This is a genomic window from Kitasatospora sp. SC0581 (genome assembly GCF_048159585.1).
Lineage (GTDB): Bacteria > Actinomycetota > Actinomycetes > Streptomycetales > Streptomycetaceae > Kitasatospora.
On sequence record NZ_JBLRWA010000041.1, the window covers coordinates 1 to 57,193 of the forward strand.

Sequence of the window (57,193 nt, forward strand, 5' to 3'; positions counted from 1 at the left end):
CGCTTCCTTCGGACCGCCTTCCAGCGGACCCTCCGGGCTTCGTTCTTTCGTGTTTCCAGCTTACCAGATGCTTTCCGCTCCGTTTACCGGCGCTTTCTGCTTCCGACTCGCTGTTGTCTTCCAGCGCTTGGCGCCCTGTCCGACGTTTCAAACACTAGCCGACCTCCACTTCGAAAAGCGAATCCGGCCGCAATCCGATAAAACGAACACGCCATATACAGACTGGGCCGCACCTGCGCATGACAGATTCGCCCCAGCCCGAGCCGGGAAGTGTTGGTTCAGAGGATTGGCCGCCCCGGGACCGTCCGCGTTGACACGTGTCCGGTGCTCCCAGTCGAGCGACTGGGAGACCCTACCCCTCCCCGGTGCCCGAGACAAAATGCCCTGTCCGGACGGCACCGGCCCCCTCCTTCTCCCCTCCCTCCCGCGGGCTCCGGGTCGGCGCCCGCGGGAGAGAGGCCGGGCCCCCTACCCGCGACGAACGGTCGCCTACCTGAACAGGCGGTCGCCGCTGGTGGCCATGCGGTGGGTCCCGCTGTGGCGGTTCACCCAGTCCCGGACGAGGTTGACGGCGTTGGCGCACTGCCAGCCGTTGTCGTACTCGCGCACCCCGGTGAAGGCGCCGTAGCCGGCGATGATGCCGTCCACCTGGGCGTCGCCGAGGAGCTTGTCGACGTACCACGGGTCGTTGTAGGTGGTCGTCCAGGACAGGGTGGCCGCGAGTCGTCCGGCGGACCGGTCGGCGGCTCCCTTCTTCAGTTCCGCGCAGGTGTTGTAGGTGGCCTCCGTGCAGTTGCCGAAGCCCTTGGTGATGTCGCTGTCGCCGTAGTCCATCGCCCGGCGGCCGGCCGGGAAGCCGGAGCCGGACCGGTTGAAGGCGCTGTTCACCTGGTCGCGGGTGCCGGTCGTGGTGATGCCCTCCAGCGGGCCGAGCCTGCCCTCCAGGCTCTTCCAGCCCCGGCCGCCGACGTCCGGGGTGCTGCCGCCGTGGTACTCGTAGAAGCCGTAGAGCACCTGGATGCCGGCGGCCGTCAGCCGCTGGGCCTTGTCGCGCAGTCCGGCGACGCTGCAGGTGCGGTTCGGCTCCTCGCCGCAGTAGTTGGGGTCCTTGACATCCAGCCAGACCAGCGACAGCCGGCGGCCCGCGTCGGCGTTGGAGAGGATGCGGTCGAGCATGCTGTCGAAGCTGGGGCCGAGCCGGTTCTCGCCGGCCGAGGAACAGTCGTGGTAGGCGCGCCACTCGTTCGGGTTCCACCAGGCGCAGACGTCGATCTCGATGGCGTTGGCGCCGTGGTTGATCGCGGCGTCCACGCCGTCCAGGGTGTCGACCCGGTGCGCGATGGCGTAGATGGGGTGACGCTGGTCGGCGGCGGCCGCCGGGGTGGTGCCGAGCGCGGTGACGCCGACGGCCCCGGACAGCGCCGCCGTCAGGGCCGACAGCGTCCGCAGGTGGGCACCGCGCCTGTGGTGAGTGGTCAAGAGGTGCTCCTTCTCGCTGGTGCTCGAAGTCGTCCGTACTCACGCGTGCTCGGATCTACTCGGACGTACTCGGACAACCGATATCACCGACTCCGCGTCGCCGTACGGTGAATGAGCGATACCTGCGGTCTCGCGGGCGCCACCGCTCAGCCGAGCGGCGCCAGTACCCCGTAAGCGTCGGAGGAGTACGCGGCGAGGTCAGGGTGGCGCTTGAGCAGGCCCGCCAGGTCGTCGAGCGCCCCGGGCTGCTCCGTCATCCGCCGCGGCAGCACCAGCCGGCCGCCCTGCTCCGGCGGGACCAGCCCGCCCACCAGGGCGCGGCGCACGGTCCGCTCGTGCCGGGTACCACGGCCGGTGCCGCCGTACGGGTCGCGGGCCAGGGCGCTGACGCCACCGCGGGCGGAGAGCTGGTCGAGCTCCGGGACGAGCCGCCAGACCTGCTGGGCGTGGTGGCTCTGCACCGAACCGGCCAGGTTCGCCTCCAGGCCGTGGGCGTGGCACAGCTCCACGAGGAACCGGATCTCCTCCAGCGAGAGGATGCCGGCCCTGGCCAGACCGTGCCGGTCGGTGTCGTGGCGGTCGAGGTCGGCGAGCTCCGGGCTGCCGGCGGTGGAGACCAGTCCGATCCGGGCGACCTTCAGCAGGATGCTGGTGTCCACCATGATCGCGTCGGCGCCGGCCGCCGCGCTGGCCTCGACCATCGCGCGGATCGCCTCCCGATCGGTGCGACGGCCCGTCGTGAGACCGTAACCCGCGTGGGAGAACGGCTCGTTGACGGCCACGAAACCGCCGGTCGTGCCCGTCGGCAGGGCGCCGGAGGCCCTCAGCTCGGCCGGCTCCGGCCGCCGGCCGCCGAACAGCGGCTCGCCGTGCGGGTCGAGCAGTGCGTCCGCGTACTCGGCGAGGTCGAACGCCCCGGGCGTGGACGGCTCGCACGGGTAGTACTCCCGCAGGCCCACCAGGGCGCGCCGCACCTGCGGCAGTGTCTTGCGGGCGTCCCACAGGTCGAGGTCCTGCGCGAACAGGACGGACATCACCCGGGTGTGCGACAGCCGGTCGGTCCGGCGCAGCGTCGCCGTGATCTCGCCGAGCACGTCGGCCAGTTCACCGGTCCGCATGCCGTCCAGGCCGACCTTGACGATCCCGCAGGGATGCACCCGGGTGCCCATCGCCAGGGCGACGCCGAGGGCGGCCTGGGCCGCCTTGCCGACCTGCTCGTACGCCGACTTGGGCAGGGCCAGACCGTTCTCCGCACGCCGGTACAGCAGCTGGTCCTCGCCGATGTTGGTGCTCAGCTGGACCGGGAGGTCCCGCCGGGCGGCCAGCACCGCGTCCGCGATGTCCATGATCCGGCGCGGTTTGATCGTGCCGAGCGCGCTGCGCGGGTCCTCGCTGTCGATGATCCGCGCGCCGCCGAGGACCGCCTCCCGCGCCTCCTGCGGGTCGAAGACGCTGACCAGCAGCCGTCGATCCGCCCCGACCTCGCCGGGTATGCCGGACATTCCGATGGTCGACACCGTTCCCCCTCCGAGAACTGACTGTGTTCGTTCGGGGGTCAGTCTTGACCGCAAGAGGTGCTCCACCGACCGATCGGCGACCGATCCTCACTCGAAGGAGTGAGATCACTTGACAGCAGGGTGACCAGGCGGCGATGCCGCCCCGGCACGCGGCCGGTCCGCGGGCGCCTCCGGGTGCTCCGTCGGCGCCCGCGGGCCCGTCACCGTCGCGGGCCGGCCACGGCGTACAGCGCGCCGCCGGTCACCAGCAGGGCCACCGCGGTCCAGGTGGACACCCCCGTCCCGGCCGGACAGGTCATCCAGCCGATCGCCTTCCCCACGGTGGTGGGCGGCAGCGGGGGGACGAGGATGGTGAAGCCGAGCCAGCCGATCGGCAGGATCCAGGCGAGGTGCGCTCCGCAGAGCACCGCCCCGAGCGCGGCCAGGCCCGCCAGGCCCGCGATGTCCCGGAGGACGACCTCGGTGGGGGCGAACCTCGGCCCCGCGGCCTGCACCGCCAGCACCGCGGCGCCCACGACCACGCCGATCAGCAGCGCGTGCGCCGCCCGGCGGGGCGCCCACCGGATCGCGGCCGTCCGGTCCAGTGCGGAGTCCTGCCCGCCGAGCCCGACGGAGCCGGCCGCCACGCCCGCGGCGAGCACGAAGTACACGATCGGGTTGATCGCGTCCGCGTCCACCGCGCCCGTGCCGCCGCCCCGGTTGAAGGCCCACACCACCAGGGCGGTGAGCGCGACCGCGGCCGCCGACGTGGGCACCTGCCGTGAACGCGCGTACAGCGTCAGCCACCTCACCGCGACACCTCCCCGGCCAGCACCGGAATCTGGTCCTGCCGCGCGCAGGACAGGGAGGCGGCGTGCAGCGCGACGATCCGCGAGCGCTGCTCCGCCGGCGGCAGTGCCGTCAGCTTCTGCCACGCGGTGTCGGCCGCCGCCCAGGTCTCGACCTCGTACGCGGTGGTGCCCTTCGGCGCCAGCGGTTGGAGCTGGGGGTCGTGGAGCGCCCAACTCACGGCGATGCTCTGGGCGGGGATGGCGACGTGCCCGCCGCCCTCCTTGTCGTTGTCCGGGTAGCAGCTCGGTGCCAGGCCCTTGGCGATCAGCGCGCGGGTCAGCTGCTCGCCCGTCGCGTCGGCGAGCAGCCGCTCGCTGAAGTCGACCAGCAGCACGTCCGCGGAGAGTTCGCGCGCCTCGGCGAGCTCGTGCAGCGCGGTGTCCTCCCGCACCGAGGTCGGCGCCCGGTCACCCAGGACCTCGTGCAGCACGCGCAGCGCGTCCTTGCTGCGCTGGGTGAGCTCGGCCAGGTGGGAACGGCTCGCCTGGGTCACGCACACCGGCCCGTCGCACACCAGCGCCGCGGCGGCCTTGTCGACGACGTAGACGTCGCGTGCGGCGGACGGGAGGACCAGCAGGGCCAGGGCCAGGCCGGCCAGGGCGGGAGTCACCGCGAGCAGCCGGGCCCGCCGGGTCGCGGCCGCCAGCAGCGCGACGCCGGTGGCGAGCAGGCCGAGCAGCCAGAGCGTCTGGCCGAGGTGGACGGAGCCGGACAGGGTCAGCAGCATCTGCCGCGGCTCCGGGGTCGCCGGCGACAGCAGGGCGAACCGGTTCGCCACCCGGCCCGTCGGTACCGCCCCTTCGTTGTTCATCCGCAGGAACAGGCCCGTCCCCACGAAGACGATCACCACCAGGGCCGGCGGGGTGAGGACGGAGGGCAGCGCCCGCGCGACGCCCATGCCGAACACGGCGCCCGCGACCAGGGCCAGTGCCGCCACCAGCGAGATCGGCAGCCAGCCGAGGGGGGTGTAGGTGGTCGGACCGGACGCCACCTGGACTCCGCCCACCAGGACCAGCAGGCCGAAGCCCGCCGCCAGCGCGAGCCCGATCGCACCGGTCGGCAGCGCCGCACGGCGCCAGGCCGGCAGTGGCGTGGTCGTCAGCAGCTCGGTCATCCGCGAGCGGGGTTCGCGCAGCCCGTACACCGCCCCGACGCCGATCACGAAGGGCCACCAGAAGGTCAGCAGGGACCGGGTCCAGAACGCCATGGTGGTCCACTGGGCCGTCCACCCCGCGGTGCCGTGCCACCAGAACGCGTCGAACGGGAGGAAGACCGCCAGGCTGCCGCCCAGGACGACGGCTCCGGCCCAGGGGGCGGCCGAGCGCTTCAGCTCGGTTCGCAGCACGCGTGCGTTCACCAGGCGCTCCCCTGCTGGCCGGAGGTGCGGAGCAGCGCCGAGTAGCCGCGCTCCAGGGGGCTGTCGCCGGGGTGCTCGGCGCTGCCCGCCGCGCCCAGCTCGTCCGGCGTGCCCTGGAAGACGAGGCGGCCGTCGGCGAAGAGCACCACGTCGGAGCAGGCGGCCGCGACGTCCTCGACCAGGTGGGTGGAGACGACCACGCAGGTGTCGCGGCCCAGGTCGGTCAGCAGTTCGCGGAAGCGCAGCCGCTGGGCCGGGTCGAGGCCGGCCGTCGGCTCGTCCAGCAGCAGCACCGCCGGGGAGTTGACGATGGCCTGGGCGATGCCGGCCCGCCGCACCATGCCGCCGGACAGGGTCTTCATCCGGTGGTCGGCGCGGTCCGCCAGGCCCACCCGTTCGACGGCGCGCTGGACGGCGTCGGGGACGTCCCGCTTCGGGACCTCCTTCAGCCAGGCCATGTACTCGACGAACTCGCGTACGGTGAACCGCTTGTAGTAGCCGAAGTCCTGCGGCAGGTAGCCGATGCGGCGGCGCAGGGCCCGGTGGTCGCCCACCCTGCCGAGGGAGGTGCCGAGCATCTCCAGCTCGCCCTCGGTGGGGCGCAGCACGGTGGCCAGTGTCCGGATCAGGGTGGTCTTGCCCGCTCCGTTGGGCCCGAGGAGGCCGTGGGCACCGATGCCCAGCGAGAGGTCGAGGCCGTCGACGGCCATCTTGCTCCGTCCGACGCGGACCCTCAGGCCGCTGGCCCGGATCTCCCAGGGGTAGGTCTTCGGCGCGGTGTCGGCCGCGCTCGCCGTATGCGTCATGCGATGGTCCCTTTCGAGGGTGGACAGGGTGGACATGGGTTTCACAGCGTCGAGTACGTGTCCCGGCGGGCGATCACGGCGCAGACGCCGAGCGCGAGGAGCAGTCCCCAGACGGGCAACTGGTCGCGTTGCAGAGCCAGTTGAAGGAAGGCAGGGACCCGGCCGGTGATCGAGGTGGGGGCCACGACGACGAGGCCCCACCCGGCCGCCAGCCCGAGGGCGGCGCGGGTCACCCCGACCACGCTGCCCAGTGCCAGGGCGGTGGAGGTGAAGGCCAGGGAGGGCAGCAGCCACTGCGCGGCCGTCGTGCTCCCGGTCAGCCATCCCCCCAGCAGGAGGACGGGCAGGACCACCACGAGGACCGAGGTGGTGCGCCTGAGCAGCAGGGGCAGGCCGGCCCGGGCGGTGGAGGCGGTCAGTTCGTGGGCCGGGTCCAGGCCGCTGGACCAGGACGCGGCGACGCCGCACAGCGGCAGCACCGGCGCGATCAGCGAGACCGGTGAGGAGCTGCCGAAGACCTCCGCCGGGGCGGCCGCGTCGAGCAGCAGCGCCACCAGGGTGACGACGGCGGTCATGGCCAGCCACGGGGTCATGGCCGGCGTCAGCCAGGACGACACCCACCTCGGCCGGCGCCACCGCGGGGGCACCGCGCCCACCGCGTCCAACCGCGGTTCCAGGCCGGCCCGGACGGTGTCGACGAGCGCGGCGATGTCGGGTGCCCCGGTGGCGACGGAGGCCGCCAGCAGGCTCCGGCAGGGCGCGCACGTCTCCAGGTGGGCCTCCAGCGCCCAGACCGTGTCCGCCGCCATCGTCGTGACGCCACGTGCGTAGTCGTCGATCAACTGCCTGGTCGCGTGTTCCCCACTCATGCCAGCGCCTCCCGCATCGCGATCCGGGCCCGACGGGCACGGGTCTTGACCGTGCCTTCGGGCAGTCTGAGCAGGACGGCGGTCTCCCGGACGGAGAGCCCGTCGAGCACCGTGGCCTGCAGTACCTCTCGGAGTTCCGGCGCCAGCCGGCGCAGGGCGTCCCCGACGTCGCCGCCGACGGTGCCGGCGAGCGCCTCCTCCTCCGCCGCGGGCACCACCGCGCGCTCGGCGGCGGCGACCGGCGGTTCGGCGTGGTGGGCACGGCGCCGGAACGCGTCGACGAGGCGGCGCGCCGCGATCGTCCACAGCCAGCCGACGGCCGTCCCGCCGACCGCGCTGCCGGCGAACGCGCCGGCGGCGCGCCAGACCGCGAGGTAGGTCTCCTGCATGACTTCGGCGACGATCTGCTCGTCCGCGCAGCGGCGGCGCAGCCGCACGGCGAGCCAGGGCGACGTCCGCCGGTACAGCTCGTCGAAGGCCCCGCGGTCGCCCTTGGCCACCAGCCGGAGGAGGCGTTCCTCGTCCAGGTCGTCCAGTGTTCTCCTGCGTGATCTCACACCAGCCAGACGCCCGATGCGGCGTCCAGGTTCTTCCCCGGAGGTGACCTGCGTCACATCTGGGGGGAATCGATCGGCCTCCGCTGACCGGCCTTTCAGCAACCGCACGGGGCCGGCGCCCGCGCCCCGGTAAGGTGGTGGATCGTGGCCAGTCGTAAAACGTCGATCTTGGAAGCAGCGGCGCGGGTGATCGCGCGACGCGGGGTGCGCGGGCTGCGGGTGGAGGAGCTCGCCGCCGAGGCGGGTGTGTCCACCGCGCTGATCTACTACCACTTCAAGGACCGGACGGGGATCCTCCGGCAGACGATGGAGTTCATCAACGACCGGGCGGAGCGGTACACGACCGAGCGCGCCGAGGGCGCCCCGCCGCTGACGCCCCGCGAGGAGCTGGAGCAGACCCTGCTGCTGGAGCTCCAGGACACCGCCGAGGTGCGGGAGAACAGCACCGCCTGGGGCGAGCTGCGGGCGAGCGCGGTGTTCGACGAGACGCTGCGCGAGGACCTGGCGCGGGCCACCCGGATCTGGGTGCAGGAGGTCGCCGAACTGCTCGGCACCGTACGGCCGATGTCCTCGGCGGTCGCGCTGGCCGGGGCGGCGGAGCGGCTGACCGCGCTGCTGGAGGGGCTGAGCACGCGCTGGCTGAGCGGCAGTCTGCCGCTGGCGCACGCCCGCACGCTCATGGCCGACGCGGTCGACGCCGAGGTGGCCCGGCTCGGGTCCTGATCCGTACGGACCGCACGGGGGGCCTCACGCTGCGCACGGAGCCCGTCAAGGATGCGTTAGGGCATGACCGCGAGTTTGACTGACTTTTCAGTCAGTGCGAGCCTGAACCCGCGGCAGGGTGCTGCCGCCCGTCCGTCCCCACGTGCGCCGCCCCGGCGCGGCGCGAAGAGTGGAGTCGGCGGCCCCCGGCACCCCTCCCGGCACCGTCGCACGATCTGGAGGCCCTCATGACCCACTACCGCGATGACCGCTCCACCGAGCCCTACCCCTGGGTGCCGGCGGACGACGTCCCGCACGCGCGGACCTGGATGTCCTGGCCCTCCCGCCGGGGCGTGTGGGGACTGCGGCTGGGCGGCGTCCAGGAGGACATCGCCCTGATCGCCCGCACGATCGCCGAGTTCGAGCCGGTGGTGATGTGCGCCCCCGACGACTGGACGGCGGGCAAGGCCCAGTCCTGGTGCGGCTCCGGAGTCGAGGTGATCACCGCGATCCCCACCGACGACCTGTGGATGCGCGACACCGCGCCGGTGTTCCGCCGGGACGGGTACGGCGGTCTGGACGCCGTGGTCCTCAACTTCAACGGCTGGGGCAACAAGCAGGTGCACCACGACGACGCCCGGGTCGCCGAGCTCGTCGCCACCCGCCGCGGCCTGCGCCACACCTTCGCGGACTTCGTCGGCGAGGGCGGCGCGATCGAGACCGACGGCGACGGCACCGTGATGGCCACCGAGAGCAGCCTGGTGAACAAGAACCGCAACCGCGGCATGAGCCGGGACGAGATCGAGGAGGCCGTCCTGGAGGCCTACGGCGCCGACACGATGATCTGGCTGCCCGGGATCAAGGGCCAGGACATCACCGACGACCACGTGGACGTCACCTCCCGGTTCGTCCGCCCCGGCACCGTGATGGTGCAGCTGCCGCCGGCCGACCGCAACGACGCCTGGGCCCGGGACGCCCGCGAGCAGTTCGCGATCCTCTCCGCCGCCACCGACGCCCGGGGGCGCCGCCTGCAGGTCGTCCCGGTGCACGGCCCGGACACCGTCCGCTCCCGCAGCTCCAAGTTCGTCGACTCCTACCTCAACTTCCACGTCGTCAACGGGGGCGTGATCACCGCCCAGTTCGGCGACGCGTACAAGGACGCCGCCGCCCGGGACGCGCTCGCCGCGGCCTTCCCCGGCCGTGAGGTGGTGCAGATCGACGTCGACCGCCTGATGGCCGGGGGCGGCGGCATCCACTGCTCGACCATGCACGAACCGCTGCCGTAACCCGGCCGCCCCGCGCACTCTCCTCCACCACCGCCCAGACCCTCAGCTGGAGTTCCCGCATGACCAACGCCCTGTCCCGCCGCACCCTGATCCGCAGGCTCGCCGGCGTCGGCGCCGGAGTCGGCGCCCTCACCCTCGGCCTCACCGCCTGCGACCCCAACGACCTGAAGGACCTCGACGGCGCCGTACCGCCCACGCGGCCCGGCGGCACCCCCGGTGTGCGCCGCTTCGGCGCCGAGTGGGACAAGCACCTGCGCACGGTGATGTCCTGGCCCGCCTCCGAGAACGTCTGGGGCGACCAGCTCGCGGACGTCCGCCGGGACGTCGCCGGCCTGGCCCAGGCCATCGCCGCCCGCGAACCCGTCGTCCTGATGGCCCGGCCCGAACAGGCGGACGCCGCCCGGAAGGCCTGCGGCTCGGCGGTCGAGGTCGTCCCGATCGCGGTCGACGACCTGTGGGCCCGGGACACCCTGCCGGTGTTCGTCGAGGAGGGCGGCACGGTCAAGGGCGTCGACTTCAACTTCAACGGCTGGGGCGGCAAGCAGCAGCGCGGCAACGACTCCAAGGTCGCCCGGACGGTGCTGGCCAAGTACGGCGTCGAGCGGATCGAGACCCGGCTGGTCGCCGAGGGCGGCTCCTTCGAGACCGACGGCCAGGGCACCCTGATGGTCACCGAGAGCTCCGTCGTCAACGACAACCGCAACCCGGGCATGAGCCGGGACGCGGTCGAGGCCGAGCTGAAGAAGGTCCTCGGCGTGACGAAGGTGATCTGGCTGGCGGGCGTCAAGGGCAAGGACATCACCGACGCCCACGTCGACTGCCTGACCCGCTTCGTCGCCCCCGGCGTGGTCCTGCTCGACCAGGCCTTCCCCGGCACCCCGGCGGACGTCTGGTCCCGCTCGGCCGACCAGGCCCGCTCCGTCCTGAAGGACGCCACCGACGCGACGGGCCGGAAGCTCCAGGTGGTGGAGCTCCAGCAGCCCGACCCCGACAAGATCACCGGGCGCGGCGACGCCTTCGTCTCCTCGTACATGAACTTCTACATCGGCACCAAGGGCGTCTACCTGCCGAAGTTCGGCGACGCCAGGGCCGACGACCGGGCCCAGCAGCTCATGAAGCAGTACTTCCCGGGCCGCGAGATCGTGCCGGTCAAGATCGACGCGATCGCGGCCGGCGGTGGCGGCATCCACTGCGCCACCCACGACATCCCCGCCCTGGGCTGACCGGACCGGCCGGGCCGGGGACAACCCCGGACCGGCCTCCGTTCGGGGCCGGGTCCGGTCGGCGGGCCGGACCCGGCCCCGGCGGGTTCACGCCGCGGGCTGCTGCTGGGTGACGCAGTGGATCCCGCCGCCGCCCGCCCCGAGGGAGTCGATGTTGAGCTGCTCGACGGTGCGGCCGGGGAACAGCCGGGCGAGGGCCGCCCTGGCGGCGCTGTCGGCCTTGGTGTCGCCGAACTGCGCCGCGATCACCGCGTTGTTGCACAGGTAGTAGTTGGCGTAGGAGCCGACGAAGTTGGGGTCGGTCGAGCGGATCAGGTTGTAGTCGGGCCCCTGGATCCGGCTGACCGCGAACGGGGTGCCCTGGGCCCCGGTGGTGGTGGTCAGGATCCGGTACTGCTGCCGTGCGTCGTTCGACCAGGCGTCGGTGTCGCTCGCCAGCGGCATCTGGACCACGGCCGTCCCCGCGTCGAGGAAGCGGGAGGTGGCGTCCACGTGGTCGTCGGTGATGTCCTGGCCGGCCACACCGTTGAACCAGATCACGGTGCTGGCGCCGTAGGCCGCGCACATCGCGCTCTCGACCGCGGCCTGCGACATGCCGGGGTTGCGGTTGGCGTTGAGGATGCTGCTCCGGGTGGCCATCAGCGTGCCGGCCGCGTCGGTCTCGATGGCACCGCCCTCGGCGACCAGCCCGGCGGCGGTGAACGGCAGGCCGAGGTAGGCGGCGACGCGCCCGGCGACCAGGGCGTCGTTGCCGTGCGGGTTCTGGTGGTTGCCCCAGCCGTTGAAGTTGAGGCCGATCGTGTCGAGGCCGCCGGCGCCGTCGGTGCGGAAGACCGGACCGGTGTCGCGCATCCAGCAGTCGTCGACCGGGATGTCCCCGATGACGGTGACGGCCGAACCGCACATCGAGCGCGCCTTGGCGACGCTCGCCGGGTTGGCGCACATGGTCACCGGCTCGTACTTCGCGATGGTCTTCGCGATCAGGGCGATGTTCGACTGGACACCGCCGAGCTTGTTCCGCCAGATGGTGCTGCTGTCCGGCCAGGCCATCCAGGTGCGGGTGTGCCGGACGGTGTCCAGCGGCACCCGGAGGCCGGCGGCGACGGCCGGGCCCGCGGCGGCGGTGCGGGGTTGCGCGGCCCGGGCCTGCCCACCGCTCGCCGCGGTCAGCGCGGTGCCCGCGACGGCGAGCCCGGCCGCCGTCAGGAACCGGCGCCGGCCGAGCCCTCCGTCGATCGCCGGATGGGATCTGAAGCTGCCCTCCATCACTACCTCCCTGTCAAAGTGCGCTGCCTGTCCGGCAGTTGACCGAAAAGGTAAAACTGACCAAGCGCTCGGTCAATACTTTGCGCAGAGATCGGCGCCGATGCGCCCCTGCCCTCCCCCGCAGTCGTTACAGTGGCGGCCATGGCGACACAGGCGACGGGCGCAGCCCCGCGTACGGCCCCCGGCCCCGGCGGCACCGGCCGGGCGCGCGTTTCCGCCAAGGGCGAGCAGACCCGGGCCCGGCTGATCGCCGCGGCCCGCACCCTGCTCGCCGGCGACGGCGCGGGGCGGTTCACCACCCGCAACGTGGCCGCGCTGTGCGGGGTCTCGCACGGGATGTGCCACTACCACTTCGCGGACCGCACCGACCTGATCGTCGCGGTGGTCGAGGACATCCGGCCCGAGTGGATCACGCCGCTGGAGGAGGCGGTCGCCGGCCCCGGCGGCTACGCCGAGCGCTCCGAGCGGGTCCTGGCACTGCTCACCCGGCCCGAGAGCCCCGACCTCGCCCGGCTGCACGCGGCCCTGCACTGGCTCGCCCTCAACGACGAACGCGTCCGCGCGAGCCTGGAGGCCGAGTACGCGCGCTGGCGGTCCTCCTTCGTCGGCCTGTTCCGCTGCCTGCTGGACGAGCGCGGCGACGGCGCCGACCCGGTACCGCTCGGCGAGGCCTTCGCCGCCGCCGTGGACGGGCTCGCCGCCATCGGGTCGCTGGACGGGACGGTGGACGCCGAGCGGGTGCTGCGGACGCTGCTGGACTCGCTCTCCTCCGCCGCCGCCCGGCCGTCCGGCGCCTGACGGTCCCACTATCTGCCCCTGCGTCACCCGGTGGAGCCGGGTGCGACGGGCTGCTGCTGGGTGGCGCAGTGGATGCCCCCGCCGCCGGCGGCGATGTGGTTGATGCCGACCTGGGTGACCTTGCGCCCCGGGTGGAGGTCGCCGATGATGCCGGCCGCCCGGTCGTCGGTGGCCTGGTCGCCGAAGCGCGGGACGAGGACGCCGCCGTTGCAGACGTAGTAGTTGATGTAGGTGGCGAGGAAGTCCTTGCCCGCGCCCTGGATCAGGGTGACGTCGGGCTCGGGCAGGTCGACCACGGTGAACGCGCGGCCCTTGGCGTCGGTCTCGGACTGGAGCACCTGGACGGCCTGTGCGGAGGCGGTGGTCCAGACGTCCGGCGGGGTGTCGGCGGCGGGCCGGTGCAGCACCACGGTGCCCGGCTCGGCGAAGCGGGCGAGGGCGTCGACGTGGCAGTCGGTGATGTCCTGCCCGGCGACGCCCTTGAACCAGATCACCTTCTCGACGCCGAGCAGGCCCTTGAGGCTCGCCTCGATCTCGTCGCGGGACTTGCCGGGGTTGCGGTTGTCGTTGACCCAGGAGCTCTCGGTGGCCATCAGGGTGCCCTCGCCGTCCACCTCGATGCCGCCGCCCTCCCCGGTGACCGGCGCCTGGACGCGGGTGATGCCGTAGTGGTCCAGGAGGTAGCGGGCGACCAGGGCGTCGTTGGCGTGGGTCTGCTTGCCGCCCCAGCCGTTGAAGTTGAAGTCGACCCCGGCGAGCCCCTTCGGGCCCGTGACGAAGGTCGGGCCGGCGTCCCGGGCCCACAGGTCGTCGACCTTCAGTTCCAGCACCTCGACCGAGGAGCCGCAGGCCTGCCGGGCCTGGTCGGCCTGGTCGGGGCGGGCCAGCAGGACGACAGGCTCGAAGCCGGCGATGGCCTGGGCCAGCCCGGCGATGTCCTGCCGGACGGCCGGCAGTTGGTCGCCCCACACCTCCTCCAGCGCCGGCCAGGCCATGAAGGTGCGGGTGTGCGGGCCGGACTCGGCCGGCATGGCCCACCCGCCGGTCGCCGAGCCTGCGGACGGGGCCACCCCCGAGGCCGTACCGCTCTGACCGGGCTGCTCCCCCGATCCGCTGTCGGAGGAGCAGCCACCGGTCAGGGCCAGCGCGGCGAGCGCGGCCCCGGACTGCAGGAGTGAACGGCGGGACGGCCGGGGGTGAGCCATGGGGCCTCGTTCCGTTTGGGGTCGGGTTCGGCTCCGCAGGCTACTGATCGGAAGGTCAGATTCCGGCGCGGCACGCACCCGCCGTTCGGGGGAATCCGCTCACTGCCCCTCGGCTCACGCCGCCTCGGTCACCGCCTCCCGCTCGCGGCGCAGCCGGTGCTCGGTGCGGATGCCGGACCAGGCGGTGCAGGCCAGGCTGGCGGCGATGAGGCCCTCGGCCCAGAAGAACGCCACGTAGTCGATCAGGGATCCGATCGGCGGCGCCCCGGGGGCCGCGTTGCGCATGCCGATCAGGGCGAACAGGCTCGCCGCCATCCAGCCCAGGGAGGGCCAGACCAGCCCCTCGCGCTTGCGGTACAGCACCTCGGCGGCGCCGAGGACGGCCAGGGCGATGGCCCACATGGCCGCGATCATGAACCAGGAGAGGATGAAGGTGCTGCGGGACCGGGTGATCCGCGCGTCCAGGGTCACGGCACCGGAGCTCGCGGTGGTGGCCTGCGGGCGCAGTACGAAGAACGGGTCGGTGTCGGTGAGGACCAGGCCGACCGGCACGGCCGCGCCCCCGCTGGTGGCGGTGAAGCCGGCCTCGGCGCGGTAGCGGTCGAACGGGTAGTCCGTCTTGGTGCCGTCGTACGTCCCGACCTGGACGAGCTGGGACGCCGCGGCCTCCCCCTCGGCCGCCTTGATGGTCACCTTGGGGGTGCCGGCGACGGTGATCTCGACGGGGCGGGCGAAGGTCTGGGAGTCCGGCCCGGCGGCGAACCTGCCATGCGGGACGGGGGTGACGTAGAGGGTCAGCTGCTGGGCGGTCGGGTCCACGTCCTGGGCGGTGACGTCCAGTTCGATCCAGTCGGGCGTCGCGGGGACCGCCAGCTCCCTGGTCTGTTCGCGGGTGTCGCGCTCGTTGAGGTACAGCCCGATGCCCGACCCGCAGAGGGTGACGACCACCGCCAGGACGGCGGCGAACCGCCAACGGCGGCGGGGGGATCGGTGCGCGGCCCGGTCGGTCGCGCTGGTGTCGTCGGTGGTGACCTGCACGGTCGTCCTTCCTGCGGCGGTGGCGCCGGGCCGGCAGGGTCGCTGCCGCCCGGCGTCGCCCGCCGGTGTTGCTCGGTCGCTCCGGCCCGGCAGGTCCCACCACCTGCCGGGCCGGAGCCGTCTTACAAGGCGCGGCGCGCGGCGGCGATCCGGTCGGGATCCCAGCCGGGCCGGGGGACGGACTCCAGCAGCAGCCGGGTGTAGGCGTGCTGCGGGGAGTCCAGGACGTGGGCGGTGGGGCCGGATTCGACGATCCGTCCGTGGCGCATCACGACGACCTCGTCGGTGACGCAGCGGACGACGCCGAGGTCGTGGGTGATGAACAGGTAGCCGATGCCGGTCCGTTCGCGGATGTCGGCGAGCAGGTTGAGGACCTGCGCCTGCACGGAGACGTCCAGCGCGGCGACCGCCTCGTCCAGCACCAGGACGGCCGGCTGGACGGCCAACGCCCGTGCGATGGCGACGCGTTGGCGCTGGCCGCCGGAGAGCTGCCGGGGCAGCGCGTCGGCCGCCCGGCTGCCGAGGCCGACCTGGTCGAGGAGTTCGCGGATCCGGGCCGCGTGGTCGGTGCCGGGGAAGTGCAGCCGCAGGGTCTCGCGGAGCACGGCCTCGACGCTGGTGCGCGGGTCCAGGGAGAGGTACGGGTCCTGGAAGACCATCTGGACCTCACGGGCGCGGGCCAGCCGCCCGGCCCTCCCCCGCACCCGGCCGGCGCGGGCCCGGCCCCGGACGGCGACCCGCCCCTCGTCGGCCTGTTCGAGGCCGACGACGATCCGGGCGGTGGTCGTCTTGCCGGAGCCGGACTCGCCCACGATGCCGAGCGATCCGCCGGCCGGGAGGGTGAAGGAGACGTCGTCCACCGCCCGTACGGTGCCGAAGGTCCGGCACAGTCCGGTGACCTCCAGTACGGCCTCAGGCATCGGCGCGGCTCCCTTCGAGCGGGTGGTGGCAGGCGACCGGGCCCGGCGCCGGGGTCTCCTCGCGGCACAGGACGGTCGCCCGGGGGCACCGGGGGGCGAACGCGCAGCCCGTCAACTCCTCGCGCAGGTCCGGTGGTTGGCCGTCGATGGCGGCGAGTCGGCCGCTCCCGGAGTCCAGCCCCGGGGTGGCGGCCAGCAGCGCGGCGGTGTAGGGGTGGCGGGGCCGGGCGAAGAGCGCCTCGGCGGGGCCGCTCTCGACGATCCGCCCGGCGTACATGACGTGGACCCGGTCGCTGATGGCGGCGGCGAGACCGAGGTCGTGGGTGACGAACAGCAGGCCGGTGCCGAAGCGTTGGCGCAGCCGGTCGAGGAGCGCGACCACCTCGGCCTGGCTGGTGACGTCGAGCGCGGTGGTGGGCTCGTCGGCGAGCAGCAGGACCGGGTCGCCCATCAGCGCGGCGGCGATCATGACGCGTTGGAGCATGCCGCCGGACAGCTGGCCGGGGTAGCGGCGCAGCAGTTCCGGGCCGAGGCCCACGGCGTCGAGCAGTTCGACCGCGCGCCGCTCGGCGTCCTCCCGGCTCGTCCGGCCGCCGAGGCGAACGCCCTCGGTGAGGAAGTCGCCGACGCGGCGCAGCGGGTTGATCGCGGCCCTGGGGTCCTGGAAGACCATGGCGGCCCGGCCGGTGCGCAGGGCGCGCAGCCGGTCGGGGCCCATCGTCAGGACGTCCTCGCCGTCGACCAGGACGCTGCCCTCGGCGGTGGCGCCGGGCGGCAGCAGGCCGAGGGCGCTGCGGGAGGTGAGGCTCTTGCCGGAGCCGGACTCGCCGACCAGGGCCACGGTCTCCCCGGGGCCCACGGCGAGGTCGACCCCGTCGAGGACGGGCCGGGCGGTGCCGGGCAGGCGGAGCCGCAGGCCCCGGATGTCGAGGGCGTTCACGCGGTCCTCCGGTTCGGGGCTGCGCCGGTTCGTCGGGTCCCCCGGTTCGTCGTTCTCCGGCTCATCGTTCTCCGGCTCATCGGCTCCTCCGGGCGACGCGGTCGGCCCAGCGCTCGCCGACGACGTTGAACGCGACGACGGTGAGCACGAGGAGGACGCACGGCAGGATCGCGGAGAGCGGGTAGCCGTGCTGGATCGCCGTCTGGCCGTCGAAGACCATCCGCCCCCAGTCGGGGGTGAGCGCGGGGACGCCGAGGCCGAGGAAGGAGAGGCCGGCGAGGTCCATGAGGGCGTAGCCGAAGTTGATGGTGGACTGCGCCAGGACGATCGGGGCGATGTTGGGCAGGACGTGCCGCAGGCAGATCTGCGCGGCGGAGTGGCCCTGGACCTGGTACGCGGCGACGTAGGGGCGTTCGCGTTCGGCCAGCACCAGGGAGCGGGTCAGCCGCGAGACGTACGGCAGGTAGGCGATCGCGAGGGCGACGACGGGGGCGAGGAGGCCCTCCCCGTACACCGAGACGATCAGGATGGCGAGCAGCATGCCGGGGAAGGCGAAGACCAGTTCGGTGCCGCGGGAGAGGACGGAGTCGAGCCAGCCGCCCCGCCAGCCGGCGACCAGGCCGACCAGGACGCCGGCGACGGTGGAGAAGGCGACCACGCCGAGCGGGCCGAGCAGGGAGGTGCGGGCGCCGAGCAGGAGCCGGGAGAGGGTGTCGCGGCCGGCGGCGTCGACGCCGAGCAGGTGGTCGGGCGAGGGGCCGGCGAGGGCGTTGCCGAGGTCGACGGCGTTCGGGTCGTCCGGCGCGATCCAGGGGGCGAGCAGGGCGGCGAGCACGACCAGGGCGACGAGGCCGAGGCAGGCCAGGTGGAGCGGGGCGCGGGCGGCCCTGAGGCGGCCGAGGCCGGGCCGGCGGGTGAGGGCGACACTCATGCGTCGGCCCTCCTCGAACCGAGGGCGACCCGGGGGTCGACCAGCGGGTGGAGCAGGTCGACGACCAGGTTCACGGTCATGAACAGGGCGACGATGAGCAGCGAGATGGCCTGGACGGTGGGGAAGTCCTTGGTGGTGGTGGACAGTTCGAGGAGCTGGCCGATGCCGCCGATGCTGAACGCGGACTCCACCAGGATCGTGCAGACCAGCAGGGTGGAGACGATCAGGCCGCCGGTGGTCAGCACGGTGCCCAGCGAGTTGCGGAACACGTGGCGGCGGATCACCTCGCGCTCGGGCACGCCGCGGCTGCGGGCGACGGCGACGTGCTCGCCCTCCAGGGCGTCCAGCATCGCCGAGCGGGTGACCCGGGCGAGCATCCCGATCAGGTACAGCGCGAGGGCGACCGCCGGCAGGGTGAGGTGCCACAGCAGGTCGCCGAAGCCGTCGCCGGTGCCGCTGGTCGGGAACCAGCCCAGCTTGACCGCGAACAGGCCCTGTAGCAGGACGGCCGCGACGAAGGAGGGGGTGCCGACCGCGAGCGTGGTGGAGAGCAGGACCGCCGAGTCGGTCGCGCCGCCGCGCACCGCGCCGATCCAGCCGAGGGCCAGGCCGAGGACGGCGACCACGAGCAGGGCCATGACCACCAGGGTCAGGGTGGCGGGCAGCCGGTCGGCGAGCAGCCGGGACACGTCGGTGCGGTAGGTGATGGAGCGTCCGAAGTCGCCCTGCAGCACCTGGCCGAGCCAGCGGAAGTACCGCACCAGGAACGGGTCGTCGAGGTGGTACTGCTCGTTGATCGCCTGCAGGGCGGCCGGGGAGGCCGACCGGCCGGACAGCAGGAAGCTCGCCGGGTTGCCCGGTGCCAGGTACATCGCGCCGAAGACCACGAAGGACGCGCCGAGCAGGGTGGCGGCCATCTCGGCCAGCCGCCGGGCGGCGAATCTCAGGAAGTTCACCGGGCGGCCCCCACGTCGGCGGCCCACGGGTAGTACATGTACGAGATGGTGGTGGGGGCGCCGGTGACGCGCTTGTTGAGGAAGACGGAGGTGGGCCACTCGGCGACCGGGATCCACAGCAGCTGTTCGGAGGCGGTCTGCTGGAGACTGGCCTCGATCGCGCCGCGCCTGGCCGGGTCGTACTCGGCGGTGGCCTGGTCGACGAGGTCGTCGTAGGCCTTGTCGCTGAAGCCGGCGTAGTTCTGGTAGGCGCCGGTCCGGAAGTTGGCGAGCAGGTCGAGCGGGTCGGTGACGGAGTCGTAGTACGTCTCCGGGAACAGGTCGATGCCCTCGCGCGCCTTGGCGTCGGTGAACAGCGCGGTGAAGGCGTTCGGGGCGATCGTCTTCAGCTGGACGTTCAGGCCGATCTTCGCTCCGGCGGCCTGGACGGCGGTGGCGAGCAGCGAGACGTCCTGGCCGATGGTGCTGGTGGCGACGGTGAGCGTCCTGCCCTCGGCGCCGGCCTCCTTGACCAGGGCCTTGGCCCGGTCGATGTCCGGGGCGGTGGGGGTGAGGTGGTCGAAGGCCGCCTTCCGGACGTCCTCGGGGGCGCCGGCCCAGGCGGCCCTGGTGGTGAGGGAGCCGGTGACGGTGCCGGCGCCGGCCAGGCCGGTCCGGACGAAGCCGGAGCGGTCGAGGGCCAGCGACAGCGCCTGGCGGACCCGCAGGTCGCCGAGCGGGCCGTTCATGCTGGTGACGTTGAGGTTGACGGTGCTCAGGCCCTCGCCGAAGTAGAGCGTGCCCGGGCCCTCGCGCTTCAGCCGGTCGTAGCTCTCGGTGGGGATCAGGTAGCCGCCGTCGACGTCGCCGGTGAGCATCGCGTTGGTGCGGGCGGACGCGTCGGTGAGGAAGCTGAACACGACCTTCTTCGACTTGGCCTTGGCGCCCCAGTAGCCGTCGAAGCGCTGGAGCTCGATCGACTGGCCCTTGGCCCAGGTGCCCAGCGTGAAGGGGCCGGTGCAGTCGAGGCCGCCGCTGGTGCCGTAGTCCTTGCCCGCGGCCTCCACCCCCGCCTTGGCGGCGACGACGCCGGCCGCGGTCGCCATGTACTGCGGGAACTGGGAGTCGGGCTGCTTGAGCTTGACGGTGACCTGGAGCGGGCCGGTCCTGGTGACGGACTCGACGTTCTGGAACACCTGCGCCCAGGCCGCCGCGTTGTCCGGGTTCATCTGCCGGCCGAGGCTGAAGACGACGTCGTCGGCGGTCATCACCGTGCCGTCGTGGAAGTGGACGCCCGAGCGCAGGTCGTAGACCCAGGTCGCCGGGTCGGGGTTGGAGGCCTTCTCGGCCAGGCCGGGGGCCAGGGTGAGCTGGGGGGTCCAGCGCATCAGGCTCTCGCAGACGTTGGAGAGCACCGTGTTCTGCGGGTAGTCGAAGGCCTGGAGGTAGTCCAGGGTGGGCGGCTCGGCGTAGGTGGCCCAGGTGAACGAGTCGAGCTCGCCCTTGGCGGGCGGGGTGTCGGCGGAGAGCCGGACCGCCGCCTGGTCGGCGCCGCCGCGGGGCGGGCCGGAGCAGGCGGCTACCAGGGCCGCCGCCGAGAGCAGGGCGGTGGCGAGGACGAGTCGGCCGCGGGCTCCGGCGCCCCTCGCGGGCGCGGTGGGAGTCATGAGGGTGGGGTCTCCGTTCGCTGGCGAGGGGTCAGGCGTGGGCGGCCGGGATCTGCTGGGTGATGCAGTGGACGCCGCCGCCGCCGTAGGCGATCACCCGGGCGCGCACGCCGACGACCTTCCGGTCCGGGTAGGCGGCGGCGAGCACGGCCAGGGCGCCCGCGTCCTCGGGGTGGTCGGCGACCGGCACGACGACGCCGCCGTTGGCGAGGTAGAAGTTCAGGTAGCCGACCTCGACCTCGCGGTCGTCGACCTCGACGAAGGCGGCCTGCGGCAGGTCGACGATCTCGAAGGGCCGGCCCTGGGCGTCCGTGGAGTGCTCCAGCACGGCGCGGTTGGCCCGCATCCGGGCGTAGTCCGGGTGCGCGGGGTCGGCCGGGAGCTGCACCACGACCCGGCCGGGGGCGACGAACGCGCAGACGCCGTCCACGTGCCCGTCGGTCTCGGTGTCCAGCGCCCCGCCGTACGGCAGCCAGACCACCTTGGTGACGCCGAGGCGCGCCTTCAGTTCGGCCTCGATCTCCTGCCGGGTCATCTCCGGGTTGCGGTTGGGGTGCAGCAGGCACTGCTCGGTGGTGATCAGCGTGCCCTCGCCGTCGACGGTGATCGCGCCGCCCTCGAGGATCATCTCGGAGCGGATCGCCGGGGTGCCGAGGTGCTCCAGCAGCAGGCCGCTGATCCGGTCGTCGGCGTCCCAGGGGCTGTGCTTGCGGCCCCAGGCGTTGAAGCGGAAGTCCACGCCGGCCCGGCGGCCGTCCCCGTCGAGGACGAAGATCGGCGCGGAGTCGCGGAACCAGGAGTCGTCCGTCGGCAGCTCGACCACGGTGATGCCCTCGCCGCACCGGGCCCGGGCCTCCTCACCGTGGCCGGGCGGCGCGACCATGGTGACCGGTTCGAACTGCGCGATGGCGCGGGCGACGGCCGCGTACTCGCCCTTCACCTCGTCGAGGGTGTCGCCCCACAGGTCCGGGCGGACGGGCCAGGCCATCAGGCAGCCCTCGTGCTCGGTCCACTCCGCGGGCATTCGGTACGTCACGGGAAACCTCTTCTGTTCGGGCCCCTCCGGGCGCGGCGCGGCGCGCCGGGCAGCGACGTGGCCGTCGGTGGTGTCCGGGAGGGGGTGGGGGTCTACGGGGCGCTCCCTGGCTGATGCGGGAGGCGTGGGGGTTGCCCCGCATCCTCTACCGTACTGAAAATTCAGTCAAGACTTGGAGGCAAAGCTGATGGAAACCCCTGAAACGATCATCAGGAACCTGTCTGACCAGCCGGGAAGCCCGGTAGAGTGGGCGCCCATGTCGGACCGTCGGACGGAAATACTCAAGGCCGCGACCCGGGTGATCGCCCGGCGCGGCGTACGCGGACTGCGCGTGGGCGAACTCGCCGCCGAGGCCGGGGTGTCCACCTCGCTGATCTACTACCACTTCACCGACCGGGCCGGGATCCTCCGGGAGACGCTGGCGCACATCAGCGACCGCGCGGACCACTACACCGCCGACGAGGAGCCCGCCCCGGCCCGCGCCGAGAGCCCCCGGGCCGACCTCGAACGCGTGCTGCTCCGGGAACTCCAGGACAGCCCGGACGTCCGGGAGAACAGCACCGCCTGGGGCGAGTTGAGAGCCACCGCGGTCTTCGAACCGCACCTGCGCGAGGACCTGGCGCGGACCACCCACACCTGGGTGCACGACATCGCCGAACTGCTCGCCCGGGCCGATCCGTGCGGGACCGCCCCGGCGCACGCGGCCGCCGCCGAGCGGCTCACCGCCCTCGTCGAGGGCCTGAGCGTGCGCTGGCTGAGCGGCTCGCTGCCGCTCGACCACGCCCGCCGGCTGCTGTGCGGGGCCGTCGAGGCGGAGCTGGCGCGCGACTAGCCGGGCCCCTGCGGGCGGACCGCTCCCGTCGGGCTCCCGCGTCGGACACCCCTCGCCGGGGCCGATTCGGCCGATCCTGATAAAACCTCTAAACTCTGCGGCGCCGTGCGTGCCGTGCGTGCCGCGTGTGCCGTACGCCCGCTTCCGGCCCGTCCGGCCCGTCCGGCCCCGTGCCGCCCCCTGACCGCCGAGAGAGGCAGCCCGCATGTCCGCTGACCGGTCCCCCTTCGCCCTCCAGCCGGTCTTCCAGGAGCTGGCCGACGACGACCCGCGCGAGGTCGGCGGCCACCTGCTGGCCGCCCGGCTCGGCGCCGGCGGCATGGGCCGGGTCTACCTCTCGTACACCCCCGGCGGCCGGCCGGTGGCGCTCAAGGTGGTGCGGCCCGAACTGGCCGGGGACCCGGAGTTCCGGGCCCGGTTCGCCCAGGAGGTGGCCAGCGCCCGGCGCATCCACGGGCTGTACACGGCCCAGGTGGTCGACGCGGGCGTGGACGCCGCCACCCCCTGGCTGGCCACCACCTACGTGCCGGGCCCCTCGCTCCAGGAGGTGGTGCAGCGCCACGGCCCGCTCCCGGAACGGACCGTCCTGCTGCTGATGGCCGGCATCGCCGAGGCGCTCCAGGCGATCCACGCCACCGGGGTGGTCCACCGGGACCTCAAACCCGGCAACGTGCTGATCGCCTCCGACGGCCCCCGGGTGATCGACTTCGGCATCGCCCGCGCGGCCGACGCCAGCGCGCTGACCGGCACCGGCCTGCGGATCGGCTCGCCCGCCTACATGGCGCCCGAGCAGGCCGTGGGCCGGGCCGCGACCCCGGCCACCGACGTGTACGCGCTGGGCGCCCTGGCCGTCCACGTCGCCGGCGGCGCTCCGCCGTTCGGGGACGGCCCGGACCCGGCGGCGCTCTACCGGACCGTCCACGAGGAGCCCGACCTCGGCCGGGTCCCGGAGAGCCTGCGCGCGCTGCTGCTGCGGTGCCTGGCCAAGCGGCCCGAGGACCGTCCGACCACCGCCGAGGTGATCGCCGCCGCCCGGAGCCACCCGGCCGTGGGCGGGCAGCTCAGGTTCGGCGACGACTGGCTGCCGCACCCGCTGACCAGCCAGATCACCCGGCACGCCGAGCTGCCGCAGGTACCGGCCGAGGGGCCCGGGGCCGCCGGGCCCGGGTGGGACTCGGCGCGTACGGTCCTCGCCCCGACCACCCCGCCGACGCCGACGGTGCTCGCGCCGGCGCCTGCGACCGGAGCCGCCCCGGCACCCGCCGGGCCGCTGCCCGCCGGGTCGCAGGTGTCGGCAGGCCGTCAGGCCCCGCGCGCGGGCGGCCGCAGACGCGCCCTCGGGCGCACCGCGCTGACCGCCGCCGTCGCCCTGGCCGTCGGCGCCGCCGCCGCGACGGCCCTGCTGCTCGACGACCAGGAGTCGGGGGAGGCCTCGGCCGCCGAGGCCCCGGTGTCCGGTGCCGCCGAGCCCGGCGCCCCGACCGCCGCCCCGACGCCCGCCGGGTCGCCGTCGCCCACCCGGTCCGTCCCCGTCGCGCCGGGCGCCGCACCGCCGTCCGCCCCCGCCCCCGAGTACGCCCCGGCCTACCGCGCGGTCGAGCTGACCTCGGCGGATGCCGGCTACGAGTTCGACCTCGCCACCGGCACCGTGGTCCCGACCGACAGCGCGACCTGGTACGTCGGCCGCGGCGAAGGCGAGTTCCTGGTGCCGGAGAACGCCGACTCCTTCATCGGCCGGGACGCCGGACTGGGCCCGGCCGAGTGCCTCAAGGGCCTCGGCAGCCGCCCGGCCGGGCGGATCCCGTTCGCCGCCGTCGGGCCGCGCGGCGCCTTCTGCGTCCGGTCCGCGGACGGCCGGGACCTCGCGGTCGTCCGGGTGCTGTCGACCGCGGGCCCGGACGGGCCGGTCCGGGTGTCCCTGGACCACTACCGCCGCAACGGCTGAGAGCCGTCGTTCCCCCGTCGGGCGGCGGGGGGACGACGGCTCCCGGCGTCGGCGGCGGGCTCGCGTACGGGCCCGCCGGTCAGAGCGGCCGCTTCACCGGCCCGGCCTGCGGGGCCGCGGGCGGCTCGGTGACGGCCCCGCCGGGCGCACCGGGCGTCGCTCCGCCAGGTGAACCGGCCGTCGCTCCGCCGGGCGAACCCGCTGTTGCTCCAGCGGGAGGCTCAGTGACCGCTCCGCCAGGTGCTCCGTCCTCCCGCAGGGCCGCCGTCTCGGACTTCAGGATCCGCATCGACTTCCCCAGTCCGCGCGCCATCTCGGGCAGCTTCTTGGAGCCGAACAGCAGCACCAGTACGGCCACCGTGACCAGCACGTGCCAGGGCTCCAGACCATTGCGCAGCATCGCCGCCTCACCCGGCCTTTCGTCGTCGTGACCTGGGCCGCTCGTACGGCGCCCCCGGTCGTCTCGGGGTGGTTTGGGTGACTTCACCGTAAAGCTTGACTGATTTTTCAGTCAATGCGAGAGTCGGTCCCGGCGCTGCCGACCGACCTCGTCCTCCCGGACGACCTCCTCGTCCGCCGCCGACCATCGCCGCGTGGGCCGCTCCCCCGGAGCCCGCCCTCCCCGCCGCGCCGGATCCACCCCCCAGCCCCACCGGAGTACACCGTGTCCCAGTCCCCCCTCGCCCGCCGCACGGTGCTGCGCTCCCTCGCCGGAGCCGGTGCGATCGCCCTCGGCGCGACGGCCTGCGCCACCGCCGGCGACGAGCCGGCCGGCCCCGCGGCCCCGACCTCCGGCACCCCCGGACAGCCCGCCGCGCAGCCCCCGGCGCCCGCCTCCGATCCCACCCCCGCGCCCGCCCCCGCCCGCGGCCGGCGGCTCGGCGGCGAGTGGGAGAAGCACGAGCGGACCTTCATGGCCTGGCCTGCCTCCGAGAACGTCTGGGGCGAGCAGCTCGGGGCCGTCCGCAGGGACATCGCCACCGTCGCCCGGGCCATCGGACAGCGCGAACCGGTGGTCCTGCTCGTCCGCCCCGGCCAGGAGGCCTCGGCCCGCAACGCCTGCGGCTCGGACGTCGAGCTGCTCGCCGTCCCGGTGGACGACCTGTGGGCCCGCGACACCCTGCCGGTCTTCGTCGAGGAGGGCGGAAAGGTCAAGGGCGTCGACTTCAACTTCAGCGGCTGGGGCGGGAAGCAGGAGCACGCCAACGACGCCCGGATCGCCCGCACCGTCCTGGAGAAGTACGGGATCGAGCGGCTGGAGACCCCGCTCACCGCCGAGGGCGGCTCCTTCGAGACCGACGGCCAGGGCACCCTGCTGGTCACCGAGAGCTCCGTGGTCAACGACAACCGCAACCCGGGCCGCACCCGCGACGAGATCGAGGCGGAGCTCAAGCGGACGCTGGGCCTCACCAAGGTGATCTGGCTGGCGGGCGTCAAGGGCAAGGACATCACCGACGCCCACGTCGACTGCCTCGCCCGCTTCGCCGCCCCCGGCGTCGTCTTCCTGGACCGCGCCTTCCCCGGCACCCCGCCCGACGTCTGGTCCCGCTCCGCCGACCAGGCCCGCGCCGTCCTTGCCGAGGCCACCGACGCGACCGGCGGCAAGCTCAAGGTCGTCGAGATCGGCCAGCCCGACCCGGACCGGATCACCGGCCGCGGCGACGCCTTCGTCTCCTCGTACATGAACTTCTACATCGGCAACAAGGGCGTCTACCTGCCGCTCTTCGGCGACGCCAAGGCCGACGGCCACGCCCAGGAGGTCTTCCGGGAGCAGTTCCCGGACCGCGAGATCGTCCCCGTGAAGATCGACACCATCGCCTCCGGCGGGGGCGGCATCCACTGCTCCACCCACGACCAGCCGGCCGGCTGACCCCTCGCCGCCCCGCACCGAGGGAGAAGGGAACCCCCGTGCAGCTGACCCCCACCGAACGCGACCGGCTGCTGATCTTCACAGCAGCCGAACTCGCCCGCGCCCGCCGCGCCCGCGGCCTGCGGCTCAACGTCCCCGAGGCCACCGCGCTCGTCTCGGACACCGTCTGCGAGGCCGCCCGCGACGGGCTGCGCCTGGCCGAGGCCGTCGCGCGCGGCCGCTCCGTCCTCTCCCCCGCCGACGTCCTGCCCGGCGTGGCGGACCTCGTCACCGAGATCCACGTCGAGGCCGTGTTCGAGGACGGCACCCGGCTCGCCGTCATCGCCGACCCGTTCGGCGGCGGCGCCCTCGGCGAGGCCGCACCCGGCGCCGTCCTCACCGACGGCGACGCCGCGACCGGACCGGAACCCGTCCGCACCCTCGCCGTGCGCAACACCTCCGGGGTGCCGGTCTCGGTCACCTCGCACTTCCACTTCTTCGAGGCCAACCCGCGGCTGGCCTTCGACCGGGCCGCCGCCTACGGGATGCACCTGGCCGTACCGGCCGGCTCCTCGGTGCGCTTCGACCCGGGCGCCACCGTCGAGGTCGGCCTGGTGCCGATCGGCGGCGAGCGGGTCGCGATCGGCTTCGCCGGGCTGGTCGACGGACCGCTGGACTCGCCCCGGGTGCGGCGCGAGGCGCTGCGCCGGGCCACCGAACAGGGCTACCTCGGAGCGGCCGACGAAGGACTGGCCGGCGCGGGAACGGTCGACGGCGGAGCGGCCGGCGCAGGAACAAGCGGCGAAGGACAGGAGCAGCACCCGTGAGCAGCAGCATCGACGCGTCCGAGTACACGGCCGTGCACGGCCCACGCGCCGGGGACCGGGTCCGGCTCGGCGACAGCGGCCTGGTCGTCCGGGTCGAGTCCGACTCCCAGCGGCCGGGCGACGAGTTCCTGGCCGGCTTCGGCAAGACCGCCCGGGACGGCCTGCACCTCAAGGCCGCCGCCGTCCGGGACACCTGCGACGTGGTGATCAGCAACGTCCTGGTGATCGACGCGATCCAGGGCATCCGCAAGACCTCGATCGGCATCCGGGAGGGCCGGATCGCCTCGATCGGGCGGGCCGGCAACCCGGACACCCTGGACGGCGTGGACGTGGTGGTCGGCACCGGGACGGCCATCGTCTCCGGCGAGGGCCTGATCGTCACCGCCGGCGCCATCGACACCCACGTGCACCTGATGTCCCCGCGGATCATGGAGGCCTCGCTGGCCTCCGGCGTCACCACCATCATCGGCCAGGAGTTCGGCCCGGTCTGGGGCGTCGGCGTCAACTCGCCCTGGGCGCTGCGGCACGCCTTCAACTCCTTCGACGCCTGGCCCGTCAACATCGGCTTCCTGGGCCGCGGTTCGTCCTCCCACCCCGCCCCGCTCGTCGAGGCCCTCGCCGAGGGCGGAGCCTGCGGCTTCAAGGTGCACGAGGACATGGGCGCGCACACCCGCGCCCTGGACACCGCGCTGTCCGTCGCCGAGGCCCACGACGTCCAAGTGGCGCTGCACACCGACGGGTTGAACGAGTGCCTCTCGGTCGAGGACACCCTGAAGGTCCTCGAAGGCCGGACCATCCACGCCTTCCACATCGAGGGCTGCGGCGGCGGACACGTCCCCAACGTCCTCAAGATGGCGGGCGTGCCGAACGTCATCGGCTCCTCCACCAACCCGACGCTGCCGTTCGGGCGGGACGCGGTCGCCGAGCACTACGGCATGATCGTCTCCGTCCACGGGCTCAAGACCGACCTGCCCGGCGACGCCGCGATGGCCCGCGACCGCATCCGGGCCGGCACCATGGGCGCCGAGGACGTGCTGCACGACCTCGGGGCCATCGGCATCACCTCCTCCGACGCCCAGGGCATGGGCCGGGCCGGCGAGACGGTGCGCCGCACCTTCGCGGTGGCGGGCAAGATGAAGGCCGAACGCGGCCCGCTGGAGGGCGACGGCCCGGACGACGACAACCAGCGCGTGCTGCGCTACATCGCCAAGCTCACCATCAACCCGGCCATCGCCCACGGCCTCTCCCACGAGGTCGGCTCGATCGAGGTCGGGAAACTCGCCGACCTCGTCCTGTGGCGCCCGGCGTCCTTCGGCGCCAAGCCCCAGCTGGTCCTCAAGGCGGGCTTCCCCGCCTACGGCGTCACCGGCGACCCCAACGCCGCCACCGAGACCTGCCAACCCCTCGTCATGGGGCCCCTGTTCGGCGCCCACGGCGCCACCCCCGCGGACCTCTCCGTCGCCTTCACCAGCCGCGCCGCCGCCGAGTCCGGCACCCACGCCCGCCCGTACGACACCATGACCACCCGCCGACGCCGCGTGGCCGTCCGCCACACCCGCGGCATCGGCCCGGGCGACATGGTCCGCAACAGCCGCCTCGGCGAGGTCCTCGTCGACCCGCGCGAGGGCCTCGTCACCCTCGACGGCACCCCCCTGCGGTCCGACCCCGCCGAGGAGGTCCCGCTGAACCGCCTGTACTTCCTCTGATTCCTCTGATTCCTCTACCCGTCGACCGGGGCGGGCCGGTGGACTCCTCGCCGGTCCGCGCGCGGCCCACCGGGGCGAGCCGGCCTCCGGCCCCGTGCGCCGCGCAGTCCACCAGCGCGCCCCGGCGCGAAGGGTTCGCAGGAGGTGCACCGGGCCGCAGACTGTGTCCCGACCCCGCACCGGAGGAACGACGATGCCCACCGCCAGCCGTCCGCCGGCCCCTCCCGTCGCTCCCGGGCGGCTCCCGCTGATCGGCCACGCCCTGGAACTGTGGCGGCGTCCGCTGGAGTTCCTCGGCAGCCTCACCGCCTACGACCGGATCGTGGCCGCCCACCTCGGCCCGAAGCCGAGCTACGTACTGACCAGCCCGGAGCTGGTCCACCGCGTACTGGTCACCGACGCGGCGAGCTTCGCCAAGGGCCGCTCCTTCGACAAGCTCCGCCCCTACCTCGGGAACGGACTGGCCACCTCCCAGGGCCCCCTCCACCTCCCAGGGCCCCCTCCACCTCCGACAACACCGACGGCACGGGCGAGCGGCCGGACCTGCTGTCGACGCTCCTCCAGGCCCGGGACGCCGACAGCGGCGAGGCCATGACCGACCGCCAGCTCCACGACGAACTCATCACCCTGCTGGTCGCCGGCACGGAGACCGCCGCAGGCGGGCTCGCCTGGCTCTTCCACGAGTTGGGCCGACACCCGCTCGTCGACCAGCGGCTCCACCAGGAACTGCGGGACCACGTCGCCCTTCCCCTCGGCCCCGAGCGGCTGGCCCGGCTGGAGTACACGCGCCGCGTCGTCGACGAGGCGCTGCGCGTCCGCAACCCCGGCGGCATCACGATCCGCCGCGCGACCACCGACGTCGAACTCGGCGGCTACCGCTTCCCCCGAGGCACCGAGTTCATCTTCAGCGCCCTGGTCCTCCACCGGAATCCTCGCTACTTCCCCCACCCCCTGCGGTTCGACCCCGACCGCTGGCTGCCCGACCGGCCCCCCGTCCCGCGCGGCGCGTTCGTCCCCTTCGGCGCCGGCAGCCACCTGTGCATCGGCGAGTCCTTCGCCCGCACCGAGATGATGACCGTGGTCGCGGCTATCGCGGGCCGCTGGCGGCTGGCGCCCGTCCCGGGAGCACGGGTACGGGGCGTCATGACCAGCACGAACCGTCCCGAGAACCTCCTGATGACGGCGGAACCGCGCACGGACCCGTCCGGGAACCGCCCGGCCGGGCCCTGACCGGTGCCGGGAGCCGTCGAGAGGCCCCGTCCCGGGGCCCGCGGCGGACCGTGGCGCGGATCACAGCGGACTTCGCGCGGACGGTGAAATGCGGGAGCCGCCAAGGCGGTTGGCACGGGCGAACGATCACCGTCACCGCTCTGGCGCCCGCCACCGCCACCGCCGACCGCGAGGAATCCTCATGACCGTCACCGAGCCCGCCGCCTCCCGCGCGGCCGACCTCCTCTCCCGGCCCGTCACGATCAACGGGCTGACCGTGCCCAACCGGATCGTGATGGCGCCGATGACGCGCTCGTTCTCCCCGGGCGGCGTGCCCGGCGAGGACGTGCGCTCGTACTACGCCCGCCGCGCCGCCGCGGGCGTCGGCCTGATCGTCACCGAGGGGACGTACGTCGGCCACGAGTCCGCCGGCCAGAGCGACGCCATCCCGCGCTTCCACGGCGAGGAGCAGCTGGCCGGGTGGGCCCGCGTCGCCGAGGACGTCCACGCGGCGGGCGGCACCATCGTGCCGCAGCTCTGGCACATCGGCATGGCGCGCAAGCAGGGCGACCCGCCGTTCGCCGACGCCCCCGCCGTCGGCCCGTCCGGCATACGGCTGGACGGCACCGAGGGAACGGGGCGGGCGATGACGCGGGCCGACCTCGACGCCGTCATCGGGGCGTTCGCCGAGGCCGCCGCGGCCGCCGAGCGGATCGGCTTCGACGGCGTCGAGTTGCACGGCGCCCACGGCTACCTGCTCGACCAGTTCCTGTGGGCCGGCACCAACCGCCGCACCGACGCCTACGGCGGCGACCCGGTCGCCCGGACGAGGTTCACCACCGAGCTCGTCGCCGCCGTACGCGAGACCGTCTCCCCCGGTTTCCCGGTGATCTTCCGCTACTCGCAGTGGAAGCTGGAGAACTACGACGCCCGCCTCGCCGAGACCCCGCAGGAGCTGGAGGCGATCCTCACCCCGCTCGCGGAGGCCGGCGTCGACGCCTTCCACGCCTCGACCCGCCGCTACTGGGTCCCCGAGTTCGACGACTCGGACCTCAACCTGGCCGGCTGGACCAGGAAGCTCACCGGCCGCCCCGCCATCACCGTCGGCTCGGTCGGCCTCGACGGCGACTTCATGCGCGCCTTCGCGGGCCAGGGCTCCGGGGTCCAGGGCCTCGACAACCTGCTCGACCGGCTGGAGCGCGACGAGTTCGACCTGGTCGCCGTCGGCCGCGCCCTCCTCCAGGACCCGCAGTGGGCCGCCAAGGTCCTCTCCGGCCGCTTCGCCGACCTGCTCCCGTACGACGCCGCCGCGAGCCGCACCCTGAGCTGACCGCCGACCACCAACCGGGCCCGTACCGCTGCGCTCACGGTGCGGGCCGGGCCCGGTCAGCGGTCAGGCTGTAGCTGGTCGGACCTCCGTGCCCCGCTCAGCCGCCGAGGGCCTCCGCCACGGGCAGCCGCGGGTCGTAGGCGGCCCAGCCCGGGTCCCCGGTCCCGGCGAACGCGACCCAGGCGCCGTGCACCCGGGCGGCGAGTCCGGCCGAGGCGGGGTCGGGGCCGAGCAGGCCGGTGTCCCCGTGCAGCCAGGGCTCGTCGGCGAGGTCGAACACGAAGGGCAGCTCGACGGTGTGGGCGGCGCCGAGCCGCCCGTCCAGGGCCGTCGAGCGGTACCCGAACGAGTAGCGGTACGTGCGGCGGCCGCCCGAGATCCGGGCGTGGGCCTCCGCCATGCGCGTCGTCCCGGCCTCGAACAGGGCGTGCGCGAGCACGGCGGAGCGCAGTTCGCCCGGCGTGGCGCCCGGCCGCGCCGCCCGCAGGGCGGAGAGGACCGCCGCCGGATCCGCCAGCAGCCCGGCGGCGACGGCGTGGAGGCCGGCCTCCGTGGTGGACTCCAGCTCCCCCTCGGGCACGAGGTAGAGGTTCGCCTCCTCGGTGTTGGTGCCGATGAGCAGGTCGACGTCGCGGGCCGGTCCGTCCGCGAGGGCGTCCGCGGGCTGGACCGGCAGGACGAGGCCGAGCGGGCTGAGCCCGGCCAGCGGGTCGGTGGCGGTGTCCGTCCGCAGGTCGAGGCCGAGCAGCGCGGGCAGGACCGTCAGCAACCGCTCGTCCGGGATCGGGGCGAACGCCTCGGCGGTCGCTTCGACGCCCAGCGCGGCGGCCGCGACGGCGGTGACCCGCCCCGCCTGCTCCGGGGTGAACGCGCCGGTGCCGCTGCCGCTCTGCACGATCGCCCGCCGGAACAGCCCGTCGGCCTCCGGCGCCGCCAGCAGCGCGCAGACCAGCGTCGCGCCCGCGGACTCCCCGAAGACGGTGACGTTCCCCGGGTCGCCGCCGAACGCCGCGATCGTGTCCCGCACCCAGCCGAGTGCGGCGAGCACGTCGAGCAGCCCCCGGTTGGCCGGGGCGCCCGGCAGGTCGAGGAACCCGGGGATGCCGAGGCGGTAGTTCACCGTCACCAGGACGACGCCGTCGCGGGCGAACGCGCCGCCGTCGTAGAGGGCGGCGCGGTTCGAGCCGGTGATGAACCCGCCGCCGTGCACGAACACCATGACCGGGCGCCTGCCGCCGTCGGCCGCGGGCGTGCGGACGTCGACGGTCAGGTACTCCGCACCGGGCGCCCAGCCGGGCCCGAAGTAGGGGCTCACGTCGAGCCGGTCGAAGGCGCGGACCGGCTGCGGGGCCGTCGGCGAGGGCCGCGTGCCGTCGCGGACGCCGGACCAGCCCGGGTGCGGTACGGGCGGGGCGAAGCGGCCGGCGCCGGTCGGTGCCGCCGCGTACGGCAGGGCGCGGTAGCGCTCGCCGGACCCGTCCCGGACGCCGCGCACGGCTCCTGCCGGGGTTTCGACGACCGGATCTGCCTGTCGGGGCATGGGAAACGATTCCTCTCTGACGGTTCTGGAGCTCTCTGGCGGTGCTGGGGCCGACGTACCGGCGGAGCGGGCGCGTCGGCGGATCAGGCGGATCAGGCGGATGACCGGATCATCAGGAGATGCGGGAGAAGCCCGCCCACTCCCTGATCGCGAACGTCGACCCGTTGCGCGCGACCTCCACCGCGCCCCGGCCGCCGAAGTGCGCCGGGAAGAGCAGCGCACGGCGCTCGGCGGCCTGGCCGAGCAGCCGGTGCCGGGTGGCGCGGGACAGCGCCGGGTCCTCGCAGAAGCAGGAGTTGGTGTCCGGCTCGGCGATCTGGAACGGGCTGTGCACCAGGTCCCCGACGAACAGGGCCTGCTCACCGCCGGACTCCAGGGTGAGCACGGACGAGCCGGGGGTGTGCCCGGGCGCGAGGTCGAGCCGCAGGTTCCGGTCGATCCGGTACGTGCCCTCCCACAGCCGCGTCAGTCCCGCCCGGTGGACCGGCGCGACGCTGTCCTCGAAGACGTTCTGGTTCCCGCGGCCGAGCACGCTGCGGTGCCCGTTGGCCGGGTCCCAGAACTCGAAGTCCCGCCGGGTCATCAGGTACCGGGCGTTGGGGAAGGTCGGCACCCAGGTCCGGCCGTCGAGGCGGGTGTTCCAGCCGACGTGGTCGACGTGCAGGTGGGTGTTGACGACGAGGTCGACGTCCTCGGGTCGCACCCCGGCGGCGGCGAGGTTGTCGAGGTAGTCCGTGTCCAGGTGGTTCCAGACCGGCGCGTGGGGCCGGTCCTTGTGGTTGCCCGCCCCGGTGTCGACCAGGATCGTGCGCCCCTCGCTGCGCAGCAGCCAGGACTGGACCGCGGTACGGCACTCGTCCGTCGACGGGTCCCAGAAGTCGGGCGCCAGCCAGTCGCGGTGCCGCTCCCACGAGCCGTCGGGGCCGGCCGGGCCGTTCGTGCTGCCGGGGCTATCTGGGAAGAACCGGCCCGGAGACAGCCCGGCCGAGCCGTAGAACTCCTTGATCCGGGTGACGGTGACGTCACCGAGGGTGATCTGCTCCGGGTTCCGCCGCATGGGCTCCCCTCCTCGGGTCCGGGGCACGCGGCCGACCGTCCGCCGACCGCTCCCGACCGTTTCCGGTCGGGACCGAGCCTGGCCCCTCCGAGCGGCACCGACCAGTCCCCGCTCGTCCTACCCCGGCCCGTCCTACCCCTCACAGGGTGTGGCTGGGACCGCTCCGGGCGCCGAATACTGGGGGGCATGAACGGACCCGGCCCGCTCGGCGCCTTCCTCAGAGCCCGACGGACGCGGCTGCACCCCGAGGACGTCGGCCTGCGCGAACTCGGGCCCCGCCGGCGGGTGGCCGGGCTCCGGCGCGAGGAGGTGGCCCAGCTGGCGGGCGTCAGCGTCTCGTACTACACCCGGCTGGAGCAGGGCCTGTCCCGCGGGGCGTCGGCCGAGGTGCTCGACGCGATCGCCCGCGCGCTCCTGCTCGGCGACCACGAGCGCGAGCACCTCGACCGGCTCGCCGTCGCCGCCCGCCACACCCCCCGGGTGCGCCGGCCGCGACCCGAGCGGCTGGCGGACGAGACCCGCGACCTGCTCCGCGCGGTCGACGGCGTCCCGGCCGTGGTGCTCGGCCGCCGTACGGACGTGCTGGCCTGGAACACCCTCGGGCACGCCCTGCTGGCCGGCCACGTGGACGTCCACGGCCCGGACGACCCGGCGCGACGCCCGAACCTGAGCCGGATGCTGTTCCTGGACGCGCACGCCCGGGAGCTGTACGTGGACTGGCAGCACAAGGCGCGCACGGTGGTCGGCAGCCTGCGCGCCACCGTCGGCAGGCACCCCGAGGACCCGCTGCTGGCCGAGCTGATCGGCGAACTGACCATGAAGAGCCCGGAGTTCGTCGCGCTGTGGGGCGACCACCGGGTGGCGCCGTGCGACACCCGCTCCTACCGGCTGCACCACCCCGTCGTCGGCGCGCTCACCGTGACGCAACAGATGCTGTCGATCGCCCGCTCACCCGATCAGGTGCTCGTCGTCTGCACCGCTCCCGCCGGTTCCCCCTCCGAGGCGGCCCTCGCCCTCCTCGCCCGGGCCGGCGTCGGCGGCGGGGTTCCGCGGAGCAGCGGTCCGCCCCGGAACGGCAAAGGGCCCGCACCGTGCGTGACGCACGGTGCGGGCCCCTGTCTGCCGGGCTAAAGCGCGGCAGGGAAATTACAGCGGGCGGATGTTCTCGGCCTGCGGGCCCTTCTGGCCCTGCGTGACGTCGAACTCGACCTTCTGACCCTCGAGCAGCTCGCGGAAGCCCTGGGCGACGATGTTCGAGTAGTGGGCGAACACGTCAGCGCCGCCGCCCTCCTGCTCGATGAAGCCGAAGCCCTTTTCCGCGTTGAACCACTTCACGGTGCCAGTAGCCATGAGAAATCTCCTTCGAGAGACTGTGCGAAGTCTGCACCATGCAGACATTCGAGTCGCCGCGATGAGAACCCGCCGGAAAGAGCCGGTAAAACAAAAAATGCGCCCGCAACAATAAGCAGGCGCACACAAAGTTCATGGGAACCACAACTGCAACTAAGAAGAGCTTAGCAGACTCCGGCCCGCCGGCGCGGATTTTCACTCGTCTATTTTTTTCCCGCCCTCCCGGGCGCGACCGTCTCGCCCCGAAAGCGACAGCAACGATCGATTCCCGCACCGGAGTTGGCGACACCGGACCCCGCGCCGCCCCGGTCATGATTTTTTCGCCACGCCCAGGGGGCGAGTCGCCCCGGGGACACCCGGCAACGGATTCACACCCTCCGGAACGGCCCGTTCCGTCGATTTTCGGAGCATACTGACCGGGATGAGGAAAACACCGGCAGTCCGACGCCCCCTGCCCACCAGCCCCTTCAAACCCCGGCCCGACGCACCGCCCAAGCTATTCGCGGTGGGCGACCGCGTGAGCCACGACAAGTATGGTCTCGGCCGCGTCCTCGCGGTGGAGGACGGAGCCTACGCGGCCGTCCTCGTCGACTTCGGCACCCGACAGGAGCGGATCGCCCCACCGTACGCCGCCTTGTTCACACTCTGACCGGCACACCCGCGGCCCTACCGTCACCGCTCCGGGGCGCATGCCGGAGCCCGATCGGCCGCTCACCTGGGTCCGGCCACCCGGCCGGACGCCAGGCGTTTCGTGATGCGTCGACGCGCCCGGCCCGCAGCCCGGTTCCGCACCACGCCCGGGCCCTGTCCGCACCACGCCCGCACCCGCACCCGCACCCGCACCCGTGAGGCGGCCACCCGGCGGCCCCGGCCACCCGCACGGCCCCGCGGGCGGCTTCGGATTTTGGACTAGACCAATACCGATCCGGTCAACTCCTCCACGCCCCGTCCACGCGCCCTCCCCTCCCCCGTAGCGTGTCCACGCCTCGCACAGCGCGAGGACACCGTCCGGGGAGATCTCCATGAACTCGCTTACGGGTACGGCTCGTTGGACCACCGCCCTCGCGGCATCAGTCACGCTCCTGTGCGCCGTGCCGGCCGGCGCCACGGCCGGCACCACCGGCACCGCCGACACCGCCGTCGGCTGGCGGGCGCTCGGCATCGCCGTCAGCTCCGACGGCAACCGCGCCTACGTCGTCGCCGAGGACCACGTCGGCACCGGCTACCCCACCCTCCTGCGCACCGTCGACACCCGCACCCGCACGGTCGTGGCGCAGACCCTGCTCAGCCAGGACGGCACCGCCGGCCGGCCCGCCCTCAGCCCCGACGGCAACCGGATATACGTCCTCGCCGCCGAGCAGCTGCTGGTCGTCGACCTCGCCACGAACACCGTGCTGTCCCGCACGCCCGTCGACCGCCCGCGCGCACTCGCCGTCAGCGCCGACGGCTCCCGGGTGTTCGTGACCCAGCAGGGCACCGCCGGCCCCGGCCGGGTGCTGGTCTTCGACACCTTCACCCGTTCCTTCACCGGCGCCGTCCCGCTGGGCGACCCCGACGTCGACGGGATCGCCCTCCACAACGGCGGCGCCGACGCCTACGTCGCCACCGGCGCGGGCGTCGTCCACCTCGACCTGACCGCTCCCGTCCCGACGGTCACCCGCACCGTCCAGCCGCTCCCCGCCGCGACCGAGGTCACCGCCTCCCCGGAGGGCACCCGCCTCTACGCCCTCGGCAGCCGGGCCGCCCAGGGCTCCGGCTACGAGCTCGACCCCTTCACCGACACGTCCCGCACCGCCTTCACCCTCGGCGGCCCGGCCACCTCCGCCGACACCCACCTGGTGGCGGTCTCCCCGGACGGCGGCCGTCTGTTCGTCCTCAAGGACGGCTGGAAGCCCTCCGCCACCGTGCTGGCCTACGACACCGCCACCAACACCGCCCTCCCGGCCGCCGACCTCACCGGCTTCGGCCTGGACGGCGTCGGCACCGCCGCCCTCGGCCCCGACGGCCACACCCTCTACCTGGCCGGTCCGCGCGGCGAGACCAGCTACCTGAAGGCCGTCACCTTCTGACCCGCCCGCCGGGCGGGTGCGCGGCCCCGCGCCACCCCGCGCACCCGCCCGTCCGCGCCCGTCCACGCCCGCCGACGGGTCGGTGGCCCCGTCGGGTGATCCCAGGGCGCGGGTTCCACGGCGGCCCGTCCACGACTCGCATAGTCGGACTCGTCATACCCGCCGATCGTGGGACGAGCCGACCATGCGATTTGCCTGCCGAGAGATCCTCACAGCCGCCACCGCCCTGCTGCTCTCCCTCACCGGCTGCGGGTCGCCGCAGGAACGGCAGCCCGCACCGTCGACACCCCGCGATCCGAGCTCCCCGGCCGCGCCCACCCCGGCGGGGCCGCGGGCGTTCACCCTCGTCGCGACCGGGGACGTCCTGCCGCACACGGAGATCATCCAGCAGGCCAAGGAGGACGCCGGGGGCAGCGGTTACGACTTCACCCGGATGCTCGCCGGGGTCAAACCCGTCATCAGCGCCGCCGACCTGGCCATCTGCCACATGGAGACGGTGTACGGCGCCGACGGCGGGCCGTTCACCGGCTACCCGTCGTTCATCTCGCCACCCCAGGTCGCCCAGGCGCTCAAGGACACCGGCTACACCTCCTGCGACACCGCCTCCAACCACACGCTCGACGGCGGCCCGGACGGCATCCGGCGCACGCTCGACGCCATGGACACCGTCGGCCTGAAGCACACGGGCTCCGCGCGCAGCGCCGACGAGGCGGGCAGCCCCACGACGCTCACCGCCGGTGGCGCCACGGTGGCCCAGCTCGCCTACACCTACGGCACCAACGACATCCCCCTGCCGAAGGACCGGCCCTGGGCGGTCAACCTCATCGACCGGGAGCGGATCCTCACCGACGCCCGGGCCGCCCGCGAGCGCGGCGCGGACATCGTGGTGGTCAGCCTCCACTGGGGCACCGAGTGGCAGGACACCCCGGACGAGCAGCAGCTCGCACTCGCCCGCGACCTGGCCGCCGAGCAGAGCCCCGGCCGGCCCGACATCGACCTGGTCCTCGGCACCCACGCCCACATCCCGCAGGCGTACGAGAAGATCAACGACACCTGGACGGTCTACGGCATGGGCGACCAGCTCGCCGGCCACATGTTCAACCCCACCGGCGCGGAGGACCCCCGGGGGAACTGGAGCTCGATCGCCCGCTTCACCTTCTCCCCGCCGCCCGGGCCCGGGCAACGATGGACCGTCACCAAGGCCGAGTTCCTCCCGCAGCTGACCGACCTCGGCCCGCCCTACCGGGTCCTCGACCTGACCGAGGCCCTCCGCCACACCCCCGACCGCGCCGACTACACCCGGGCCCTCGACCACATCCGGTCGGTCGTCCTGAGCCGCGACGGCGCCTCGGCCGGGCTCACCATGGCCCCCTGAAGGGACGGCGGGTCCGACGGTGACGGCGAAACGACGGCGCCCGCCCCGGGACGGGGCGGGCGCCGTGGCCTGCGGGACGGCCGTCGTCAGCGGCGGCGCCTTCTCACCGACAGGACCAGGGAGGTTCCGGCGAGCAGGATCAGTGCCGCGTACCCGAGCACGGACACGGTGGCCGTGCCGGACTGCGCGAGTTCGGGGTGGTGCGGCCCGGGGTGGTGCGGCCGGGGGTGGTGCGGGCCGGGCTTCGGCGGAGTCGGCGGTGCGGGCGGGACGGCGCCGGTCGGCTCCACGGCCACCTGGGCGGTCGACTCGGGCGAGGTGACGGTCGCACCGCCGGGCGCGTGGCCGGAGGCGGTCGCGGTGTTCTCGATCAGGTTCTCCCGCAGGTCGTCCTCGGTGACGGTGTAGGTAGCGGTGCAGGTCACCTGCCCGCCGGGGAGCAGTCGGGCGGTGTCGGCCGGCGGGCAGTCGGGTGTCAGCGGGGTGCCGTGGCCGTCGAACGCGGTTTCGGTCACGGTCACGTCGGTGAGGGCGACGTTGCCGGTGTTGGTGGTGGTGAAGGTGTAGTGGACGGTGTCGCCCGCCTGGTGGACGACGGCCGGGGAAGCGGTCTTCACCAGGGTCAGGGCCGGGGTGGCCCGGGCCGGGAAGACGGCGGTGGCGGCTTCGGCGCGCACGGTCCGGCCGCCGGGGTCGGTGGCGCTCGCGGTGGCGGTGTTGGTGATCCGGCCGGCGTCGACGTCGGCCGCGGTGACGGTGTAGGTGGCGGTGCAGGGGATGGCGACGCCCGGGGCGACGGAGCCGGCCTCGGGCGGGCAGGAGGCGGTGGGCGGGGTGCCGTGGCCGTCGAACGCGGTCTCCTGGACGTCGAGTCCGGTGAGGGTGACGTTGCCCGTGTTGGTGGCGAGGAACCGGTAGGTCACCGTGGCGCCTTCGGCCAGCGGCGTGTCGGCGGGGCCCGCGGTCTTGGTGAGGGTGAGCGCGGGAGCGGCGGGTGCGGTGACGGTGGCGCGGGCCTCGGCGGAGACGGGGCTGTCGAACCCGGCGGGCGCCCGGCCGGTGGCGGTGGCGGCGTTGGTGATCCGGCCGGCGTCGATGTCGGCCTGGGTGGTGGTGTAGGCGGCGGTGCAGACCACGGAGCCGCCCGGTGCCAGGGTGAGCACGGCGGCCGGGCAGTCGACCAGTGGCGCGCCGCCGGAGCCGGTGAACGCGGTCTCACCGACGTGCACGTCGGTGAGGGGGACGCCACCGGTGTTGGTGACGGTGAAGGAGTAGGACACGGCGGTGCCGGCCCGGTCGACAGTGCCCGGGGTGACGCTCTTGGCGAGCGTGATGCCGGGCGCGGTGACGGTGCGCACGGTGGCGGTGGCCTCGTTGCTCACCGGGTCCGGTCCGGTGGCCGCGGTGGCCGTCGCGGTGGCGGTGTTGGTGATCGATCCGGCGGTCACGTCCTGCGCGGTGACGGTGTAGGTGGCCGTGCAGGTCGTGGTGGCGGCGGGGGCGAGGTCGGTGCTCCGGCAGACCGGGACCGGTTTGGTGCCGCTGCCGGAGAAGACGCTCTCGTCGATCGTCACGCCGGTGACCGGGACGGTGCCGGTGTTGGCGACCTCGTAGGTGTAGGTGACGGTGTCTCCGGTGGTCGCGGTGGCCCGGTCGACCTGCTTGCTGAGGCTCAGTTCGGCGTTGGTGCCCAGCGGGGTGGAGCTGACGACCCGCTGGTCGGCCTGCGGTCCGAGGCTGTCGATGACGGAGGGGTTGATCACCGTCGGGCCGGTGTAGTGCAGGCCGCCGGGCGGGGTCGGCGGCGGGTTCTCGGTGATGGTGCACCGCTGGCCGTCGTAGAAGGCGAGCGGCGCGGCGGTGGCGGTGGTCGCTCCGGCCGGGACGGTGACCGACCAGGTCTGCGGTTCCTGGGTACCGCAGGTGACCGTTCCGCTGAAGGTGAGCGGCGACGGCAGGCCGCCGGCGGGCAGGCCCGTGAGCTGCTTGACGACGGTGATGGTGGAGGCCGTGTTGAAGACCTGGAGCGAGACGGTGCTCTCGTTCGAGGCGGGGATGGCGTCGAGGAACGCGTCGGGGCCAGTGGAGGACCGGGCCGTCGCGGTGTTGGGGTAGGTGCCGGGGACCGGTCCGGCGGTGCCGGTGACGGTGATGGTGACGTAGTCCCCGCCGCCGCTGATCTGCGGGATCGTGGACGTCACGGTGCGGGTCGCCGGGTCGAACACCACCGGGCCGCACGCCGAGGCGGCGGAGGCCGCCACGCAGGTCGCCGAGCCGTACTCGAAGGCGGTGGCCGGGGGCAGCGGGTCGGAGAACTCCACCGACCTCGCCGTCTGCGGTGACGCGTTGGAGACCTTGATCGTGTAGGTGACGGCCTGCCCGGCCTGCACCGCGGCCGGCTCCACCGCCTTGTTGACGGCGATGTCCGCGCACGGAGCCGTCGCCGTGGTGGAGGCGGAGCTGTTGCCGGTGTTGACCAGCGGCGACGCGACGAAGAAGTCCGCGTTGTTGGCGACGATCGTCGCGGTGCTCGGGCAGGCCGCCAACGGGGTCGGGTCGGCCGGGTCCAGGGTCAGGACGACGGTCAGCCTGGCACCGGGCGGGAACGCGCCCACCGTGCCGGAGTAGACCGGCGCGTTGTAGGCGATCGTGGTGTCGGTGATGAACGACGGGCAGGACGCGCCTCCGGTGCCGTCGCAGGACACGATGTGCACGGCGTACGAGCGGAAGAGGGTCGTCGACGAACTGAGGTAGTCCCGGATCAAGGACCCGTCCGCCGGGTTCGGGCCCCTGTTCTCGTACGTGATCGTGTACGTGTTGGGCTGGCCCGGCAGGATCACCGTGTTCGCCTGCGTCTTGGTGACGGAGATGCTCGTCCGCGGACAGGGCTCGGGTGTCAGCCCGGTCGCGCTGGTCGTCGCCGTGTTGTTGCCGGTGTTGACCAGGGGGGAGACGGTGAACAGCTGTGCGGTGTTGCCGACGATGTCGGCCGTCGGATTGCTGCTGCACGTGGTGGGCGTACCCGACGGGTCGACCGTCATGACGATGGTCAGCTTGGCTCCGGGCGGGAACGCTCCCAACGCTCCGGAGTAGACCATCGTGTTGTTGCCGGCCGTGGTGTCCTGGACGAACGACGGGCAGCTCACCCCACCGGTGCCGTCACAGGACACGATGTGCACGGCGTAGGAGGTGAAGTACTGGTTCAACGAGGTCAGGTAGTCGCGGATGGTCGCGCCGTCCGCCGCGATCGGGCCGTTGTTCTGGTAGGTGACCGTGTACGTGTTGGGCATGCCCGGCAGGATCTGCGGGTTGCTCTGCGTCTTGGTGACGGAGATGTTCGTCTGCGGGCACTGGCCCGGGGTGAGGCCGGTCGCCGAGACGTACGCCTGGTTGGACAGGGTGTTGGTCACACCGTTCGGCGCGAAGATGTTGGCGGTGTTGCCGACGATGTCGGCGGTCTGTGACGAGGAGCACGCCGGCACCGGACCGGACGGGTCCACCGTCATCACCACCGTCAGCGTCGCGCCCGGCGGGAACGCACCGATCACGCCGGAGAAGATCATGGTGCTGTTGTTGGCCGTGGTGTCCGTGATGAACGACGGGCAGCTCGCACCGCCGGTGCCGTCGCAGGACACGATGTGCACGGCGTACGACGTGTACAGCGACTTCGACGCGCTCATGTAGTCGCGGATCGTCGAGCCGTCCGCCCAGCCCCTGCCCTCGTTGCCGAACGTCACCGTGTAGGTGTTCGGCTGGCCCGGCAGGATCGTGGTCGCCGACTGGGACTTGGTGACCCGCAGGCTCATCTGGTTGCTGATCGTCGTGCTGACCGAGCTGTCGTTGGAGCTCGGGTCCGAGTCCGTGGCCCCCGGCGGCGGGTCGATGTGGGAGGACGCCGTCACCGACGACGGCGAGGGGGCGCCGAAGCGGCCGGTCACGGTCAGCGTCAGCACCCCGAGGTGCGGCAGGCTCACCGCCGTGCCCGAGACCTGGCTGTCCGACACGGCCAGCGAGCCGGGGCAGGCGGCACCGGCGGCGGCCGAGCAGCTCGCCGCCACATGCGTCGCGGCGGCCGGCAGCGTCACGGTGAACGGCGCTCCGTCGGCCGCGGTCAGCGTGTTGTTGCTCATGGTCACCGTGTAGGTGAACTCCTGGCCCGCGTACCCGCTGGTCGGCCCGGCGATGTTGGTCGTCACGTCGACGACGTCCGCGGCGCGATCCGTCCGCGGTGCCACCGGCGCGGGCGCGGGGGACACGGACGCGGACGGCACGGACGGAACCGCCTGCGGCACGGACGCCGGAGACGCGGACGCGGGAGACACGGCCGGAACGGTCGGCGGCACGGACGCGGGAGACACAGCCGCGGGCGACGCGGACGACGCGGACGACGCGGACGGAACCGTCGGCGGCACGGACGCGGGCAACGCGGCCGGGACCGTCTGCGGCGAAGCCTGCGCAACCGGCGCGGGCGACGCGGCCCGGGCAGCCGCGGGTGTCCGGTCGGCCGGGCCCGGATCGGCCGCGGCCACCGGCGGCGCGGCCAGCGCCACCAGTCCCCAGGTCAGCAGTGCGGCCACGAAGGGCGCGCACCGTCTCCGTCGAAATTCCGACCACGTCCGAACCATGGCGAACCAGCCCTCCGTCCCGGCCGATCGGACCGGGTGGCCCCTGGAACGTCGATCGGTCGATGAGTCACGACGGCCCCACGCTCACCCGCCGACGGGCACACGCCCGACAGGCAGACGCGGAAGGGCCGGGAAATCAGTCGCATGCCCTACCGGAGACGGGGAGCCGCCGCCCGGTAGGGCGCCACGTCTGGTCCGCGCCCACGGGGTTGCCCCGCTTCCCGGTGTCCGGCGGCCTTCGGCACCGGCGGGCGCGGTCGGCGCGGGTGCCGCCTCATACCTGAGAGCCAGGCCGAGGACGGCTCCGCAGCGGGAGGCCGGTCGGCCGGTCCGCTCCGTAGCCTGGTGACCGAATGCACCCCGGCCGAGGAAGGCACCGTGAGCGTCCGAACCGCTGAGCACCCCGGCCGCGGCCGTCCGGTGGACGAACCGGACAATACTGTCCGCATGGACAGGACTGGGCGGCGGCCGGTGCGCGCGGCGCTGCGCACCGTGCGGAAGGATCTGTTCACCCTGGCCCCGCAGCCCATGCCGCCCATGAGCGGGCCGGGACCGCTGAGGTGGCTGCCGCACGGTGCGGTCGTCATGGTGGCGGTCTTCGCGGCCGTCTCCGCCACCGAGGACATCCCGCTGCGGCCGCTCGGGATGCTCCACGCCGCGCTTCTCGTACCGGCGCTGCGCCGACCGCTGCCGGCCTGGTGGCTCTCGCTGGTGACGCTGCCGGTCTTCTCGCTGTACCCGCCATTCGCGCCCTACACGGGATGGGCGTGGGCCGTGCAGGCCGGACTGTCGTTCCTGGTCGCGCTGCGCAACCCGCCGCGGGTGACGGCCGAGACGGTGGGGCTGAGCACCGCGCTGCTGCTGGGTCTGCAGCTGGCGGGCGGGCGGATCGGGCCCTGGTACTTCACGGTGATCGTGCTGGTGCTGTTCGCCCTCGTCGCGGCCGCCGCGACCGGGGTGCGCCGGACGCGGGAGGTCCGCGTCCGGCTCGCGGAGCAGGAGCGGGCCCTCGCCCAGGAACGGGCGCACCGCACCGTCCTGGAGGAGCGCGCCCGTATCGCGCGCGAGTTGCACGACGTGGTCGCCCACCACATGTCCGTCATCTCGATCCAGGCCGAGGCCGCGCCGTACCGGGTCGCGGACCCGCCCCGGGAACTCGTCGCGGCGCTGGCCGACATCCGCGCGGGCGCCCTGGAGGGACTGACCGAGCTGCGCCGCCTCCTCGGCGTGCTGCGGTCCGAGGACCGCCCCGGCGGGCGTGCTCCCGAGGCTCCGCAGCCCACCCTGGAGCGGCTCGACGACCTGCTCGCCGGGGTGCGCGCGGCCGGGCTCGACGTGCGGGCGGTGGTCTCCGGGACACGCCGCCCGCTGCCCGAGGGCGTGGAGCTGTCGGCCTACCGCATCGTGCAGGAGGCGCTCAGCAACACGCTGCGCCACGCCCCGGGCGGCTCGGCCCGCGTCGAGCTGGCGTACACCGAAACCGCCCTGCGGCTGCGGATCCGCAACGGGCCCGGCACCTCGGCCGCCGGGCCCTCGCCGGGAGCCGGGCACGGCCTCCTGGGCATGCGCGAACGTGCCGCGATGCTCGGCGCGGAGTTCTCCGCCGGCCCCGCCCCCGACGGCGGCTACGAGGTCGCCGCGCTGCTGCCGGTGCCCGCCGCCCCGGCCGTCCGGACAGACAGGGAACAGACCGCATGACGATCCGAGTGATGATCGCCGACGACCAGGCGATGGTCCGTGAGGCCTTCTCGGTGCTCCTCGGCGCCCAGCCCGGCATCGAGGTGATCGCGACCGCCGTGGACGGCCTGGACGCGGTGGCCAAGGCCAGGGAGCTGCGCCCCGACGTGATCGTGATGGACATCCGGATGCCCGGGCTGAACGGCATCGAGGCCACCCGCCGGATCACCGGGCAGGCCGGCCTGCCGACCAGGATCCTCGTCCTGACCACCTTCGACCTCGACGAGTACGTCTACGAGGCGCTGCGCGCCGGCGCCGGCGGGTTCCTCCTCAAGGACGCCTCCGGGGTCCAACTGGCCGAGGCGGTACGCGTCGTGGCCGCCGGGGACGCGCTGTTGTCGCCCGGGCTCACCAAGCGGCTCATCGAGGAGTTCGCCCGGCTGGGCGGCTCGGCGAAGCCGTCCGCCCGGGTGCGGATCGACATCCTCACCAACCGCGAGACCGAGGTGCTCACGCTGGTGGCCCGGGGGCTGTCCAACGCGGAGATCGCCGCCGAACTCGTCGTCGCCGAGCAGACCGTCAAGACGCACATGGGCAGCATCCTGCAGAAGCTCCAGTTGCGGGACCGCACCCAGGCCGCCGTCCTCGCCTACGAGACGGGACTGGTCGTTCCCGGCCGCACCGGTCTGTGATCCCGCGTCCGTGATGCCGTGGTGGTGCGGCGGCACCGGCCCGGACGTCCCCGTCCGACCCCTACCTGAGAGCCGCTCCGGGAAATGGCTCCGTGGTGGGAGGCCCGTGCGGGTGCCGGATTCCTAGCGTTCTCGTACGAGCCGGTCCTCGCCTCCCCCGTGTGCGGTGGCGAGGGCCTCGCGGCTCCCGACACGTTCCGCGGGCGGCGGCGACCGTCCCGCGCACCATCGCAGGAGTACAGCCATGACCACACCCCGAAGCTCCGCCGCGTCGCCCGGACGGCCCGCCCGGATCCTGCGGGCCGCCTCCGCCGTCCTGGCGTCGTTCCTCGCGTTCCTGGCCGCCGCCGTCGTGCTCGGCGCGTACGTCCCCTCGATACCCAAGGCGGGCGTGATCGGCCCGGTGCTGGGCGGGCAGTACCCGTTCCACATCGCCCTGCTGGCCCTCGTCGCCGCCGGCCTGGCCGCGCTGGCCTGGCGGGCCGGCCTGGTGCGCTGGGGACGCGTGGTCTCCGTGGTCTCGACGCTGTGCACCGTGGGCGCGCTGGTCATCGGCGGCATCCAGTTCCAGGCCGCCCGGGAGGCCGGCGCCGACGTCTCCCTGGGCCAGGTGTTCACCGAACTCGGCTACCCCGCGGCGAAGCCGGACACGACCGAGACGTTCGCGAGTCCCGAGGGCGAGCCGCTGCGGGTGGACGCGTACCTGCCCGCGAAGGTCCCGGGCCAGCGGACCCCGGCCGTCGTGCTCGCCCACGCCGGCGGCTTCCACACCTTCGACAAGAGCGACCTGCGCGGCACCGGCCGCTGGCTCGCCGACCACGGCGTCGCCGTCTTCGCCGTCGACTACCGCCTGGCCGGTCCCGACCGTCCCACCTGGGACAAGGCCCCGCAGGACCTCCTCTCCGCCATGGGCTGGGTGCAGCGCAACGCCGACGCGTACGGCGTCGACGGCGCGCGGATCTCGCTCGGTGGCATGTCGGCGGGCGGCACCCTGGCGATGAACACCGCCTACCGCCTCCACAACGGCACCATCAAGGCCGTCGAGGGCGCCACCCCCGCGCCCCCGGCCTCCGTGATCGGCTTCTACCCCGGCACCGACGTCGCGCAGATGTGGGCGGACGACGTGGCCGGCACCCGCGAGGCGGCGCAGATGTACACCGGCGGCACCCCGCAGCAGTACCCGGACCGCTACCGCGAGGTGTCCCCCACCTCCGACGTCCGCCCCGGCCTGCCCCGCACCCTGCTCGTCGTCGGGGACCGCGACCGCAGCGCCCGCCCCGAGACCGTCACCGCCCTCGGCGACGCGCTGAGGAAGCAGGGCGTCGACGTCGAGGTGGAGGAACTGCCCTTCGCCGACCACGCCTTCGACGACGTGTACGGCAGTCTCACCTCCCAGACGAGCCGCCGGATCCTGCTCGACTTCCTCCTCGCCGACCCGCGCTGACCGCGTTGACCGCGTTGGCCCCGGGGCTCCCCGCCGGCCGGCGGGGAGCCCCGGTCCGCTCGACCGGCATGGACGAGGCCGAAGCGCCGGTGGTAGCCCTCGGCCCGTCGGACGGGCCGTCGTCCTATCCGTGCAGGTGCGCTGCCAAGTCGTCGAGGAGGAGATCGGCAACCACTTCCTCGACCACTGCGGTGCGCGACTCGGTCATGGAGTCGATGAGCGAGCGGTCCCACGGCGCCGGCGTCAAGCGACCCGGATCAGGGCCGAAGGGAACCCGCGGTGCGGCGGCCCGGTAGTCGTCGGCGGTCATCCGCCAGGGTGCGGCACCGGTTCTGGCCATGACGTGAGCGGCGATGCGGATGCCCTCGCCGTCGAAGTCGCCGTGGTAGTGCAGGGACGCGCCGTCGTCGGCGAGTCGGCGCAGCAGGTGGATCACGGCGGTGTTGGGCCAGCCGGAGGTACAGACCAGCGGCGGGCAGTGCGAGCCGAAGCGGCGCAGGGCCAGAGCGAGCACGCTGGGGTTCTCGGTGATGTGCACGGGTCCTGCGGGACCGGTGAACTCACCGGGTGTGCGCAGTTGGGCGAGGGTGAGGCTGACGGGGTGGCCGGCTCCGGCGCAGATGCGGGAGATCGTGGCAACCGGCCCTTCTCCCACGGGGCGGAGACCCGCGGCGAGCACGGCGGCGGACAGCTCGTCGTCGGCCACGCCGGCTCGGCTCCACAGCGCGCGTCGTCCCTCGGCGGCGTCTGGCACGTCGGTGCCGTACAGCACCGCCAGCGCACGCAGGACGAGCGAGGACAGCCGGGTCCCGTCGTCGAGGGCGTGGGAGTCGCCGTCGAGGAGGCGGGCGGCGAGGACCGGTAGTGGCTCACCGTCGGCTGGGAGTGCGTGAAGGACGGTCAGCGCGGCGGTCAGCAGGCCTCGGGTCCGCTCGGGTGAGCCGTCGACGAGGCCGCCGGCCCGCAGGTGGCCGACCCAGTCCAGCAGGGCCGGCTGGGCGGTGACCACCTCGTGGTCGGCCAACCACGCCCACAGGGCCTCGCGTTGGCCAGTCTTCCGTTCGCGCTCGGCGGCCCGGTCGTGGATCGGGCCGAGGATCGCGGCCACCACGTCCCGGACGGGTCGGCCGCAGGCGTCCAGCACGGCACTGTCGAGCCCGGCGAGGGGGATCGTCGGTTCGGCGCCGGGGAGCCGGTCGAGCCCGAGGAGGTCGGCCAGTGCCTCCCGGCCCGCCTCGTCGAGTGGTCCGGACCGTACCCGGCTGACGGGGCGACCGGTCGAGAGACGGCCGTGAACGGCCGACCACAGGGGTCGGAGCTCGGGGAGGTCGAGGGGGTGGCGGTCCGTCATGCCGGTTCTTCCGTGTCGGCTTCGTCGGGCAGCAGGTCGGTGCCCGTCCAGGTGAAACGGGCACTGGTGACGGCGTCGTCGCCGTCACCTCCGGTGATCAACTGGTGGACGGCGATGCCGGAGAGCTCCCGGTAGGTGCACCATTCGTGGTCCGAGGTGAGCACCAGGTCGAGGTCGAGTGCCGCGAGGAGGCCGAAGACCTGCCCGCGGTTGACGGTGTCGACGCCGACGAAGACCTCGTCGAGCAGGATCAGCCGCGGAGACTCCGGCACCGCCTCGTAATGGGCGGCCACGGCGGCGAACAGCGGCAGGTGGAGGGCGATGGCCTTCTCGCCGCCCGAGAGCGCGCCGTGGAGCTTCTTGGTGAGCAGCTGCCACCCGGAGCCGTTGGCACGGTCCAGTTTGACGACGAACTGGTGCCAGGCCGTGTAGTCGAGGACCTCGGCGAGCTGCTCCTCCCAGGTCGCCGCCGTGTTGCGGGTCTTCGCTTCCTCGATACGGCCCCGGAAGAAGGCGTGGAGGGCCTCGCGGTCGGCTTCGGTGATCCGCGCCGGGTCCTTGAGCAGCAGCTCACGGGCCGTCCGGGTACCGGCTGGCAGGTCGGGGTGGATCTGCCACACCAGACGGACGGCCACCCGTGAGGCAGTGCGGATCCCTTCGAGGTGGCCGTTCATCCGCTCGACGAGTTCACCGGCCTGACGGATCCGGGAGGCGAGGTGGCGGCGCGTGTCGCCGGTGAGGGTCCGGTCGAAGAGGCCGCGTTCGGCTGCGGTGATGTCGTCCTGACCGCGGTCACGCTCACCGGTGAGGATGACGAGGAGGCCGGTCGCGCCGACCCGGATGCCGTCGACGGTGGCGGTGAGGACCTGGACGTCCTCCTCCGCTTCGAGCTCGAGGTCGGCGCGGCTGCTGAGGCTCTGACGGGCTCGGTGGACGGCCTCGGAGAGACGGTTCAGGGAGTCACCGAGGTTCCTGGTGCCGTGCGGCAGGTCGGGCCACGCGGCAGCGGTCTCGCGCGCCGCTTCGAGGGTGGCGCGGGTGCCGTCCGCGGAGGTGAGGACGAGCCCGAGGCCCGCGTCCTCGGGGAATCCGAGGACGCACAGGCGCCGGAAGCCATGGGCGGCCTCGTTCCGGGCCTCGACGGCCCTGTCGTGCAGGGCCTCGTCCTGGGCCGCGGTGGCGCCGAGCGCGCCGATGCGGCCTTCGAGCGCGAGAAGTGCCTGGGTGCCGGATTGGAGGTCGCGGCGAACGCGGTCGAGGGACTTCCGGAAGTCACTGATGCGGGCGGCCACTTCGCGGTAGTCCTCACCGACGGTGCTCTCGACCGCCCGGAGCGTGGAGCGGAGCCCGCGGGCGGCGGCCTCGGCGGTCTCGGCCTCCGCCAGGCCCTCGGTCGCAGCCCCCCTCGATGCCTCGGCATGGCCGCGCGCGGAGTTCCAGGCCTGGTGGGCGGCTGTCCAGGCGAGATGGGCGTCGAGCCAGACGTCGGCCTGTTCGCGCAGCGCTTCGACGGCCGCGGCGGTCTTGTCCAGGGCGGCGCGTTCGGTCGGCAGGGCATGCTCGGCGGAGGCGACGGCGAGTGTGCGCAGCGCGTCCGCGACCGCCTTCTCCTGCCGCGCGAGCTGTTCGACGGCCTCCCGCACGGCGTCCTCCCGAGCGCCCACTTGGGACTCGGCCCGGTCCCAGCCGCCCTTGGCCTCCTCCACCTCCCGGTGGTGCGGCCGGGAGCGGAGGTCGGCTTCGAGGCGCGTCCGGCGGTCGGTGAGGGCACGCAGCCGCGTCTCGTAGCCGACGACGGCGGTGTCGGCCTCGGCCAGTTCGGTGGTGAGTTCCGCGATCCGCCGCTGCCTGGCACGTTCCCGGGCCGCGGCGCCGATGTGGCTGGACTCCTCCTTGGCCCAGGAGCCGACCGCCATCGCCAGCCGCCAGCTTCCGTCGGCGCCCACGACGGCCGGGTGGTCCGTCGTCAGTGCGGGGCCGTAGGCGACACCGGCGAGCAGCCGCCGCACCCGGGCGGGCGGCACCGGGCCGTCGGGTTCCGGAGCCAGGACGTCGAGCAGCGAGGGGCCGGGTGCGGGCGCGGCCGCTGCCGGATCGGCCAGGACGTCGTGCCCTGCGACGACGAGACCGCCGTCGGGGGTCATCCAGGCGTCGAGCAGGCCGGCCGCTTCGAGGGCCGCTTCGACGCCGGCCTGATCGGCGGGCGGAACGTCCGGCCGGAAGGCCAGCAGACGCCACAGCGGCGCCCCCGGCAGGACCGACCGGTCGGCCGTGCGAGTCCGTGGTGGAACCGGCGGGAGATCGGCCGCGGCCGCGATGCGTTCCAGTTCCCGGAGGACCCGGTCACGCCCGGCGCGGGCGTCGTCCCGGCCGGCGCGGGCGGTCGTCTCGTCGGCGGTGATGGAGCTCTCCGCCGCCCGGGCCGCGGCTTCGACCAGCACGAGGACATCAGTCTCGACGGCGGCACGGGACGCGAGTTCCTCGGCGTCGTCGATCGAGAGTTCCGCGCAGTCCTCCCTCACCCAACGACGCAACAGGACGGCGTGGGCGTCGACGGCGGCCTGGTAGGCGCGGGCGTTCCCCTCGCGCTTCGCGGTCGCCCCGGTCAGCCGTTCGCGCGCCGAATCGAGGTGCTGCTCCGCCGTCGTCCGGCCCGCGAGGAACCGTTCGTGGCGCTCGACGGCGGCTCGGACGTCGGCGATCTGGTGGTGCCGCGAGACGACCGCACCGCGCAGCAGACGGCGCGCCGTACGCCCCTGCTCCTCGTTCTCCCCCGACGGACCCGGTGCGGTGCCGAGCACCGTCTGCACCTCGGCGCAGACGGACTCCATGGCTGCTCGCCGCGCCGCGCCACGTGCCTCCTCGCGAGCGGCCCGGGTCTGTTCGGCCCGCTGTTCGGAACGCAGCCGCGCATCGTCGGCACGCCCCGCGTCCTCGTCGGCCGCCCGAACCTTCCGGTCGGCGGCGGTACGGGCCCGGGCGGCGGTCTGGTCGGCCTGCTCGCTCCTACGACGGAGCTGGTCGAGCTCCTGCCCCTGCCGGTAGACCTCGGAGTCGAGCAGCCCCTCGATGGCGCCCTCGATCTCCTGCCGCCCGTGTTCGAGTTCCTGTTGCGTCCGGTTGCTCTCGTCGCGCTCACGCACGGCTCCCGCGTGCGCCTCCCCGCTCTCCCTCGCGAGGCGGGCGAGGTTGTCCATCTCGGTCGTCGCGGAGATGAGACCGGCTGCTCCGGCACGCAGGACGCGCTGGGCGTAGCCGCGTTGCTGGTTCGCGACGGCGGTGGCCGCGGCCACCTCGTCGTCCAGTGTCTTCAGGTGCTCGCGCTGGCGGTCGAGGCGCTCGAAACCCTCGGCCAGTTCGGTGATCTCGCCCTGGCCGAGCGGGGGCAGCGCCCGCGAGAGCAGCGAGGACAGCAGCGACGGATCCAGGCGCTCCGAGAGCTTGGGGGTGCGGAGCTGGAGCAGCGCGGTGATCAGGGCGTCGAAGCGCTGCTCGCTCAGCCCGGGGAAGAGCGTGCTGCGGACCGTGTTGCGGTAGTCGGTGGGTGACCCGTGCAACTCGCCCCGGCCGTGCAGGGCATCGGCCAGGGCGGCGCGGGTGAGCGGCTGGCCCGCGTCGTTGACCAGGGAGAGACCGCCTGGGCGGTCGATCCGCGCGCCGGTGGTGAAGTAGTCGACGGTGACACCGGGGGTGTGCACGCTGGCCTGGAGCCTGGCGCCGCAGGTGAACCACCCGGGATCGCCGTCACCGCGGACGAACTCCAGCCACACGTACCCGACGCGGGTCTTGCCCGTGGTGCCCTCCCCCATCAGGTTCCAGTGCATGGTGCGCTCGGAGCCGCCGAAGGTGGACAGCCGGTTGGGTCGCAGGCTCGCGTCGAACAGGAACGGCAGGAGTACCTCCAGCGCCTTCGACTTGCCGGTGCCGTTCTGCCCCCGCAGGAGCAGCCGGCCATTGTGGAAGGTGAAGGTCTCGTCGTAGTAGCGCCAGACGTTGAGGATGCCCGCCCTGGCGGGCCGCCATCGCACGGCTGCGGCCGCCGTCGGGGGCACGGGGCTCTGCGGTGGCTGTGTCACGGTCATCGGAGGTCTTCCCTGGTCAGGTTGCGGGACCGTCGGTCACGGTGGTGCGGTACCGGAACGCCGCGGGCCGGGGAACGGTGCGGTCGCCGATCCGGCGGGCCAGGCCGAAGTCGTCGAGGACACGAAGGGCGTCGGCCGTGAGCCGCTGGGCGCCGTCCTCGGACTGGTAGCCCTTCGCCCACCGCGGGAAGCGCCGCAGCAGCGTGTTCGCCTCGGCCTCGAGCTGTTCCGGTGTCAGCCCGTCCGGGGCTGCCGTCAGCGGTTCCAGCAGGAGCAGGGCGGCGACGCGGGCCGTCGCGGAGTCGTCCGGGAAGCGGCTGTCGGTGGCGATGGCCTCCGGGTCCACGAGCAGCAGGCCGTCTGCCCGTTCCTCCAGCACGAAGCCGCCCTGCTCGGCGGCGCGCTTGACGATCTGGCGCCCCGTCGGCGAGGCCAGGTAGGCCAGTTCGTCGGCGCCGAGTTCGTCGTGGTGCAGGACGGGATCGTCGAGGAGCCGCCGGAGCACCGAGTGCCGGAGCCGGAGGTTGCGCTGCGCGTCGGAGGCGTCGGCCCCGCCGTACCGGCTCTCGCGCACCGTGCCCCGCAGGAGTTCCTCGAAGCGCAGCGGCACGTCCTGCGCCGGAACGGCCAGCCGGGACGGGCCGACGGGCGCGGCGAGCAGGCGCATCAGGACGGTGGCGTCCACGCGGTAGAGGACCTTGGCCTTCGCCGAGTCGACGAAGCTCTCCGTGACGCCGTCCACGGTGAGGAGCGCGCCGTAGGCCTCCAACAGCTTGAGCACGTCCACGAACGCCATGCGCTCGGACCTGCTCGCCGTGTCGAAGGGCGGCAGTGCCTCGTCGGTGGCACAGGCGTGGACGACCCGGTCGGCGAGCAGGCCGACCGTCGTGACCGGGACCGGAAGCAGCTCGGCCGCGACGACGCACAGCAGCGTGTAACGGCGGCGGTCGAACGGGGCCTTGCCGGACCGCAGCCGACGGGCGGGGCGCGAGGCGTCGGGCACGGTCCGGATCTTGAGCAGACGCGCATACCCCAGGCGCGGCTCCACCACCAGCTGCCAGCCGCAGTTGTAGTCGAACCACTTCGTCAGCGGATCCTGACGGCGGCGGATCAGCTCGAAGGCGGGCGGGTCACCGCGCTCGGTGATCAGCGGCAGGCCGAGGAGCAGTCTGATGCCTCGGGCTATGTCCTGCCGCTCGGCCAGGACCAGCTGGTTGGCGAGGGTGCTCATGTGCCGCTCCTGGTGGTGTTCATACGCTGTCCTCCCGGACGACCGCCCGCAGTGCGCTCGGGCTCCGGATCTCCACCAGGTAGTCGGGCCCTTCGAACCGGCCGTGGGAGGTCCGCAGGACGGCCCGTCCGCCCTCGGGAGAAGGCCGGAGCACGATCTCCACGCGGCCGTCCGAGGTGACCGCCCGACGTGCCCCGCCGGCGTCCGGTCGTACGGCCAGCGCCCGGCCGAGGAGGTCGAGCAGCCGCTCGAAGACGGTGTGGTCCAGCACGCGCAGGTCGGAGAGCCGCACCGGGCCGTCGGTTCCCAGAACGTCCCAGGCCGCTTCGAGTTCGGCCCGCTCCTTCCGGGCCCGCTCGGCCCGGGCCGCCTTGATGCCTCCGATGTCGCGCACCTTCCCGGTGCGGGTGAACCGCTCGGTGCGGCCGCTGGTGCGCAGCAGCGCCGAGACCTCCACCGGCGGGGTCTCGGCCCAGCTGCCCGAGGAGGGCACCAACTCCGGGTCGGGGTGGGCGAGATGGGCATGCCGGGCCGACCCCAGACCGAAGGCGGCCGACCAGAGGCGGTGCAGGTCGTCCTCGGTGGGCGCGGCGGCGAACCAGCGGGCCAGCTCCCGGAAGTCCTGGACGGCGCTGGAGGAGCGGCGCCGTGACTCGGTGATCCGGTCGAGAACCTGGAGGAGCGTCACGATCGCCCGCCGCGCCACGTCGTGCAGCTGCTCCACGCGGGGCCGTGCCCCGTCGGCCGGCCGGAACCAGGACCGGAGCCCCTCCCAGCGCGCCCGGCGCCGCTCCAGCCAGGCCGGCGCGGGATCGCCGTCGGAGACCGGCGGCAGCTCGGCGCCCCGCAGCGCCCGCGCGTGCAGCAGGCTCACCCCGAGCCGCTCCACACGCTCGACGGCGGTGGCGACCGCCTGGCCCCGCTGGTCGAGGTTGACGAGGAACTCCTGGAGATAGGCCACCGTCGCGGCCTTCACCTCGCGGAAGGTCGCCAGGTCCGCACCTTCGGCGCGCAGCAGGCGCTGCAACTCGCCGTTGAACGCCTTGGTGTTGGCCAGCAGCGCCTCCAGGTGGCCCTCCAGCTCCTGCAGCGTGGTGAAGACCCGACGGTCCGAGGACGCGGAGTCGCCCAGCAGGACGTACAGCTCGTCGAGCCGGTCCGTGATCGCCTCCAGCACCGCCGTCTGGAGCGCCCCCGTCGAGGCGAGGACGAACAGGGCGTGCTCGACCCCGGCGGACGCAGCCTCACCGCGTCGGGTCAGCGAGTACTGGAGGTTGCGGCGCTCGTACTCCTCGGCGGTGCGGTAGTTCTCCGCGTGGTTCTGGACGACGTCCAGCAGCTGCCACTCCCTGAGCTTCCGCAGCGCCTCCTGGAGCTCGTCGTCGTGAACCGCGTCGAGCCAGCCGACCGTCCGCAGCCGGGCGCGCACGTCGTCCAGCCCGAGCGCGGTCTCCAGCCGCTCGTTGGCCGCACCGAAGGCCTGCAGGATCGCACCGTAGAGCTCGGCCTTCTCCCCCGTCGTGAACCGGAACATCTCCGGCGGCACCCTGCGCAACGACTTCCCTCCCCGTCTTCCGGGCACCACAGTACGCGGACGTGCCGACGCCCGACGACGCGGTTGTCGACCGGCCAGGTCGCGTGCGGCAGGTACAGCTGGTGCAGGTGCGCCCGGGCCTCCGGGGAGGCCTGTGTCCCGGCTCCGGCAACCGCCGGTGAGGTTTCACAGAGCTGAACGCGCTCCGATCAGTTCTCTTCCGTCCCCGCCATCCCGCTCACCTCCGCGATTCCCTCGACCGTCGCGCGGTCGCTCGCCCGCCGGCCCTCGGCGGCGTCAAGCCGGTCGCGCATGTCCCGCAGGCGGGCCGGATCGGAAGCGAGCTCCGGCGGTACGAGCGACATGACCCCCTTGGCCCGCTCGCCGTCGCCGAGGTCGGCCACCACACCGTCGGCGCGGTCCTCGTGTCCGGGCACCAGGGCACCGAGCAGGCCGAGGAGAACGAGCAGTTCGCGCTGCACCGCGGATGTGAACAGCTCCCGTTCCTCTGCGTCCAGCTTCACCTCGATCCGCCCACCACCGAGCTCGGCATAGCCGCGCAGGAGATCCATCAGAAGCTTGAACTGCCGCTCGGGCATCAGGACCTGGAGCGACTCGATGTAGAGCTTCAGTCGCAGCGCCGGTAGTTCCGCGTCCATCCGGGCCCTCCCTGGTGCGTCAGTCGACCGGAATCCTCACCGATCGTAGTCACCCGATGGCACGGGTGGCGAGGACAGGTGACAGCGCGCGGAGGCGGGCGGAGTTCCCATGGCCGTCAAGGATCGGACGACACTCCCTTCCCCGCCGCGATCCTGACCCGCACCCCCTTGCCCAGGCCTTGACTAACGTCCGAATTTCGCATGGTGGGCGGCGATCAGGTCGCGGTACCAGGTGTAGGAGGCCTTCGGGGTGCGCTGCCGGGTGGCGAAGTCGACGTGGACGAGGCCGAAGCGCTGGTGGTAGCCCTCGGCCCGTCGGACGGGGTGTCATTGTGGTCGCGACCCTCAGTCGGCCGACGAGGTTGCCGAACATTCCGTGCAGAGATTTCTTCCCGTCCGGGAGCGCTCGGCGAGGGTGCTGCGGGCACGGAGGAGACGCACGGACGCACCCGGCGCACGCCAGGTCCCACAACGCCGGATCAGTCCGTGCCGGGCTGAACGAGCTTGAACGCCAGGCGCGCTGCGGCGCGTTGGGCCGCTCGGCGGATGCGCACCGGGGCCGACGGCGCCGGCAGCGGTGCCGGGCGGGTGGTGGCCAGCCTGGGGAAGAGTGCTTCGGCGTTGGTGCGGTTGACGGCCGTGAGCGTGCCGGGGTCGACGCCCGTGTCGAGGCCGTTGGCGAAGTACTGCCCGGCGGGGGTGGGGGCGAAGGGCCAGTCGCTGCCGAACAGGACGTGTCCGGGGCGGGCGAAGGCGAGGAGGGTGGGCAGGGCGGCCGGGCTGGAGGACAGGGCGGTGTCGAAGTGGAAGGAGCGGAAGTCGTCGAGGACGTCGAGCGGGCTGCGTGCGGTGTCGTTGGCGAGGGTGACGGCCATCCGGTGGGAGGCGTAGGGGAGGAAGCCGCCGGCGTGGCTGAGGATGAAGCGGATGTTCGGGTAGCGGCGCAGGATGCCGTTGCGGACCAGGAGGTAGGCGGCCCTGGTGGTGTCGAGCAGGAAGTCGGCGGCGAAGGCCGGGATGCCGCTGACCGGTGGGGCGGGTAGTTCGGCGGGGTGGACGAAGGCCACCGCGCCGCGGTCGTCGAGTGCCTGCCACAGGACGTCCTGGCCGTCGGCCCCGAGGTAGGCGCCGCGGTTGTTGGCGAGCAGGGTGACGCCGTCGGCGCGCAGCTCGTCCAGCGCGCGTACCGCCTCGGCGGCGGAGGCTCCGGCGTCGGGCAGGGGCAGGGTGGCGAAGAAGCCGAAGCGGCCGGGGTGGTCCGAGGCGAGGGACGCGCCGTGGTCGTTGAGACGTCGGGCCAGGTCGGCCGCTTCGGCGGGGTCGGCGAGGAAGCCCGTCGCGGGCGTGGACACGGAGACGATCGCGGTGGCGGTGTCCAGCAGGTCCATCAGGTGCAGGGCCGACTGGGCGCTCCAGTCGGGCAGGGCCCGGCCTCCGGCGTCGGTG

The 57,193-nt window shown here is 73.6% G+C and carries 46 protein-coding genes and 1 pseudogene (1 of these 47 cut by a window edge); 19 read left to right on the forward strand and 28 right to left on the reverse strand.

The window, feature by feature from the left end; genetic code table 11:
• Positions 1-489 precede the first annotated feature (489 nt).
• The 7 genes from ACLWS4_RS34730 to ACLWS4_RS34760 all read right to left on the reverse strand — a co-directional run bounded on the left by ACLWS4_RS34730 (position 490) and on the right by ACLWS4_RS34760 (position 7,416).
• Positions 490-1,479, reverse strand: a complete 990-nt coding sequence (locus tag ACLWS4_RS34730; protein WP_416876213.1) for a phospholipase — start codon at positions 1,477-1,479, stop codon at positions 490-492.
• A gap of 146 nt (positions 1,480-1,625) precedes the next feature.
• Positions 1,626-2,996 carry a (5-formylfuran-3-yl)methyl phosphate synthase gene (locus ACLWS4_RS34735; protein WP_416876214.1) on the reverse strand — a complete coding sequence of 457 codons (1,371 nt, stop codon included), beginning with the start codon at positions 2,994-2,996 and terminating at the stop codon, positions 1,626-1,628.
• Between the two features lie 200 nt (positions 2,997-3,196).
• On the reverse strand, positions 3,197-3,787 hold the full coding sequence (locus ACLWS4_RS34740) for a hypothetical protein (protein WP_416876215.1): 591 nt from the start codon (positions 3,785-3,787) through the stop codon (positions 3,197-3,199).
• Complete coding sequence (locus tag ACLWS4_RS34745) at positions 3,784-5,184, reverse strand: hypothetical protein (RefSeq protein WP_416876216.1); 1,401 nt, start codon at positions 5,182-5,184, stop codon at positions 3,784-3,786. Before ACLWS4_RS34745 ends, ACLWS4_RS34740 begins: the two co-directional genes overlap by 4 nt.
• The gene (locus ACLWS4_RS34750; protein ID WP_416876217.1) at positions 5,181-5,990 is read right to left on the reverse strand and encodes an ABC transporter ATP-binding protein; all 810 of its coding nucleotides are present in this window, start codon (positions 5,988-5,990) and stop codon (positions 5,181-5,183) included. Before ACLWS4_RS34750 ends, ACLWS4_RS34745 begins: the two co-directional genes overlap by 4 nt.
• Before the next feature lie 41 nt (positions 5,991-6,031).
• On the reverse strand, positions 6,032-6,859 hold the full coding sequence (locus ACLWS4_RS34755; RefSeq protein ID WP_380741420.1) for a zf-HC2 domain-containing protein: 828 nt from the start codon (positions 6,857-6,859) through the stop codon (positions 6,032-6,034).
• A complete protein-coding gene (locus tag ACLWS4_RS34760; RefSeq protein WP_181970890.1) occupies positions 6,856-7,416 on the reverse strand; it encodes an RNA polymerase sigma factor in 561 nt (186 codons plus the stop codon). The genes ACLWS4_RS34755 and ACLWS4_RS34760 overlap by 4 nt, the downstream gene beginning before the upstream one ends.
• A 144-nt stretch (positions 7,417-7,560) precedes the next feature.
• On the opposite strand from ACLWS4_RS34760, the gene ACLWS4_RS34765 reads away from it, so the two are divergent.
• The 3 genes from ACLWS4_RS34765 (at position 7,561) to ACLWS4_RS34775 (ending at position 10,627) form a co-directional block, all read left to right on the forward strand.
• Positions 7,561-8,139 carry a TetR/AcrR family transcriptional regulator gene (locus ACLWS4_RS34765; RefSeq protein WP_387829029.1) on the forward strand — a complete coding sequence of 193 codons (579 nt, stop codon included), beginning with the start codon at positions 7,561-7,563 and terminating at the stop codon, positions 8,137-8,139.
• A gap of 227 nt (positions 8,140-8,366) precedes the next feature.
• On the forward strand, positions 8,367-9,404 hold the full coding sequence (locus ACLWS4_RS34770; RefSeq protein ID WP_049650855.1) for an agmatine deiminase family protein: 1,038 nt from the start codon (positions 8,367-8,369) through the stop codon (positions 9,402-9,404).
• 59 nt (positions 9,405-9,463) lie between these two features.
• Positions 9,464-10,627: an agmatine deiminase family protein gene (locus ACLWS4_RS34775; protein WP_074004639.1), complete on the forward strand. Its 1,164-nt coding sequence runs from the start codon at positions 9,464-9,466 to the stop codon at positions 10,625-10,627.
• 87 nt (positions 10,628-10,714) lie between these two features.
• Here the strand turns inward: ACLWS4_RS34775 and ACLWS4_RS34780 are convergent, their stop codons facing one another.
• Positions 10,715-11,893, reverse strand: a complete 1,179-nt coding sequence (locus ACLWS4_RS34780; protein WP_416876218.1) for an agmatine deiminase family protein — start codon at positions 11,891-11,893, stop codon at positions 10,715-10,717.
• A gap of 141 nt (positions 11,894-12,034) precedes the next feature.
• Here ACLWS4_RS34780 and ACLWS4_RS34785 point away from each other — a divergent pair, with 141 nt between their 5' ends.
• Entirely contained in the window at positions 12,035-12,691 is a 657-nt protein-coding gene (locus ACLWS4_RS34785) for a TetR/AcrR family transcriptional regulator (protein WP_416876219.1), read from the forward strand.
• 23 nt (positions 12,692-12,714) lie between these two features.
• On the opposite strand, the gene ACLWS4_RS34790 is transcribed toward ACLWS4_RS34785, so the two are convergent.
• From ACLWS4_RS34790 to ACLWS4_RS34825, 8 genes are all read right to left on the reverse strand, one after another.
• Positions 12,715-13,896, reverse strand: a complete 1,182-nt coding sequence (locus tag ACLWS4_RS34790) for an agmatine deiminase family protein (RefSeq protein ID WP_416876220.1) — start codon at positions 13,894-13,896, stop codon at positions 12,715-12,717.
• 114 nt (positions 13,897-14,010) lie between these two features.
• Positions 14,011-14,934, reverse strand: coding sequence for a DUF4436 family protein (locus tag ACLWS4_RS34795; protein ID WP_416876221.1), 924 nt, complete (start codon positions 14,932-14,934; stop codon positions 14,011-14,013).
• Positions 14,935-15,056: 122 nt separating this feature from the next.
• Positions 15,057-15,854: an ABC transporter ATP-binding protein gene (locus tag ACLWS4_RS34800; RefSeq protein ID WP_049650845.1), complete on the reverse strand. Its 798-nt coding sequence runs from the start codon at positions 15,852-15,854 to the stop codon at positions 15,057-15,059.
• Entirely contained in the window at positions 15,847-16,794 is a 948-nt protein-coding gene (locus ACLWS4_RS34805; RefSeq protein ID WP_049650853.1) for an ABC transporter ATP-binding protein, read from the reverse strand. The genes ACLWS4_RS34800 and ACLWS4_RS34805 overlap by 8 nt, the downstream gene beginning before the upstream one ends.
• A gap of 76 nt (positions 16,795-16,870) precedes the next feature.
• Entirely contained in the window at positions 16,871-17,725 is an 855-nt protein-coding gene (locus tag ACLWS4_RS34810) for an ABC transporter permease (RefSeq protein ID WP_375875354.1), read from the reverse strand.
• Positions 17,722-18,681 carry an ABC transporter permease gene (locus ACLWS4_RS34815; RefSeq protein ID WP_079272556.1) on the reverse strand — a complete coding sequence of 320 codons (960 nt, stop codon included), beginning with the start codon at positions 18,679-18,681 and terminating at the stop codon, positions 17,722-17,724. The genes ACLWS4_RS34810 and ACLWS4_RS34815 overlap by 4 nt, the downstream gene beginning before the upstream one ends.
• Complete coding sequence (locus tag ACLWS4_RS34820) at positions 18,678-20,327, reverse strand: ABC transporter substrate-binding protein (protein WP_416876222.1); 1,650 nt, start codon at positions 20,325-20,327, stop codon at positions 18,678-18,680. Before ACLWS4_RS34820 ends, ACLWS4_RS34815 begins: the two co-directional genes overlap by 4 nt.
• Positions 20,328-20,358: 31 nt before the next feature.
• The gene (locus ACLWS4_RS34825) at positions 20,359-21,363 is read right to left on the reverse strand and encodes an agmatine deiminase family protein (protein ID WP_416876223.1); all 1,005 of its coding nucleotides are present in this window, start codon (positions 21,361-21,363) and stop codon (positions 20,359-20,361) included.
• 256 nt (positions 21,364-21,619) lie between these two features.
• On the opposite strand from ACLWS4_RS34825, the gene ACLWS4_RS34830 reads away from it, so the two are divergent.
• Together ACLWS4_RS34830 and ACLWS4_RS34835 are read left to right on the forward strand one after the other, a co-directional pair.
• Positions 21,620-22,195 carry a TetR/AcrR family transcriptional regulator gene (locus ACLWS4_RS34830; RefSeq protein ID WP_049650842.1) on the forward strand — a complete coding sequence of 192 codons (576 nt, stop codon included), beginning with the start codon at positions 21,620-21,622 and terminating at the stop codon, positions 22,193-22,195.
• 205 nt (positions 22,196-22,400) lie between these two features.
• Complete coding sequence (locus ACLWS4_RS34835) at positions 22,401-24,140, forward strand: serine/threonine-protein kinase (protein WP_416876224.1); 1,740 nt, start codon at positions 22,401-22,403, stop codon at positions 24,138-24,140.
• Positions 24,141-24,219: 79 nt separating this feature from the next.
• Here ACLWS4_RS34835 and tatA read toward each other — a convergent pair whose 3' ends face one another.
• A complete protein-coding gene (gene tatA, locus ACLWS4_RS34840) occupies positions 24,220-24,540 on the reverse strand; it encodes a Sec-independent protein translocase subunit TatA (RefSeq protein ID WP_375875350.1) in 321 nt (106 codons plus the stop codon).
• A 264-nt stretch (positions 24,541-24,804) separates the two neighbouring features.
• Between tatA and ACLWS4_RS34845 the strand changes: the two genes are divergently transcribed.
• The 6 genes from ACLWS4_RS34845 to ACLWS4_RS34870 all read left to right on the forward strand — a co-directional run bounded on the left by ACLWS4_RS34845 (position 24,805) and on the right by ACLWS4_RS34870 (position 31,061).
• A complete protein-coding gene (locus tag ACLWS4_RS34845) occupies positions 24,805-26,010 on the forward strand; it encodes an agmatine deiminase family protein (protein ID WP_416876225.1) in 1,206 nt (401 codons plus the stop codon).
• 38 nt (positions 26,011-26,048) lie between these two features.
• Complete coding sequence (gene ureA / locus ACLWS4_RS34850; RefSeq protein WP_416876226.1) at positions 26,049-26,816, forward strand: urease subunit gamma; 768 nt, start codon at positions 26,049-26,051, stop codon at positions 26,814-26,816.
• Entirely contained in the window at positions 26,813-28,522 is a 1,710-nt protein-coding gene (locus ACLWS4_RS34855; RefSeq protein WP_074004626.1) for an urease subunit alpha, read from the forward strand. Before ureA ends, ACLWS4_RS34855 begins: the two co-directional genes overlap by 4 nt.
• 193 nt (positions 28,523-28,715) lie before the next feature.
• The gene (locus ACLWS4_RS34860; protein WP_259316985.1) at positions 28,716-29,117 is read left to right on the forward strand and encodes a cytochrome P450; all 402 of its coding nucleotides are present in this window, start codon (positions 28,716-28,718) and stop codon (positions 29,115-29,117) included.
• Positions 29,069-29,752, forward strand: a complete 684-nt coding sequence (locus ACLWS4_RS34865) for a cytochrome P450 (RefSeq protein ID WP_416876245.1) — start codon at positions 29,069-29,071, stop codon at positions 29,750-29,752. The genes ACLWS4_RS34860 and ACLWS4_RS34865 overlap by 49 nt, the downstream gene beginning before the upstream one ends.
• A 181-nt stretch (positions 29,753-29,933) precedes the next feature.
• Positions 29,934-31,061 carry an NADH:flavin oxidoreductase gene (locus tag ACLWS4_RS34870; protein ID WP_380780320.1) on the forward strand — a complete coding sequence of 376 codons (1,128 nt, stop codon included), beginning with the start codon at positions 29,934-29,936 and terminating at the stop codon, positions 31,059-31,061.
• 97 nt (positions 31,062-31,158) lie between these two features.
• Here the strand turns inward: ACLWS4_RS34870 and ACLWS4_RS34875 are convergent, their stop codons facing one another.
• Positions 31,159-32,601 carry a carboxylesterase/lipase family protein gene (locus ACLWS4_RS34875; RefSeq protein WP_416876227.1) on the reverse strand — a complete coding sequence of 481 codons (1,443 nt, stop codon included), beginning with the start codon at positions 32,599-32,601 and terminating at the stop codon, positions 31,159-31,161.
• Positions 32,602-32,713: 112 nt separating this feature from the next.
• The gene (locus ACLWS4_RS34880; protein WP_416876228.1) at positions 32,714-33,658 is read right to left on the reverse strand and encodes an MBL fold metallo-hydrolase; all 945 of its coding nucleotides are present in this window, start codon (positions 33,656-33,658) and stop codon (positions 32,714-32,716) included.
• Positions 33,659-33,844: 186 nt separating this feature from the next.
• On the opposite strand from ACLWS4_RS34880, the gene ACLWS4_RS34885 reads away from it, so the two are divergent.
• Entirely contained in the window at positions 33,845-34,789 is a 945-nt protein-coding gene (locus ACLWS4_RS34885; protein WP_416876229.1) for a helix-turn-helix domain-containing protein, read from the forward strand.
• A 15-nt stretch (positions 34,790-34,804) separates the two neighbouring features.
• Here ACLWS4_RS34885 and ACLWS4_RS34890 read toward each other — a convergent pair whose 3' ends face one another.
• Positions 34,805-35,008, reverse strand: a complete 204-nt coding sequence (locus ACLWS4_RS34890) for a cold-shock protein (protein WP_049649849.1) — start codon at positions 35,006-35,008, stop codon at positions 34,805-34,807.
• 517 nt (positions 35,009-35,525) lie between these two features.
• Here ACLWS4_RS34890 and ACLWS4_RS34895 point away from each other — a divergent pair.
• From ACLWS4_RS34895 to ACLWS4_RS34905, 3 genes are all read left to right on the forward strand, one after another.
• On the forward strand, positions 35,526-35,657 hold the full coding sequence (locus ACLWS4_RS34895; protein ID WP_375875341.1) for a hypothetical protein: 132 nt from the start codon (positions 35,526-35,528) through the stop codon (positions 35,655-35,657).
• Between the two features lie 373 nt (positions 35,658-36,030).
• Positions 36,031-37,077, forward strand: coding sequence for a YncE family protein (locus ACLWS4_RS34900; RefSeq protein WP_416876230.1), 1,047 nt, complete (start codon positions 36,031-36,033; stop codon positions 37,075-37,077).
• Positions 37,078-37,261: 184 nt separating this feature from the next.
• Positions 37,262-38,452 (forward strand): CapA family protein, encoded by a 1,191-nt coding sequence (locus tag ACLWS4_RS34905; protein WP_416876231.1) that lies wholly within the window; start codon positions 37,262-37,264, stop codon positions 38,450-38,452.
• Between the two features lie 86 nt (positions 38,453-38,538).
• Here ACLWS4_RS34905 and ACLWS4_RS34910 read toward each other — a convergent pair whose 3' ends face one another.
• On the reverse strand, positions 38,539-42,648 hold the full coding sequence (locus ACLWS4_RS34910) for a hypothetical protein (RefSeq protein ID WP_416876232.1): 4,110 nt from the start codon (positions 42,646-42,648) through the stop codon (positions 38,539-38,541).
• An 876-nt stretch (positions 42,649-43,524) separates the two neighbouring features.
• Here ACLWS4_RS34910 and ACLWS4_RS34915 point away from each other — a divergent pair.
• From ACLWS4_RS34915 to ACLWS4_RS34925, 3 genes are all read left to right on the forward strand, one after another.
• The gene (locus ACLWS4_RS34915) at positions 43,525-44,775 is read left to right on the forward strand and encodes a sensor histidine kinase (protein WP_416876233.1); all 1,251 of its coding nucleotides are present in this window, start codon (positions 43,525-43,527) and stop codon (positions 44,773-44,775) included.
• Complete coding sequence (locus tag ACLWS4_RS34920; RefSeq protein WP_416876234.1) at positions 44,772-45,446, forward strand: response regulator; 675 nt, start codon at positions 44,772-44,774, stop codon at positions 45,444-45,446. Before ACLWS4_RS34915 ends, ACLWS4_RS34920 begins: the two co-directional genes overlap by 4 nt.
• 244 nt (positions 45,447-45,690) lie before the next feature.
• Positions 45,691-46,890 (forward strand): alpha/beta hydrolase, encoded by a 1,200-nt coding sequence (locus tag ACLWS4_RS34925; protein ID WP_416876235.1) that lies wholly within the window; start codon positions 45,691-45,693, stop codon positions 46,888-46,890.
• 124 nt (positions 46,891-47,014) lie between these two features.
• Here ACLWS4_RS34925 and ACLWS4_RS34930 read toward each other — a convergent pair whose 3' ends face one another.
• The 7 genes and pseudogenes from ACLWS4_RS34930 to ACLWS4_RS34960 form a co-directional block, all read right to left on the reverse strand.
• On the reverse strand, positions 47,015-48,241 hold the full coding sequence (locus ACLWS4_RS34930; RefSeq protein ID WP_416876236.1) for a TIGR02679 family protein: 1,227 nt from the start codon (positions 48,239-48,241) through the stop codon (positions 47,015-47,017).
• A complete protein-coding gene (locus ACLWS4_RS34935) occupies positions 48,238-52,323 on the reverse strand; it encodes a TIGR02680 family protein (protein WP_416876237.1) in 4,086 nt (1,361 codons plus the stop codon). Before ACLWS4_RS34935 ends, ACLWS4_RS34930 begins: the two co-directional genes overlap by 4 nt.
• Positions 52,324-52,339: 16 nt before the next feature.
• Positions 52,340-53,554, reverse strand: a complete 1,215-nt coding sequence (locus ACLWS4_RS34940; protein ID WP_049649843.1) for a TIGR02678 family protein — start codon at positions 53,552-53,554, stop codon at positions 52,340-52,342.
• A 19-nt stretch (positions 53,555-53,573) separates the two neighbouring features.
• Positions 53,574-55,088 (reverse strand): TIGR02677 family protein, encoded by a 1,515-nt coding sequence (locus ACLWS4_RS34945; RefSeq protein ID WP_416876238.1) that lies wholly within the window; start codon positions 55,086-55,088, stop codon positions 53,574-53,576.
• Between the two features lie 209 nt (positions 55,089-55,297).
• Entirely contained in the window at positions 55,298-55,747 is a 450-nt protein-coding gene (locus ACLWS4_RS34950; protein WP_416876239.1) for a hypothetical protein, read from the reverse strand.
• A gap of 183 nt (positions 55,748-55,930) precedes the next feature.
• Positions 55,931-56,059, reverse strand: a pseudogene (locus ACLWS4_RS34955) (family 1 glycosylhydrolase); the annotation flags it as partial.
• 167 nt (positions 56,060-56,226) lie between these two features.
• Positions 56,227-57,193, reverse strand: the 3' portion of a protein-coding gene (locus ACLWS4_RS34960) for an amidohydrolase family protein (RefSeq protein WP_416876240.1). 83 nt of this gene lie beyond the right edge of the window; 967 of the gene's 1,050 nt are visible here — the last part of the coding sequence; its start codon lies off the right edge, out of view; its stop codon occupies positions 56,227-56,229.

Bases quoted from the DNA above. Each gene is read 5' to 3' on its own strand.
- ACLWS4_RS34750 (WP_416876217.1), bottom strand. From the start codon at position 5,990: ATGACGCATACGGCGAGCGCGGCCGACACCGCGCCGAAGACCTACCCC.
- ACLWS4_RS34755 (WP_380741420.1), bottom strand. From the start codon at position 6,859: ATGAGTGGGGAACACGCGACCAGGCAGTTGATCGACGACTACGCACGT.
- ACLWS4_RS34770 (WP_049650855.1), top strand. From the start codon at position 8,367: ATGACCCACTACCGCGATGACCGCTCCACCGAGCCCTACCCCTGGGTG.
- ACLWS4_RS34775 (WP_074004639.1), top strand. From the start codon at position 9,464: ATGACCAACGCCCTGTCCCGCCGCACCCTGATCCGCAGGCTCGCCGGC.
- ACLWS4_RS34780 (WP_416876218.1), bottom strand. From the start codon at position 11,893: ATGGAGGGCAGCTTCAGATCCCATCCGGCGATCGACGGAGGGCTCGGC.
- ACLWS4_RS34785 (WP_416876219.1), top strand. From the start codon at position 12,035: ATGGCGACACAGGCGACGGGCGCAGCCCCGCGTACGGCCCCCGGCCCC.
- ACLWS4_RS34790 (WP_416876220.1), bottom strand. From the start codon at position 13,896: ATGGCTCACCCCCGGCCGTCCCGCCGTTCACTCCTGCAGTCCGGGGCC.
- ACLWS4_RS34800 (WP_049650845.1), bottom strand. From the start codon at position 15,854: ATGCCTGAGGCCGTACTGGAGGTCACCGGACTGTGCCGGACCTTCGGC.
- ACLWS4_RS34810 (WP_375875354.1), bottom strand. From the start codon at position 17,725: ATGAGTGTCGCCCTCACCCGCCGGCCCGGCCTCGGCCGCCTCAGGGCC.
- ACLWS4_RS34820 (WP_416876222.1), bottom strand. From the start codon at position 20,327: ATGACTCCCACCGCGCCCGCGAGGGGCGCCGGAGCCCGCGGCCGACTC.
- ACLWS4_RS34830 (WP_049650842.1), top strand. From the start codon at position 21,620: ATGTCGGACCGTCGGACGGAAATACTCAAGGCCGCGACCCGGGTGATC.
- ACLWS4_RS34835 (WP_416876224.1), top strand. From the start codon at position 22,401: ATGTCCGCTGACCGGTCCCCCTTCGCCCTCCAGCCGGTCTTCCAGGAG.
- tatA (WP_375875350.1), bottom strand. From the start codon at position 24,540: ATGCTGCGCAATGGTCTGGAGCCCTGGCACGTGCTGGTCACGGTGGCC.
- ACLWS4_RS34860 (WP_259316985.1), top strand. From the start codon at position 28,716: ATGCCCACCGCCAGCCGTCCGCCGGCCCCTCCCGTCGCTCCCGGGCGG.
- ACLWS4_RS34870 (WP_380780320.1), top strand. From the start codon at position 29,934: ATGACCGTCACCGAGCCCGCCGCCTCCCGCGCGGCCGACCTCCTCTCC.
- ACLWS4_RS34875 (WP_416876227.1), bottom strand. From the start codon at position 32,601: ATGCCCCGACAGGCAGATCCGGTCGTCGAAACCCCGGCAGGAGCCGTG.
- ACLWS4_RS34880 (WP_416876228.1), bottom strand. From the start codon at position 33,658: ATGCGGCGGAACCCGGAGCAGATCACCCTCGGTGACGTCACCGTCACC.
- ACLWS4_RS34885 (WP_416876229.1), top strand. From the start codon at position 33,845: ATGAACGGACCCGGCCCGCTCGGCGCCTTCCTCAGAGCCCGACGGACG.
- ACLWS4_RS34890 (WP_049649849.1), bottom strand. From the start codon at position 35,008: ATGGCTACTGGCACCGTGAAGTGGTTCAACGCGGAAAAGGGCTTCGGC.
- ACLWS4_RS34900 (WP_416876230.1), top strand. From the start codon at position 36,031: ATGAACTCGCTTACGGGTACGGCTCGTTGGACCACCGCCCTCGCGGCA.
- ACLWS4_RS34905 (WP_416876231.1), top strand. From the start codon at position 37,262: ATGCGATTTGCCTGCCGAGAGATCCTCACAGCCGCCACCGCCCTGCTG.
- ACLWS4_RS34915 (WP_416876233.1), top strand. From the start codon at position 43,525: ATGGACAGGACTGGGCGGCGGCCGGTGCGCGCGGCGCTGCGCACCGTG.
- ACLWS4_RS34920 (WP_416876234.1), top strand. From the start codon at position 44,772: ATGACGATCCGAGTGATGATCGCCGACGACCAGGCGATGGTCCGTGAG.
- ACLWS4_RS34925 (WP_416876235.1), top strand. From the start codon at position 45,691: ATGACCACACCCCGAAGCTCCGCCGCGTCGCCCGGACGGCCCGCCCGG.
- ACLWS4_RS34930 (WP_416876236.1), bottom strand. From the start codon at position 48,241: ATGACGGACCGCCACCCCCTCGACCTCCCCGAGCTCCGACCCCTGTGG.
- ACLWS4_RS34935 (WP_416876237.1), bottom strand. From the start codon at position 52,323: ATGACCGTGACACAGCCACCGCAGAGCCCCGTGCCCCCGACGGCGGCC.
- ACLWS4_RS34940 (WP_049649843.1), bottom strand. From the start codon at position 53,554: ATGAGCACCCTCGCCAACCAGCTGGTCCTGGCCGAGCGGCAGGACATA.
- ACLWS4_RS34945 (WP_416876238.1), bottom strand. From the start codon at position 55,088: ATGTTCCGGTTCACGACGGGGGAGAAGGCCGAGCTCTACGGTGCGATC.
- ACLWS4_RS34950 (WP_416876239.1), bottom strand. From the start codon at position 55,747: ATGGACGCGGAACTACCGGCGCTGCGACTGAAGCTCTACATCGAGTCG.